At 68.0% G+C, this 54,488-nt stretch carries 62 protein-coding genes and 1 tRNA gene (2 of these 63 cut by a window edge); 8 read left to right on the top strand and 55 right to left on the bottom strand.

Annotation, left to right across the window (positions count from 1 at the left end; genetic code table 11):
- Nucleotides 1-658: the 3' portion of a type I pantothenate kinase gene (gene coaA, locus ACIQPT_RS10130; RefSeq protein ID WP_329158575.1), read on the top strand. 338 nt of this gene lie to the left of the window's left edge; only the last 658 of its 996 coding nucleotides appear in the window; the start codon falls outside the window, past its left edge; the stop codon is at nucleotides 656-658.
- Nucleotides 659-716: 58 nt separating this feature from the next.
- Here coaA and ACIQPT_RS10125 read toward each other — a convergent pair whose 3' ends face one another.
- The 5 genes from ACIQPT_RS10125 to ACIQPT_RS10105 form a co-directional block, all read right to left on the bottom strand.
- A complete protein-coding gene (locus ACIQPT_RS10125; protein WP_401154507.1) occupies nucleotides 717-1,316 on the bottom strand; it encodes a hypothetical protein in 600 nt (199 codons plus the stop codon).
- Nucleotides 1,317-1,675: 359 nt separating this feature from the next.
- On the bottom strand, nucleotides 1,676-3,034 hold the full coding sequence (glmM, locus tag ACIQPT_RS10120; RefSeq protein ID WP_401154505.1) for a phosphoglucosamine mutase: 1,359 nt from the start codon (nucleotides 3,032-3,034) through the stop codon (nucleotides 1,676-1,678).
- Nucleotides 3,035-3,318: 284 nt separating this feature from the next.
- A complete protein-coding gene (gene rpsI, locus ACIQPT_RS10115; RefSeq protein WP_401154503.1) occupies nucleotides 3,319-3,855 on the bottom strand; it encodes a 30S ribosomal protein S9 in 537 nt (178 codons plus the stop codon).
- Between the two features lie 44 nt (nucleotides 3,856-3,899).
- Nucleotides 3,900-4,343, bottom strand: a complete 444-nt coding sequence (gene rplM / locus ACIQPT_RS10110; RefSeq protein WP_007453147.1) for a 50S ribosomal protein L13 — start codon at nucleotides 4,341-4,343, stop codon at nucleotides 3,900-3,902.
- Nucleotides 4,344-4,871: 528 nt separating this feature from the next.
- Complete coding sequence (locus tag ACIQPT_RS10105) at nucleotides 4,872-6,491, bottom strand: ABC-F family ATP-binding cassette domain-containing protein (protein ID WP_401154501.1); 1,620 nt, start codon at nucleotides 6,489-6,491, stop codon at nucleotides 4,872-4,874.
- 67 nt (nucleotides 6,492-6,558) lie between these two features.
- Here ACIQPT_RS10105 and ACIQPT_RS10100 point away from each other — a divergent pair, with 67 nt between their 5' ends.
- Complete coding sequence (locus ACIQPT_RS10100) at nucleotides 6,559-7,410, top strand: hypothetical protein (protein ID WP_401154500.1); 852 nt, start codon at nucleotides 6,559-6,561, stop codon at nucleotides 7,408-7,410.
- Nucleotides 7,411-7,462: 52 nt separating this feature from the next.
- Here the strand turns inward: ACIQPT_RS10100 and truA are convergent, their stop codons facing one another.
- From truA to ACIQPT_RS09940, 32 genes are all read right to left on the bottom strand, one after another.
- Nucleotides 7,463-8,317 carry a tRNA pseudouridine(38-40) synthase TruA gene (gene truA / locus ACIQPT_RS10095; RefSeq protein ID WP_401154498.1) on the bottom strand — a complete coding sequence of 285 codons (855 nt, stop codon included), beginning with the start codon at nucleotides 8,315-8,317 and terminating at the stop codon, nucleotides 7,463-7,465.
- A gap of 98 nt (nucleotides 8,318-8,415) precedes the next feature.
- Nucleotides 8,416-8,919 carry a 50S ribosomal protein L17 gene (gene rplQ / locus ACIQPT_RS10090; protein ID WP_018960210.1) on the bottom strand — a complete coding sequence of 168 codons (504 nt, stop codon included), beginning with the start codon at nucleotides 8,917-8,919 and terminating at the stop codon, nucleotides 8,416-8,418.
- Nucleotides 8,920-9,140: 221 nt separating this feature from the next.
- Nucleotides 9,141-10,163 (bottom strand): DNA-directed RNA polymerase subunit alpha, encoded by a 1,023-nt coding sequence (locus tag ACIQPT_RS10085; protein WP_003966937.1) that lies wholly within the window; start codon nucleotides 10,161-10,163, stop codon nucleotides 9,141-9,143.
- A 137-nt stretch (nucleotides 10,164-10,300) separates the two neighbouring features.
- A complete protein-coding gene (rpsK, locus tag ACIQPT_RS10080; RefSeq protein ID WP_003956432.1) occupies nucleotides 10,301-10,705 on the bottom strand; it encodes a 30S ribosomal protein S11 in 405 nt (134 codons plus the stop codon).
- A 104-nt stretch (nucleotides 10,706-10,809) separates the two neighbouring features.
- Nucleotides 10,810-11,190 carry a 30S ribosomal protein S13 gene (gene rpsM, locus ACIQPT_RS10075; protein ID WP_003966938.1) on the bottom strand — a complete coding sequence of 127 codons (381 nt, stop codon included), beginning with the start codon at nucleotides 11,188-11,190 and terminating at the stop codon, nucleotides 10,810-10,812.
- A gap of 194 nt (nucleotides 11,191-11,384) precedes the next feature.
- Nucleotides 11,385-11,498, bottom strand: coding sequence for a 50S ribosomal protein L36 (rpmJ, locus tag ACIQPT_RS10070; RefSeq protein WP_003956441.1), 114 nt, complete (start codon nucleotides 11,496-11,498; stop codon nucleotides 11,385-11,387).
- A 59-nt stretch (nucleotides 11,499-11,557) separates the two neighbouring features.
- Nucleotides 11,558-11,779, bottom strand: coding sequence for a translation initiation factor IF-1 (gene infA, locus ACIQPT_RS10065; protein ID WP_003956442.1), 222 nt, complete (start codon nucleotides 11,777-11,779; stop codon nucleotides 11,558-11,560).
- Nucleotides 11,780-11,952: 173 nt separating this feature from the next.
- Nucleotides 11,953-12,789 carry a type I methionyl aminopeptidase gene (gene map / locus ACIQPT_RS10060; protein WP_124264595.1) on the bottom strand — a complete coding sequence of 279 codons (837 nt, stop codon included), beginning with the start codon at nucleotides 12,787-12,789 and terminating at the stop codon, nucleotides 11,953-11,955.
- Between the two features lie 132 nt (nucleotides 12,790-12,921).
- Entirely contained in the window at nucleotides 12,922-13,581 is a 660-nt protein-coding gene (locus ACIQPT_RS10055; RefSeq protein WP_401154496.1) for an adenylate kinase, read from the bottom strand.
- Nucleotides 13,581-14,894, bottom strand: a complete 1,314-nt coding sequence (gene secY, locus ACIQPT_RS10050) for a preprotein translocase subunit SecY (protein ID WP_401154495.1) — start codon at nucleotides 14,892-14,894, stop codon at nucleotides 13,581-13,583. The genes ACIQPT_RS10055 and secY overlap by 1 nt, the downstream gene beginning before the upstream one ends.
- Nucleotides 14,895-15,274: 380 nt before the next feature.
- Entirely contained in the window at nucleotides 15,275-15,730 is a 456-nt protein-coding gene (rplO, locus tag ACIQPT_RS10045; RefSeq protein WP_003966942.1) for a 50S ribosomal protein L15, read from the bottom strand.
- Nucleotide 15,731: 1 nt separating this feature from the next.
- Nucleotides 15,732-15,914 (bottom strand): 50S ribosomal protein L30, encoded by a 183-nt coding sequence (gene rpmD / locus ACIQPT_RS10040; RefSeq protein ID WP_056701158.1) that lies wholly within the window; start codon nucleotides 15,912-15,914, stop codon nucleotides 15,732-15,734.
- A complete protein-coding gene (rpsE, locus tag ACIQPT_RS10035) occupies nucleotides 15,914-16,516 on the bottom strand; it encodes a 30S ribosomal protein S5 (RefSeq protein WP_030084329.1) in 603 nt (200 codons plus the stop codon). The genes rpmD and rpsE overlap by 1 nt, the downstream gene beginning before the upstream one ends.
- A gap of 47 nt (nucleotides 16,517-16,563) precedes the next feature.
- Nucleotides 16,564-16,947 (bottom strand): 50S ribosomal protein L18, encoded by a 384-nt coding sequence (gene rplR, locus ACIQPT_RS10030; protein ID WP_015610732.1) that lies wholly within the window; start codon nucleotides 16,945-16,947, stop codon nucleotides 16,564-16,566.
- A 2-nt stretch (nucleotides 16,948-16,949) separates the two neighbouring features.
- Nucleotides 16,950-17,489, bottom strand: a complete 540-nt coding sequence (rplF, locus tag ACIQPT_RS10025; protein ID WP_018960206.1) for a 50S ribosomal protein L6 — start codon at nucleotides 17,487-17,489, stop codon at nucleotides 16,950-16,952.
- A gap of 21 nt (nucleotides 17,490-17,510) precedes the next feature.
- A complete protein-coding gene (gene rpsH, locus ACIQPT_RS10020) occupies nucleotides 17,511-17,909 on the bottom strand; it encodes a 30S ribosomal protein S8 (RefSeq protein WP_007446728.1) in 399 nt (132 codons plus the stop codon).
- 224 nt (nucleotides 17,910-18,133) lie between these two features.
- Complete coding sequence (locus ACIQPT_RS10015; protein ID WP_003948630.1) at nucleotides 18,134-18,319, bottom strand: type Z 30S ribosomal protein S14; 186 nt, start codon at nucleotides 18,317-18,319, stop codon at nucleotides 18,134-18,136.
- A 2-nt stretch (nucleotides 18,320-18,321) separates the two neighbouring features.
- The gene (rplE, locus tag ACIQPT_RS10010) at nucleotides 18,322-18,879 is read right to left on the bottom strand and encodes a 50S ribosomal protein L5 (RefSeq protein WP_003966948.1); all 558 of its coding nucleotides are present in this window, start codon (nucleotides 18,877-18,879) and stop codon (nucleotides 18,322-18,324) included.
- Nucleotides 18,879-19,202, bottom strand: a complete 324-nt coding sequence (gene rplX / locus ACIQPT_RS10005) for a 50S ribosomal protein L24 (protein WP_007446729.1) — start codon at nucleotides 19,200-19,202, stop codon at nucleotides 18,879-18,881. Before rplX ends, rplE begins: the two co-directional genes overlap by 1 nt.
- 2 nt (nucleotides 19,203-19,204) lie before the next feature.
- Nucleotides 19,205-19,573 carry a 50S ribosomal protein L14 gene (gene rplN, locus ACIQPT_RS10000; RefSeq protein ID WP_003966950.1) on the bottom strand — a complete coding sequence of 123 codons (369 nt, stop codon included), beginning with the start codon at nucleotides 19,571-19,573 and terminating at the stop codon, nucleotides 19,205-19,207.
- A gap of 107 nt (nucleotides 19,574-19,680) precedes the next feature.
- Nucleotides 19,681-19,965, bottom strand: a complete 285-nt coding sequence (gene rpsQ, locus ACIQPT_RS09995; protein WP_073718385.1) for a 30S ribosomal protein S17 — start codon at nucleotides 19,963-19,965, stop codon at nucleotides 19,681-19,683.
- On the bottom strand, nucleotides 19,965-20,189 hold the full coding sequence (gene rpmC, locus ACIQPT_RS09990; protein WP_003966952.1) for a 50S ribosomal protein L29: 225 nt from the start codon (nucleotides 20,187-20,189) through the stop codon (nucleotides 19,965-19,967). The genes rpsQ and rpmC overlap by 1 nt, the downstream gene beginning before the upstream one ends.
- A complete protein-coding gene (rplP, locus tag ACIQPT_RS09985) occupies nucleotides 20,189-20,608 on the bottom strand; it encodes a 50S ribosomal protein L16 (RefSeq protein ID WP_003966953.1) in 420 nt (139 codons plus the stop codon). The genes rpmC and rplP overlap by 1 nt, the downstream gene beginning before the upstream one ends.
- Before the next feature lie 5 nt (nucleotides 20,609-20,613).
- Nucleotides 20,614-21,450: a 30S ribosomal protein S3 gene (gene rpsC, locus ACIQPT_RS09980; RefSeq protein ID WP_007446736.1), complete on the bottom strand. Its 837-nt coding sequence runs from the start codon at nucleotides 21,448-21,450 to the stop codon at nucleotides 20,614-20,616.
- Nucleotides 21,450-21,797 carry a 50S ribosomal protein L22 gene (rplV, locus tag ACIQPT_RS09975; protein ID WP_026290933.1) on the bottom strand — a complete coding sequence of 116 codons (348 nt, stop codon included), beginning with the start codon at nucleotides 21,795-21,797 and terminating at the stop codon, nucleotides 21,450-21,452. The genes rpsC and rplV overlap by 1 nt, the downstream gene beginning before the upstream one ends.
- Nucleotides 21,798-21,839: 42 nt before the next feature.
- On the bottom strand, nucleotides 21,840-22,121 hold the full coding sequence (rpsS, locus tag ACIQPT_RS09970; RefSeq protein ID WP_103509564.1) for a 30S ribosomal protein S19: 282 nt from the start codon (nucleotides 22,119-22,121) through the stop codon (nucleotides 21,840-21,842).
- 12 nt (nucleotides 22,122-22,133) lie between these two features.
- Complete coding sequence (gene rplB / locus ACIQPT_RS09965) at nucleotides 22,134-22,970, bottom strand: 50S ribosomal protein L2 (protein ID WP_003966957.1); 837 nt, start codon at nucleotides 22,968-22,970, stop codon at nucleotides 22,134-22,136.
- A 38-nt stretch (nucleotides 22,971-23,008) separates the two neighbouring features.
- Nucleotides 23,009-23,332 (bottom strand): 50S ribosomal protein L23, encoded by a 324-nt coding sequence (rplW, locus tag ACIQPT_RS09960; RefSeq protein WP_007446738.1) that lies wholly within the window; start codon nucleotides 23,330-23,332, stop codon nucleotides 23,009-23,011.
- A complete protein-coding gene (gene rplD / locus ACIQPT_RS09955; RefSeq protein ID WP_003966959.1) occupies nucleotides 23,332-23,982 on the bottom strand; it encodes a 50S ribosomal protein L4 in 651 nt (216 codons plus the stop codon). Before rplD ends, rplW begins: the two co-directional genes overlap by 1 nt.
- 4 nt (nucleotides 23,983-23,986) lie before the next feature.
- Nucleotides 23,987-24,631, bottom strand: a complete 645-nt coding sequence (rplC, locus tag ACIQPT_RS09950; RefSeq protein WP_003966960.1) for a 50S ribosomal protein L3 — start codon at nucleotides 24,629-24,631, stop codon at nucleotides 23,987-23,989.
- A gap of 14 nt (nucleotides 24,632-24,645) precedes the next feature.
- Nucleotides 24,646-24,954, bottom strand: coding sequence for a 30S ribosomal protein S10 (gene rpsJ / locus ACIQPT_RS09945; protein ID WP_003948644.1), 309 nt, complete (start codon nucleotides 24,952-24,954; stop codon nucleotides 24,646-24,648).
- Between the two features lie 463 nt (nucleotides 24,955-25,417).
- Nucleotides 25,418-25,804: a hypothetical protein gene (locus ACIQPT_RS09940; RefSeq protein ID WP_401154488.1), complete on the bottom strand. Its 387-nt coding sequence runs from the start codon at nucleotides 25,802-25,804 to the stop codon at nucleotides 25,418-25,420.
- 269 nt (nucleotides 25,805-26,073) lie between these two features.
- Between ACIQPT_RS09940 and ACIQPT_RS09935 the strand changes: the two genes are divergently transcribed.
- Together ACIQPT_RS09935 and ACIQPT_RS09930 are read left to right on the top strand one after the other, a co-directional pair.
- Nucleotides 26,074-28,092 (top strand): PIG-L family deacetylase, encoded by a 2,019-nt coding sequence (locus tag ACIQPT_RS09935; protein WP_401154666.1) that lies wholly within the window; start codon nucleotides 26,074-26,076, stop codon nucleotides 28,090-28,092.
- 147 nt (nucleotides 28,093-28,239) lie between these two features.
- On the top strand, nucleotides 28,240-28,965 hold the full coding sequence (locus ACIQPT_RS09930; RefSeq protein WP_401154486.1) for a S1 family peptidase: 726 nt from the start codon (nucleotides 28,240-28,242) through the stop codon (nucleotides 28,963-28,965).
- Nucleotides 28,966-29,142: 177 nt separating this feature from the next.
- Here ACIQPT_RS09930 and tuf read toward each other — a convergent pair whose 3' ends face one another.
- The 4 genes from tuf to rpsL form a co-directional block, all read right to left on the bottom strand.
- Complete coding sequence (tuf, locus tag ACIQPT_RS09925) at nucleotides 29,143-30,336, bottom strand: elongation factor Tu (RefSeq protein WP_010058805.1); 1,194 nt, start codon at nucleotides 30,334-30,336, stop codon at nucleotides 29,143-29,145.
- Nucleotides 30,337-30,493: 157 nt separating this feature from the next.
- Nucleotides 30,494-32,623 (bottom strand): elongation factor G, encoded by a 2,130-nt coding sequence (gene fusA / locus ACIQPT_RS09920; protein WP_401154484.1) that lies wholly within the window; start codon nucleotides 32,621-32,623, stop codon nucleotides 30,494-30,496.
- Nucleotides 32,624-32,661: 38 nt separating this feature from the next.
- Entirely contained in the window at nucleotides 32,662-33,132 is a 471-nt protein-coding gene (gene rpsG / locus ACIQPT_RS09915) for a 30S ribosomal protein S7 (protein WP_003966970.1), read from the bottom strand.
- A gap of 2 nt (nucleotides 33,133-33,134) precedes the next feature.
- Complete coding sequence (rpsL, locus tag ACIQPT_RS09910) at nucleotides 33,135-33,506, bottom strand: 30S ribosomal protein S12 (protein ID WP_003948652.1); 372 nt, start codon at nucleotides 33,504-33,506, stop codon at nucleotides 33,135-33,137.
- A gap of 444 nt (nucleotides 33,507-33,950) precedes the next feature.
- Here rpsL and ACIQPT_RS09905 point away from each other — a divergent pair, with 444 nt between their 5' ends.
- Nucleotides 33,951-34,223, top strand: a complete 273-nt coding sequence (locus tag ACIQPT_RS09905) for a hypothetical protein (protein ID WP_401154482.1) — start codon at nucleotides 33,951-33,953, stop codon at nucleotides 34,221-34,223.
- A 99-nt stretch (nucleotides 34,224-34,322) separates the two neighbouring features.
- Here ACIQPT_RS09905 and ACIQPT_RS09900 read toward each other — a convergent pair whose 3' ends face one another.
- The 10 genes from ACIQPT_RS09900 to ACIQPT_RS09855 all read right to left on the bottom strand — a co-directional run bounded on the left by ACIQPT_RS09900 (nucleotide 34,323) and on the right by ACIQPT_RS09855 (nucleotide 47,671).
- Entirely contained in the window at nucleotides 34,323-38,222 is a 3,900-nt protein-coding gene (locus ACIQPT_RS09900) for a DNA-directed RNA polymerase subunit beta' (protein WP_164615710.1), read from the bottom strand.
- A gap of 98 nt (nucleotides 38,223-38,320) precedes the next feature.
- On the bottom strand, nucleotides 38,321-41,806 hold the full coding sequence (rpoB, locus tag ACIQPT_RS09895; RefSeq protein WP_401154480.1) for a DNA-directed RNA polymerase subunit beta: 3,486 nt from the start codon (nucleotides 41,804-41,806) through the stop codon (nucleotides 38,321-38,323).
- Between the two features lie 625 nt (nucleotides 41,807-42,431).
- Entirely contained in the window at nucleotides 42,432-42,815 is a 384-nt protein-coding gene (gene rplL, locus ACIQPT_RS09890) for a 50S ribosomal protein L7/L12 (protein ID WP_398355963.1), read from the bottom strand.
- 83 nt (nucleotides 42,816-42,898) lie between these two features.
- The gene (gene rplJ, locus ACIQPT_RS09885; protein WP_398355964.1) at nucleotides 42,899-43,456 is read right to left on the bottom strand and encodes a 50S ribosomal protein L10; all 558 of its coding nucleotides are present in this window, start codon (nucleotides 43,454-43,456) and stop codon (nucleotides 42,899-42,901) included.
- 273 nt (nucleotides 43,457-43,729) lie between these two features.
- On the bottom strand, nucleotides 43,730-44,644 hold the full coding sequence (locus ACIQPT_RS09880; RefSeq protein WP_401154478.1) for a hypothetical protein: 915 nt from the start codon (nucleotides 44,642-44,644) through the stop codon (nucleotides 43,730-43,732).
- 170 nt (nucleotides 44,645-44,814) lie between these two features.
- Nucleotides 44,815-45,537 (bottom strand): 50S ribosomal protein L1, encoded by a 723-nt coding sequence (rplA, locus tag ACIQPT_RS09875; protein WP_007445923.1) that lies wholly within the window; start codon nucleotides 45,535-45,537, stop codon nucleotides 44,815-44,817.
- A gap of 80 nt (nucleotides 45,538-45,617) precedes the next feature.
- Complete coding sequence (gene rplK / locus ACIQPT_RS09870) at nucleotides 45,618-46,052, bottom strand: 50S ribosomal protein L11 (protein WP_010058817.1); 435 nt, start codon at nucleotides 46,050-46,052, stop codon at nucleotides 45,618-45,620.
- A 176-nt stretch (nucleotides 46,053-46,228) separates the two neighbouring features.
- The gene (gene nusG / locus ACIQPT_RS09865) at nucleotides 46,229-47,131 is read right to left on the bottom strand and encodes a transcription termination/antitermination protein NusG (RefSeq protein WP_401154475.1); all 903 of its coding nucleotides are present in this window, start codon (nucleotides 47,129-47,131) and stop codon (nucleotides 46,229-46,231) included.
- 73 nt (nucleotides 47,132-47,204) lie between these two features.
- A complete protein-coding gene (secE, locus tag ACIQPT_RS09860) occupies nucleotides 47,205-47,492 on the bottom strand; it encodes a preprotein translocase subunit SecE (RefSeq protein WP_018960177.1) in 288 nt (95 codons plus the stop codon).
- Between the two features lie 106 nt (nucleotides 47,493-47,598).
- A tRNA-Trp gene (locus ACIQPT_RS09855) sits at nucleotides 47,599-47,671 on the bottom strand.
- Nucleotides 47,672-47,884: 213 nt separating this feature from the next.
- Between ACIQPT_RS09855 and ACIQPT_RS09850 the strand changes: the two genes are divergently transcribed.
- Together ACIQPT_RS09850 and ACIQPT_RS09845 are read left to right on the top strand one after the other, a co-directional pair.
- Complete coding sequence (locus tag ACIQPT_RS09850) at nucleotides 47,885-49,111, top strand: pyridoxal phosphate-dependent aminotransferase (RefSeq protein WP_401154473.1); 1,227 nt, start codon at nucleotides 47,885-47,887, stop codon at nucleotides 49,109-49,111.
- Nucleotides 49,112-49,226: 115 nt separating this feature from the next.
- Complete coding sequence (locus tag ACIQPT_RS09845; RefSeq protein ID WP_103511067.1) at nucleotides 49,227-50,240, top strand: adenosine deaminase; 1,014 nt, start codon at nucleotides 49,227-49,229, stop codon at nucleotides 50,238-50,240.
- Here the strand turns inward: ACIQPT_RS09845 and ACIQPT_RS09840 are convergent.
- Entirely contained in the window at nucleotides 50,233-50,823 is a 591-nt protein-coding gene (locus ACIQPT_RS09840; protein WP_401154471.1) for a TetR/AcrR family transcriptional regulator, read from the bottom strand. The two genes, ACIQPT_RS09845 and ACIQPT_RS09840, sit on opposite strands and share 8 nt — an antisense overlap.
- 98 nt (nucleotides 50,824-50,921) lie before the next feature.
- Between ACIQPT_RS09840 and ACIQPT_RS09835 the strand changes: the two genes are divergently transcribed.
- Nucleotides 50,922-51,557 carry an NAD(P)-dependent oxidoreductase gene (locus ACIQPT_RS09835; RefSeq protein ID WP_401154469.1) on the top strand — a complete coding sequence of 212 codons (636 nt, stop codon included), beginning with the start codon at nucleotides 50,922-50,924 and terminating at the stop codon, nucleotides 51,555-51,557.
- A 27-nt stretch (nucleotides 51,558-51,584) separates the two neighbouring features.
- On the opposite strand, the gene ACIQPT_RS09830 is transcribed toward ACIQPT_RS09835, so the two are convergent.
- The 3 genes from ACIQPT_RS09830 to ACIQPT_RS09820 all read right to left on the bottom strand — a co-directional run.
- Nucleotides 51,585-52,640 carry a UDP-N-acetylmuramate dehydrogenase gene (locus tag ACIQPT_RS09830; RefSeq protein ID WP_401154467.1) on the bottom strand — a complete coding sequence of 352 codons (1,056 nt, stop codon included), beginning with the start codon at nucleotides 52,638-52,640 and terminating at the stop codon, nucleotides 51,585-51,587.
- 71 nt (nucleotides 52,641-52,711) lie between these two features.
- Nucleotides 52,712-54,160 (bottom strand): MFS transporter, encoded by a 1,449-nt coding sequence (locus tag ACIQPT_RS09825; RefSeq protein ID WP_401154465.1) that lies wholly within the window; start codon nucleotides 54,158-54,160, stop codon nucleotides 52,712-52,714.
- 81 nt (nucleotides 54,161-54,241) lie between these two features.
- Nucleotides 54,242-54,488, bottom strand: the 3' portion of a protein-coding gene (locus ACIQPT_RS09820; protein WP_401154664.1) for a TetR/AcrR family transcriptional regulator. Its footprint extends 302 nt past the window's final position; only the last 247 of its 549 coding nucleotides appear in the window; the start codon falls outside the window, past its right edge; its stop codon occupies nucleotides 54,242-54,244.

Genomic DNA, 54,488 nt, shown 5'->3' with positions numbered 1-54,488 from the left:
CGGCAAGTCCACCAGCGCCCGCATCCTCCAGGCGCTGCTGGCCCGCTGGCCCGAGCACCCGCGCGTCGAGCTGGTGACCACGGACGGGTTCCTGCTGCCGATGAAGGAGCTCAAGGCGCGCGGGCTGACCTCCCGCAAAGGGTTCCCGGAGTCCTACGACCGGCGCGCCCTGACCCGCTTCGTCGCGGACATCAAGGCGGGCAAGGACGAGGTGACCGCGCCCGTCTACTCGCACCTGATCTACGACATCGTCCCCGGCGAGCGGCTCACCGTGCGCCGCCCCGACATCCTCATCGTCGAGGGCCTGAACGTCCTGCAGCCCGCGCTGCCCGGCAGCGACGGCCGCACCAGGGTCGGGCTCGCCGACTACTTCGACTTCAGCGTGTACGTGGACGCGCGCGCCGAGGACATCGAGACCTGGTATCTGAACCGCTTCCGCAAGCTGCGCGCCACGGCGTTCCAGGACCCGTCCTCGTACTTCCGCAAGTACACCCAGGTCTCCGAGGAGGAGGCGCTGGACTACGCGCGCACCATGTGGCGGACCATCAACAAGCCGAACCTGCTGGAGAACGTGGCCCCGACGCGCGGCCGCGCCACCCTGGTGCTCCGCAAGGGCCCGGACCACAAGGTCCAGAGGCTCTCCCTGCGCAAGCTCTGACCGCTTCGGCCCGGAAGGGCGGGCAGACCCGTACCGGTCATCTGCCCGCCGGCTGAGGTTACCGGCGCACATCTGCGTCGTTCGCCCGGCGGCGTCGGTGGTACGCGACGGTGAGGATCGCCAGGAGCGGGCCCCAGGCGAGGAGCGGGGCGTACGTCGTCCACAGCGCCCAGGCGGCCGGACCGCTGGTAGGGAAGCCGTCGCCGTTATCGTTCATCGGCTCCACGAAACCGAAGATCTGGTTCAGCACGCCGTACGCGCAGAGCATCATGATCAGCGCTGCCCCGAGTGCGGCCGGAATGACCACCGCCGGGATCGGGATCCGTCTGCCGCGCAGCCTCGGCACCCAACGCGGGACGACTTCGCCCCAAGGTCGCACCAGCCCGAGGGCGAGCAGCGCGAGCCCTTCGGAGACCACGGACAGCCCGATCACGTACGGGCGTTCCCACACCGCCCACGGGAAGTCCGCGTCGTAGCCGGCCAGGCCCAGCACGAGCGCAACACGCCACAACCCGGATGGCAGGACACACAGCGGAATGGCATGGGCCACCCGGACCGCCCAGCGGGGAACGGACTCGACGGGTTTACGGACGGCCGGTGCGCCGACCGATGTCTCGGCTGCCGTCGCTACTGCTGTGGCCCTGGGCCGCGTGGTCATGTGTGCCCTCCCCGACGAGATCCGACGTTGTCGATCTTCGCGTGCGGAGTGGGTGCTCAGCATCCGCCGCCGGGTTGACCGGGCTCGCCCGCGCGGCGGACGCCGGGGCGACCACAGGACGACACCGTCCGCGTCCGCGCTCTCTGCCGGTGACCAGGCCCGCGCTCCGGGCACCCCTCGGCGGGCACACGCTGCGGCTTGCCCTGCTTCATCCTCGGAGCCGGGCCGCAGCCGCTCAGCGTTGTTTTCGGCGAAACCTACGGGCCCCATGGAAGGTCCGGCGTGTACAGAAGGCCCCGGCGAGCACGCCGGGGCCTCCGTACGCGGGTGACCCGTGCACCGGGTCGGACGGCCGGGGCTCAGCCCAGCGCGGACTTCACCACATCGGCCAGCCGGCCCGCGACGGCCCGCGCCTGCTCGATGTCGGCGGCCTCGACCATGACCCGCACCAGCGGCTCCGTACCCGACTGGCGCAGCAGGACACGCCCGGTCTCGCCGAGCTCGCGCTCCGCCTCGACGACCGCGGTGGCCAGCTCGGACGAGGTGTTCACCCGGGTCTTGTCGACGTCGGGCACGTTGATGAGGACCTGCGGCAGGCGCTGCATGACCCCGGCCAGCTCGGCGAGGCCCCGGCCGGTGGCGGCGACGCGGGCCGCCAGCATCAGGCCGGTCAGCGTGCCGTCGCCGGTCGTGGCGTGGTCCAGGACGATGACGTGCCCGGACTGCTCGCCGCCGAGCGCGAAGCCCTCGGCCTTCATCGACTCCAGTACGTACCGGTCGCCGACCGCCGTCTGGACGAGCCGGATGCCCTCGCGCTCCATGGCCAGCTTGAAGCCGAGGTTCGACATCACGGTGCCGACGACGGTGTCCTTGCGCAGCTGACCGGCGTCCCGCATCGCGAGGGCCAGCACGGCGAGGATCTGGTCGCCGTCGACCTCCTCGCCCGCCGCGTCCACGGCGAGGCAGCGGTCGGCGTCGCCGTCGTGCGCGATGCCGAGGTCGGCCCCGTGCTCGACGACGGCGGCGCGCAGCAGCTCCAGGTGGGTGGAGCCACAGCCGTCGTTGATGTTCAGGCCGTCCGGGTCCGCCCCGATGGTGACGACCTCGGCCCCGGCCCGCGCGAACGCCTCGGGCGAGACCCGGGCGGCGGCGCCGTGCGCCTCGTCCAGGACGACCTTGAGGCCGTCGAGGCGGTTCGGGAGGACGCCGATGAGGTGGGCGACGTACCGGTCGAAGCCCTCCGTGTAGTCGGTGACCCGGCCCACGCCGGCGCCGGTCGGGCGGCTCCACGGCGCACCGGTGCGGTGCTGCTCGTAGACCGTCTCGATCCGGTCCTCCAGCTCGTCGGCGAGCTTGTGGCCGCCGCGCGCGAAGAACTTGATGCCATTGTCAGGCATCGCGTTGTGGCTGGCGGAGAGCATCACGCCGATGTCCGCGCCGAGCGAGCCGGTCAGATACGCCACGGCGGGCGTCGGCAGCACGCCGACGCGCAGCACGTCCACACCCGCGCTCGCCAGGCCCGCCACGACGGCGGCCTCCAGGAACTCTCCGGATGCCCGCGGATCACGTCCGACCACGGCGGTCGGGCGATGGCCCGCGACGGCGCCCGCCTCGGCGATGACGTGCGCCGCCGCGACCGAGAGGCCGAGCGCGAGCTCGGCCGTCAGATCGGCGTTGGCGACACCGCGTACTCCATCCGTACCGAAGAGTCGTCCCACTGGTGTCCTCCGAAGTGCTCCGAAACCACAAACCACTGCACAGCAAACGAACTGAGCAACCAAACAACGCATGCAACGAAAGCAACGCAAAAACGCAAAAGGGCACGTCGGATGGCATGGCGCGACCGACCTGCGAGATGCGCGACGGCGCTCACCGGGCCCGCGGTCCCGTGCGGGCCGATGAACGTCTTATGCCGTTATACGCCCGCGAGGGCGTATAAACGAACGCCCCAGCAGCACAGAGTGTGCCGCCGGGGCGAACGTGACAGTCGAGCAGGCGATATTTAGCGCTTGCTGTACTGCGGGGCCTTACGGGCCTTCTTGAGACCGGCCTTCTTGCGCTCGACCGCACGGTCGTCGCGGGAGAGGAAGCCGTTCTTCTTCAGCGTGGCGCGGTTGTTGTCCACGTCCGCCTCGTTCAGCGAGCGGGCCACACCGAGGCGCAGGGCACCGGCCTGACCGGAGACACCGCCACCCGAGATGCGGGCCACGACGTCGTAGCGACCGTCGAGCTCGAGAACCTTGAAGGGCTCGTTGACTTCCTGCTGGTGCACCTTGTTGGGGAAGTAGTCCTCAAGGGTGCGACCGTTGATCTTCCACTTGCCGGTGCCCGGGATGATCCGGACGCGGGCGATGGCGTTCTTGCGACGGCCAAGGCCGGCCGCGGGCTGCGGGTCGCCGAAGCGGCCGGCGAGCGACTCGGAGGTGTACTCACCCTCGACGGGGACCTCCGACTCGAAGGTGGTCACCTCGGCGAAGGTCTCTTCGCCCTCGGTGGCCTCGGTGCCCTCGACGGGCGTCTCAACAGTGGTCTCGGCCACGATTCTCCTCAGATCTTTCTGTATGTCTTAGGGGGTGGCCGGAACTACTGCGCGACCTGGGTGATCTCGAACGGGACCGGCTGCTGAGCAGCGTGCGGGTGCTGGTCGCCCGCGTAGACCTTGAGCTTCGAGATCATCTGACGGCCCAGGGTGTTCTTGGGGATCATGCCCTTGATGGCCTTCTCGACGGCCTTCTCGGGGTTCTTCGCGAGGAGCTCGTCGTAGCGCACCGAACGGAGACCGCCCGGGAAGCCCGAGTGGCGGTACGCCATCTTCTGGGTCTTCTTGTTGCCGGACAGGTGAACCTTGTCGGCATTGATGATGATGACGAAGTCGCCCATGTCCATGTGGGGGGCGTAAATCGCCTTGTGCTTGCCTCGGAGGAGGTTCGCAGCCGTGGTGGCAAGACGGCCCAGGACGATGTCCTGAGCGTCAATGATGTGCCACTGGCGCGTGACATCGCCGGGCTTGGGGCTGTACGTACGCACTTCGCAGCCTTCGCTTCTTCAGTGGATGGGATCCAGACACACGGCACCTCTGAAGCGATCATGCAGCTGGGGCTCACAATGCCGGGGACGCTGCCCGTATGCGAGCCACTGGTAACTGCTCCAGGGAACCTACGTAAGGCCCTTCGCGTGAGAACGACGAAGCCAATACGTATAACAAACCTGAACCCTACCGGGGAGCCCCCGGCCGGGTCAAAACGACCCCGCACCCATCCAGCCCCGCGCGCCTCCTCCGCCCCGCCGCGCCCTCTCACGCTTGAGGCGACCGTTCCAGCCCCGCCGACGCTTGAGGCGACCGTTTCAGCCCCGCCGCACCCTCCCAGCCCCGCCGGCGCTTGAGGCGATCTTTTCCAGCCCGGCCGCACACATCCAGCCCCGCCGGCGTTTGAGGCGCGGGGGCCCGGGGGCAGCGTCCCCGCAACGGCGCCGCACGGCACCCCGCACCCGCACCGCACCCACCACCTCACCCCCGCCCGCCGACCGCCGACCGCCGACCCCCGACCGCCAAGGTCACCGCACCCGCTCAACCCTCCGCTCATCCCACACCGGCTCAGACGTCTCCCGCACGACCCCGTCCGACCCGAACACCAGATACCGGTCGAACGACTTCGCGAACCACCGGTCGTGCGTGACGGCCATCACCGTGCCGTCGTACACCTCCAGCCCGTCCTGCAACGCCTCCGCCGACTCCAGGTCCAGGTTGTCCGTGGGCTCGTCCAGCAGCAGCGCCGTCGTGCCCGCCAGCTCCAGCAGCAGGATCTGGAACCGCGCCTGCTGCCCACCCGACAGCCGCTCGAAGTCCTGGTCCCCCTGCCGCTCCAGCTCGTACCGCCGCAGCACCGACATCGCCCCGCCCCGGTCCTTGGCGTGCTCGGTCCAGAGGATCTCCACCAGCGTCTTGCCGAGCAGCTCCGGATGCGCGTGCGTCTGGGCGAAGTGCCCCGGCACGACCCGCGCCCCGAGCTTCCACTCCCCCGTGTGCGCCACCGGCTCCCCCGCCAGCAGCCGCAGGAAGTGCGACTTGCCGGACCCGTTGGAGCCGAGGACCGCGACGCGCTCCCCGTAGTAGATCTCCAGGTCGAACGGCTTCATCAGCCCGGTCAGCTCCAGGTTCTTGCAGGTCACCGCCCGCACCCCGGTCCGCCCACCGCGCAGCCGCATCCTGATGTCCTGCTCGCGCGGCGGCTCCGGCGGCGGGCCCGCCTCCTCGAACTTCTTGAAGCGCGTCTGCATCGCGTGGTAGCGGTTCGCCATGTCGGGGCTGTTCGCCGCCTGCTGCCGCATCCGCAGGACGAGCGCCTTCAGCCGGGCGTGCTCCTCCTGCCAGCGCCGCAGCAGCTCCTCGAAGCGGGCGAACCGCTCCTTGCGGGCGTCGTGGTACGTGGCGAAGCCGCCACCGTGCACCCACACATCGCTGCCCGCCGCGCTCGGCTCGACGCTGACGATCTTCTCGGCGGCCCGGGAGAGCAGCTCCCGGTCGTGGGAGACGAAGAGGACCGTCTTACGGGTCTCCTTCAGCTTCCCCTCCAGCCACCGCTTGCCGGGGACGTCCAGATAGTTGTCCGGCTCGTCGAGGAGCAGGACCTCGTCGGGCCCGCGCAGCAGCGCCTCCAGCACCAGCCGCTTCTGCTCACCGCCGCTGAGCGTGCGCACCTCGCGCCACTGTGCCTTCTCGTACGGGACGCCCAGCGCGGCCGTGGTGCACATGTCCCAGACCGTCTCGGCCTCGTACCCGCGCGCCTCCGCCCAGTCGCTCAGCGCCTGCGCGTACGCCATCTGCGCGGCCTCGTCGTCGACGGTGAGGATGCGCTCCTCGGCCGCGTCGACGGCCTTCGCAGCCTCCTTGATCCGGGGCTGGGCCACGGACACCAGCAGGTCCCGCACCGTCCGCTCGTCCCGCACCGAGCCCACGAACTGCGGCATCACGCCGAGCCCGCCGCTCACCGAGACCGTGCCGCCGTGCGGCTGGAGCTCACCGGCCAGCAGCCGCAGCAGCGTCGTCTTGCCGGCGCCGTTCGCCCCGACGAGCGCGACGACGGCCCCGTCGGCCACCCGGAACGAGGCGTCGCCGAGCAGCACCCGCCCGTCCGGTAGGTAGTACTCCAGGTGGCCTGCTTCGAGATGTCCCATACAGAGCATTGTCACGGTCCGCGAAGCCCAGGCCCAACCGGTTTACCGATAGCCCTAAACTGCGCGCATGAGCTTTGGGCAAGGGGGGGCCTCCTGGGGGCCCGGGGGCGACGGGACTCCGGACTGGGCGGCGCTGGCGGATCAATCCGCGGCGCGCGCCCGCCGGAAGAAACTGCTGATGATCGGCGGCGGCGTGCTGGCCACCGTGGCGATCGGCGCGATCGTGACGACCGCCGTGGTCACGTCGAACGGCGGCGGCACCGGCAAGGCGGACAAGAACGCGAGCCAACTGCCCGCACCCGCCGACCTCCCCGAGGACACCTCGGCCCCCGCGCCCTCCTTCTCCTCGGTCGCACCGCCGCCCCCGCCGGACCCCAAGGACTACATATCCAGCGCCAAGAAGGACAAGGCGCCGATCACCGTCGACGGGTTCTTCCCCGGCAAGAAACTCACGATGGGCGACCGCGTCCACTTCAAGGGCGCGACGAGCAGCGCCGCGAACTGCGCGACGGGCACCCAGGGCGCCCTCGGCTCGGTCCTCGCGAACAACGGCTGCACCCAGCTCATCCGGGCCACCTACCGCAAGGACGGGGTGGCCTTCACGGTCGGCATCGCCGTCTTCGACACGGAGGCCCGCGCGAAGAAGACCGTCGACCAGGCCTCGGGCGGCCTCGCCTCCCTCAGCGGCGGGGGCGTCGACACCTTCTGCCGGGGCGGCACGGTCTGCCTGCGCACCACCAACTCCTACGGCCGTTACGCCTACTTCACCGTCGGCGGCTTCGTGAACGGCAAGCGGGTCACCACCGCAGACAAGGACGTCTACGCGGTCAACAAGGACCTGACGAACTTCACCTTCCACCAGATTCACCGGCGGGGCCAGCTCCAGGCCTCCCAGGCGGTCGCAGAGCCCAACGGCTGACGCGCACGCCGAACTCCCGGGACCCGCCCGGGAGTTCGCCGCGCAACAGCGCTCAGCAGCAGCCCGCCCCCGGCAACGTCCGCACGTTCCGGGCCTCCACGGCCCTGGCCGCCAGCAAGTCGTCGGCCGGGTAGGCCACTTCCTCCAGCGTCAGCCCGTGCGGCCGCACCACGTGCACCGCGGGGTCGCGCACCTTCGCGGCGAGCACCTCGGCGGGCCAGCCGGCCGGCCGCCGCCCGTCGCCGACGAACAACGCCGCCCCGATCAGGGCCCGCACCATGTTGTGGCAGAACGCGTCCGCCTGCACGGTCGCACTGAGGACCCCGGAGTCGGGATCCCGTACCCAGCCGAACTTCTGGAGCGTACGGATGGTCGTCGCACCCTCACGCTTCTTGCAGTACGCGGCGAAGTCGTGCTCCCCCACCATCAGCGCGGCCGCCTCGTTCATCGCGTCCACGTCCAACGGCCGGTCGTGCCACAGCACATGACCCCGGGTCAGCGGGTCGACCCCGCCGGGCCGGTCGCCCACCCGGTAGGTGTAACGACGCCACAGCGCGGAGAACCGGGCGTTGAACCCGGCCGGAGCGGGGGCCGCGCGCCAGATCCGTACGTCCAGCGGCAGCCGGCCCGCCAGCCGCCGCAGCAGCTTCTCCTCGTGCTCGGCCCACACCGCTTCCGGCAGGTCCACATGGGCCACCTGGCCGCGCGCGTGCACCCCGGCGTCCGTGCGGCCCGCCACCGTCAGGTCGTACGTCACCGCCGAGCGCGTCACGGTCCGCAGCGCGTCCTCGATCTCGCCCTGCACCGTGCGCCGGCTGGTCTGTTTCGCCCAGCCGGAGAAGTCCTTGCCGTCGTAGGACAGGTCGAGTCGTACCCGTACGAACCCGGGCTCAGCCTCGTCACTCACCGCGTCTCCTCTCCCTACCCCTGCTCAGCCTGCTCAGCAGAACGGGCCCGCACCGCCCCGAAGGGTGATGCGGACCCGTCCCGTGGTCGCTAGAACGCTCAGGCGTCCTTGGACTCCGCGTCGTCGGCCGGCTTGGCGTCCTCGACGGACTCGGCCGCGGGGGCCTCGTCCTTCTTGAGGGCGTCTTCCTTGACCGCACGCTTCGTCGCGGCCTCGGCCTCACCGGTGGCCTGCTGGGCCACGGTCAGCGCCTCGACCAGCTCGATGACCGCCATCGGGGCGTTGTCGCCACGACGGTTGCCGATCTTGGTGATACGGGTGTAACCACCGGGGCGGTTCTCGTATCGGGGAGCGATCTCGGTGAAGAGCGTGTGGACGATGCTCTTGTCCGTGATCGTCTGGAGCACCAGGCGACGGTTGTGGATGTCGCCCTTCTTCGCCTTGGTGACGAGGCGCTCGGCGACCGGACGCAGGCGACGGGCCTTGGCCTCGGTCGTCGTGATGCGGCCGTGCTCGAACAGCGACTTCGCCAGGTTGGCGAGGAGCAGACGCTCGTGCGCGGCGCTGCCGCCCAGACGGGCACCCTTTGCGGGACGCGGCATGGTGATTCTCCTTGTGTGCTGCACCGGCCGTATCAGGTACCGGTGTCAGTTCCCGCGAGGCGGACGCCTCCCGGAAGTCATAAGTGCCGGACGGCATTCAAGCCCGCCCGACGTTCACGCCGGACATCAGCCAAATTCAAGCCCGTCCGGCGATTGAGGACAAAGCCTCAGCCCCGGCCCGGGGGACCCTCAAAACCGGGCACCCCCAGCCGGGAGGCGACTCAGTACTGCTCGGTCTCCACGAAACCGGCGTCCGCGTCGTCGTCCGCACCGAAGGCGTCGGCGGCGGCGGTCGGGTCGAAGCCGGGAGGCGAGTCCTTGAGCGCGAGGCCCATACCGGCCAGCTTCGCCTTGACCTCGTCGATCGACTTGGCGCCGAAGTTGCGGATGTCGAGCAGGTCCGCCTCGGAACGGGCCACGAGCTCACCCACGGAGTGGATGCCCTCGCGCTTGAGGCAGTTGTACGACCGAACGGTGAGCTCGAGCTCCTCGATCGGCAGGGCGAGATCGGCGGCGAGCGCGGCGTCCGTCGGGGACGGGCCCATGTCGATGCCCTCGGCGTCGATGTTGAGCTCGCGCGCCAGACCGAACAGCTCGACCAGGGTCTTACCGGCCGACGCCATGGCGTCACGGGGACGCATGGCCTGCTTGGTCTCGACGTCGACGATCAGCTTGTCGAAGTCGGTGCGCTGCTCGACACGGGTCGCCTCGACCTTGTACGTGACCTTGAGCACCGGCGAGTAGATGGAGTCGACCGGGATGCGGCCGATCTCCTGGCCGACCTGCTTGTTCTGGACGGCGGAGACGTAGCCGCGACCGCGCTCGACGGTCAGCTCCATCTCCAGCTTGCCCTTGCCGTTGAGCGTGGCGAGAACGAGGTCGGGGTTGTGCACCTCGACACCGGCCGGGGGCGCGATGTCGGCGGCGGTGACCAGACCCGGGCCCTGCTTGCGCAGGTACATCACGACGGGCTCGTCGTGCTCCGAGGAGACGACCAGCTGCTTGATGTTGAGGATCAGGTCGGTGACGTCCTCCTTGACGCCCGGCACGGTGGTGAACTCGTGCAGGACACCGTCGATCCGGATGCTGGTGACAGCGGCACCGGGGATCGAGGAGAGGAGCGTGCGGCGGAGGGAGTTGCCGAGGGTGTAACCGAAGCCCGGCTCCAGCGGCTCGATCACGAACCGGGAGCGGAACTCGTCGACGACCTCTTCGGTCAGCGACGGACGCTGAGCGATAAGCATGCGGTGATCCTTCAGTCGTGGGCACCCACTATTTGATGCCCGACAGATGTAACAAGGGTACGGGCGGTACGCCCCGTAAGAGGTGTACCGCCCGGACCTGACGCTACTGACGCACGGCCGTCACCGGCCGTGACGGGTCAGACGCGGCGACGCTTCGGCGGACGGCAGCCGTTGTGCGGCGTCGGGGTGACGTCCTGGATCGAACCGACCTCGAGGCCCGTGGCCTGGAGGGAGCGGATCGCGGTCTCACGGCCGGAGCCGGGACCCTTGACGAAGACGTCGACCTTGCGCATGCCGTGCTCCTGCGCGCGGCGGGCGGCCGACTCGGCGGCCATCTGCGCGGCGAAGGGGGTGGACTTGCGCGAGCCCTTGAAGCCGACGTGGCCGGCGGAGGCCCAGGAGATCACGTTGCCCGAGGGGTCCGTGATCGAGACGATGGTGTTGTTGAACGTGCTCTTGATGTGGGCGTGCCCGTGAGCGACGTTCTTCTTTTCCTTGCGACGCACCTTCTTGGCTGCGCCCTGACGACCCTTGGGGGGCATGTCTTGACTCCAGATGGAGAGGGGAGGTGATCGGTCCTACAGCGAAGACCGCTGGTTGCTGCGGGTTCCGGAGAACCGGAGGTCCGCAGTGCGTCCGCTGAGGACTACTTCTTGCCCGGCTTCTTCTTACCGGCGATGGCGCGACGCGGGCCCTTGCGGGTACGCGCGTTCGTGCTGGTGCGCTGACCGTGGACGGGCAGGCCACGACGGTGGCGGATGCCCTGGTAGCAGCCGATCTCGACCTTGCGGCGGATGTTCGCCTGGACCTCACGGCGGAGGTCACCCTCGGTGCGGAGGTTGGCGTCCACGTGCTCGCGGATCTTGACGAGGTCTTCCTCGGCCAGGTCGCGAACGCGGGTGTTCGGGTTCACGCCGGTGGAGGCGAGGATCTCCTTGGACCGGGTGCGCCCGATACCGAAGACGTAGGTGAGGGCAACCTCCACGCGCTTTTCGCGCGGGATGTCAACACCTGAAACGCGTGCCATTCAATGGCTCCAGTTGTTATTTCGGGGGTCTTCCGCAGGGCCACTCCCGACCGCCGACCGCTCCTGTGGAGCAGTGGTACGTCCGGGTCTCCGGCCCCCGCCGGAGGTGTCGTCAGCCGTGGCTTGGACGGGCTCTGCGTATGTACGTATTACGTGCGTCGCGCGAAGAACTGCGAGATGCAGGTGGTCGTGCGTCAGCCCTGGCGCTGCTTGTGGCGCAGGTTGTCGCAGATGACCATGACCCGACCGTGACGGCGGATCACCTTGCACTTGTCGCAGATCTTCTTGACGCTCGGCTTGACCTTCATGGGATGTCAGGTTCTCCGGGTCAGTGCCATCACCCGCCGAAACGGGGTGCCGGCAAGATCTACTTGTAGCGGTAGACGATCCGGCCACGCGTCAGGTCGTACGGAGAGAGCTCCACCACGACCCGGTCATCCGGGAGGATGCGGATGTAGTGCATCCGCATCTTGCCGCTGATGTGCGCCAGGACCTTGTGACCGTTCTGGAGCTCCACCTTGAACATTGCGTTCGGGAGGGACTCGATCACGGTGCCCTCAATCTCGATGGCACCTTGCTTCTTGGCCACGCTTCGCCTTTCGAATCGGCTACCTTGATCGGCTCCTGTTTCATCGGTGCGCCGTATGCGGGCACACTGATGCACGAGAGCCGACGAGTCAGTCTACGTCAGCGGACTCCAAAAGACGAATCCGTCAAGTTTGCCCACTGCCGGTGATCCTTAGACCTGCCGGAGGGGTTGCGTCACCCGAGGGGGTCGGGAGCCGCCGTCACGCCGTACTCCGCGAGCTTGGCCCGGCCGCAGTCCGGGGCGGTCAGGACCAGCGGTCCCTGCTCCGTCAGGGCGATGGAGTGCTCCCAGTGCGAGGACCAGGTGCCGTCCGTCGTGATGACCGTCCAGTCGTCGCTCAGGGTCTCCGTCCGGGCCGTGCCGAGGGAGACCATGGGCTCGATCGCCAGGCAGACGCCCGGGACCAGCTTGATGCCCTTGCCGCGCTTGCGGGAGACGTAGTTCAGCAGGTGCGGGTCCATGTGCATCTCGGTGCCGATGCCATGGCCGCCGAAGTCCTCGATGATCCCGTACTTCCCGGTCGCCGGGCGGGGCTGGCGGCGGATGTAGGACTCGATCGCCCGGGAGACGTCGACGAGGCGGTTGTTCACCTTCATCGCGGCGATCCCGGCCCACATCGACTCCTCGGTCACCCGGGAGAGCTCGACCAGCTCCGGTGCGTGACCGGTGCCCACGAACGCGGTGTACGCCGCGTCGCCGTGCCAGCCGTCCACGATCGCGCCGGCGTCGATCGAGATGATGTCGCCGTCCTTCAGGACCGTCTTCTCGTCCGGGATGCCGTGGACGACGACCTCGTTGACCGAGGTGCAGATGGTCGCGGGGAACCCGCCGTACCCGAGGAAGTTCGACTTCGCGCCGTGGTCGGCGATCACCTTGCGGGCGACCTGGTCCAGGTCGTGCGTGGTGGCCCCGGGGACGGCCGCCTCACGGGTGGCGGCGTGAATGGCAGCGACCACCAGGCCCGCCTCGCGCATCTTCGCGATCTGCTCGGGGGTCTTGATCTGCACCATTGCTCGGCGCCTCTCTGCATCGACGGTGACGGGTACGGCTCGGCGTGTTCAACGATACGGGGGCAAGCAGTCGGCCGCGGCGCCCTGAGGCGCCGCGGCCGGCTTGCACTACGGATGTGTACGGGGTGACGCTCAGCCCTCGTCGGAGACCTTCAGGGCCTCCATGGCGCGGGCGGTCACGTCCGCGACCTCACCCAGCGCGGAGATGGTCACTACCAGGCCCTGGGCCCGGTAGTAGTCGATGATCGGCTCGGTCTGCGTGTGGTAGACCTCCAGCCGGGTACGGACCGTCTCTTCGCTGTCGTCGTGCCGCTGGTACAGCTCGCCGCCGCAGACGTCGCAGACGCCCTCGGACTTCGGCGGGCTGTACGTCACGTGGAAGACGTGCGCGCTGTTCTTGCGGCAGACGCGACGACCCGCGATCCGCTTCACGACCTCGTCCTCGGGGACCTCGAGATCGAGGACCGCGTCCAGCTTTACGCCCTCGTCCTCGAGCATCACGTCAAGGGCTTCGGCCTGGCCCACGTTCCGCGGGAAGCCGTCCAGCAGGAAGCCGTTCACGGCGTCCGACTGGGCCATGCGGTCCTTGGCCATCCCGATGGTGACCTCGTCCGGCACCAGCTGTCCCGCGTCGATGTAGGCGCGGGCCTGCTTGCCAAGGTCGGTGCCCTGGCTCATGTTGGCGCGGAAGAGGTCGCCCGTGGAGATGTGCGGAATCGACAAGTTGTCGGCAAGGTACGCAGCCTGCGTTCCCTTGCCGGCACCCGGAGGCCCGACGAGGACGATTCGCATCAGCGGAGGAACCCTTCGTAATTGCGCTGCTGGAGCTGACTCTCGATCTGCTTCACGGTTTCCAGACCCACACCCACGATGATGAGGATGCTCGTCCCGCCGAACGGGAAGTTCTGGTTCGCACCGCCGAAGCCTGCCAACGCCATCGTCGGCACCAGAGCGATCAGGCCCAGGTACAGCGAGCCCGGCCAAGTGATCCTGTTGAGCACGTAGCTCAGATACTCGGCAGTAGGTCGACCTGCCCGGATACCCGGGATGAAGCCACCATACTTCTTCATGTTGTCGGCGACTTCGTCGGGGTTGAACGAAATGGCCACGTAGAAGAAGGCGAAGAACACGATGAGTACGAAGTACGTCGCGATGTAGTACGGGTGGTCACCGGTCACGAAGTTGTCCGCGATCCAGGTCGCCCAGCCCGCTTGGGAGTTGGAGAACTGGACGATCAGCGCCGGGATGTAGAGCAGCGACGACGCGAAGATGACCGGAATCACACCCGCCTGGTTCACCTTCAGCGGGATGTACGTGGACGTACCGCCGTAGGACCGGCGTCCGATCATGCGCTTCGCGTACTGCACCGGGATCCGGCGCTGGGCCTGCTCGACGAAGACGACGAGGCCGACCATCACGAAGCCGATCAGGATGACCGTGCCGAACTCGATCCAGCCGTCGGCCAGCTTGCCGCTCTCCTTGATGGCCCACAGGGCGCCGGGGAACGTGGCGGCGATCGAGATGAACATGAGGATCGACATGCCGTTGCCGATGCCCTTGTCGGTGATGAGCTCGCCGAGCCACATGACGGCGGCCGTACCGGCGGTCATCGTGAGAACCATGATGACCGTGGTGAAGACCGACTTGTCCGCGACGATCTGGCTGCCCACGGAGCAGTTCTGGAAGAGCGCGCCGCTGCGGGCGGTGGCGACGAGGCCGGTGCCCTGGAGGACCGCCAGCGCGACCGTCAGATAACGCGTGTACTGCGTGATCTTCGCCGTGCCGGACTGCCCCTCCTTCTTCAGGGCTTCCAGGCGCGGGATCACGACGGTCAGCAGCTGGAGAATGATGCTCGCCGTGATGTACGGCATGATGCCGAGCGCGAAGATGGTGATCTGCAACAGGGCGCCACCGCTGAACATCTGCATCAGACCGAGGAGGCCACCCGAGTCGGCCTGGTCGATGCACTGCTGCACCTTCGCGTAGTCGACGCCGGGGGCCGGGATGTGTGCCCCGAGCCGATAGATCACGATGATGCCGAGCGTGAAGAGCAGCTTCTTGCGCAGGTCGGGCGTCTTGAACGCTCGGGCGAACGCGGTGAACACGGTGCCTCCTGCGACCCCCGCGCTGTGCGTCAGAGGCGACGGGTCTGGATGGGACTGGACGGGATCGGATACAAGGCAGCCCTACATCGTAAGGAGGCCACAAAAGATTAACGGCGCCACCCTACCCGGCCCGGGACTGAGCAGGAAACACGCGCCGCACACCGGTGCACCGCCCGCCTCCCGGCCCGCGCCGCGAAAGACCGGCCAAGCCACACCATTTGGGACGTGAACGACCTCGGACTCCCCCACCGCCGGTGCGGTGGACACCCGTTCAACCTTTCCCGAGGCTTTACGGTTCCCGTACAGCGCCGTGAATACGGAAAAGCCTGGCCGGCCACCTCCGAAGAGGCAGCCGGCCAGGCTCAGTTCTGTCCCGCGGCTCAGACGAGCTCGGTGACCGTACCGCCGGCGGCGGTGATCTTCTCCTTGGCGGAGCCGGAGACGGCGTCAACCGAAACCTGCAGCGCCACGGAGATCTCGCCCTGTCCGAGGACCTTGACGAGGTGGTTGTTGCGCACAGCGCCCTTGGCGACCAGATCGGCCACCGTGACCTCTCCACCCTCGGGGTAGAGCGTCGCGAGCTTGTCCAGGTTCACGACCTGGTACTCCGTGCGGAACGGGTTCTTGAAGCCCTTGAGCTTCGGGAGACGCATGTGGAGGGGCATCTGGCCACCCTCGAAGCGCTCCGGAACCTGGTAACGAGCCTTCGTACCCTTGGTACCACGGCCTGCGGTCTTACCCTTGGACGCCTCACCACGACCCACACGGGTCTTGGCGGTCTTGGCGCCCGGGGCAGGCCGGAGGTTGTGGGCCTTCAGCGGGCTGTTCTCCGCCATGTCAGTCAACCTCCTCAACCGTCACGAGGTGGCGGACGGTGTGAACCATTCCGCGGAACTCGGGGCGGTCCTCCTTGACAACCGTGTCGTGCAGGCGCTTGAGCCCGAGCGAACGCAGGGTGTCGCGGTGGTTCTGCTTGCTGCCGATGTACGACTTCGTCTGCGTGATCTTGAGGCGAGCCATTACGCACCCGCTCCCGCACGTGCACGAAGCAGAGCCGCGGGGGCGACGTCCTCGAGGGGCAGACCGCGGCGGGCCGCGATCTCCTCGGGACGCTGCAGGCCCTGGAGGGCCGCCACGGTCGCGTGCACGATGTTGATCGCGTTGGACGAGCCAAGCGACTTCGACAGGATGTCGTGAACGCCGGCGCACTCGAGCACGGCGCGCACCGGGCCACCGGCGATAACACCGGTACCGGGGGAAGCCGGCTTGAGCAGGACGACGCCCGCAGCCTTCTCGCCCGTGATCGGGTGAGGGATGGTGCCCTGGATGCGCGGGACCTTGAAGAAGTTCTTCTTGGCCTCTTCGACACCCTTGGCGATGGCCGCGGGAACTTCCTTGGCCTTGCCGTATCCGACACCGACGGTGCCGTCACCATCGCCCACCACGACCAGCGCGGTGAAGCTGAAGCGACGACCACCCTTCACAACCTTGGCGACGCGGTTGATCGCGACGACGCGCTCGACGTACGCGGTCTTCTCGGCGGCAGCGCCACCGTCACGGCCCTTCCGGTCCCGCCGCTCGCCGCCACCGGCACCGCTTCCGCGGCGCTGGGGTCCAGCCATTGGATTTACCTCTCTCTGTTACGTCCGCTGTGCGTAGGAACCGGGGCTTAGAACTTCAGCCCGGCTTCACGGGCGGCGTCAGCCAGAGCGGCAATCCGCCCGGCGTACTGGTTACCACCGCGGTCAAACACGACGGCCTCGACGCCTGCGGCCTTGGCGCGCTCGGCGACAAGGGCGCCGACCTGCTGGGCCTGGGCGCTCTTGTCACCCTCGCCACCACGGATCGAGGTGTCCAGGGTCGACGCCGACGCGAGCGTGTGGCCCGCGATGTCGTCGATGACCTGGGCCACGATGTGGCGGTTGGAACGCGTCACGACCAAGCGAGGACGCTCCGGCGAACCGGAGATGTGCTTGCGGACGCGGATGTGGCGGCGCTTGAGGGCGGCACGCTTGTATGCGTCGCCCTTGGCGATCTTCACACCGTATGCCATGGCTACTTACCAGCCTTTCCGACCTTGCGGCGGATGACCTCGCCCGCGTACTTGACGCCCTTGGCCTTGTACGGGTCGGGCTTCCGCAGCTTGCGGATGTTGGCGGCTACCTCGCCGACCTTCTGCTTGTCGATGCCCTCGACGCTGAGCTTCGTGGGCGACTCGACCTTGAAGGTGATGCCATCCGGAGCCTCAATGAGGATCGGGTGGCTGTAGCCCAGGGCGAACTCCAGGTTGGAGCCCTTCGCCTGGACGCGGTAACCGACACCGCTGATCTCGAGCGCCTTGGAGTAACCCGCGGTCACGCCGGTGATCATGTTCGCCACCAGCGTGCGGGACAGGCCGTGGAGGGCCTTGTTCTGACGCTCGTCGTTCGGGCGGGAGACGTTGAGCACGCCGTCCTCACCCTTGGAGACCTCGATCGGCGCGGCAACGGTGTGCGTGAGGGAACCCTTGGGGCCCTTCACGGCGACCGTACGGCCATCGATGGTGACGTCCACACCGGCGGGAACCTGGATGGGGAGCTTGCCGATTCGCGACATGAGCTTTCCTTCCTTTCCCGACTACCAGACGTAGGCGAGGACTTCCCCACCTACGCCCTTCTTGCCTGCCTGCTGGCCGGTCAGGAGACCGTGGGACGTGGAGATGATCGCCACGCCCAGGCCGCCGAGAACCTTCGGCAGGTTGGTGGACTTTGCGTATACACGCAGACCCGGCTTCGAAATCCGCTTGATGCCGGCGATCGAGCGCTCGCGGTTCGGGCCGAACTTCAGCTCGAGGACGAGGTTCTTGCCGACCTCGGCGTCCTCGACCTTCCAGCCGGTGATGAAGCCCTCCTGCTGGAGGATCTCCGCGATGTGCGACTTGATCTTGCTGTGCGGCATCGAGACATCGTCGTGATATGCCGAGTTCGCGTTACGCAGACGCGTGAGCATGTCTGCGATGGGATCAGTCATGGTCATGAGTTGGCCTTCGGCCTCTCTCGCCGGGGTTTCCTGTATGCGCCATCCCTCTCCCCACTCAGTGGCGGGACGGGTGCGGTGCGGGGACCTACGGCGTAGTAAGTCGGTCTTGGGCGGCAGGCGCCCAACCCTTCAAGCCTACGGCATGAAAGGACGGGCTCCTGCCGACCCAGATGCTTACCGAGAGTCTCCGGAACTTCCCTTCGCCCTAGGGCGGAGGAGAGTTACCAGGAGCTCTTGGTCACGCCCGGCAGCTCGCCACGGTGAGCCATCTCACGAAGGCACACGCGGCACAGGCCGAACTTGCGGTAGACGGAGTGGGGCCGGCCGCAGCGCTGGCAGCGGGTGTACCCGCGCACGCCGAACTTCGGCTTACGGGCGGCCTTAGCGATCAGAGCCTTCTTCGCCACGGTCAGTTCTCCTTGAACGGGAAGCCGAGGTGACGAAGGAGGGCACGACCCTCGTCGTCGTTGGTCGCCGTGGTGACCACGGTGATGTCCATGCCCCGGACCCGGTCGATCTTGTCCTGGTCGATCTCGTGGAACATGACCTGCTCCGTGAGACCGAAGGTGTAGTTGCCACGGCCGTCGAACTGCTTCGGCGACAGGCCACGGAAGTCACGGATACGCGGAAGCGCGAGCGACAGCGTACGGTCCAGGAACTCCCACATCCGGTCACCACGGAGGGTGACGTGGCAGCCGATCGGCTGGCCCTCGCGCAGCTTGAACTGCGCGATGGACTTGCGGGCCTTCGTGACGGCCGGCTTCTGGCCGGTGATCGTGGTGAGGTCCTTGACGGCACCGTCGATCAGCTTGGAGTCGCGGGCGGCGTCGCCCACACCCATGTTGACCACGATCTTGACCAGACCGGGAACCTGCATGACGTTCTCGTACGAGAACTCCTCACGCAGCTTGCCGGCGATTTCCTCGCGGTAGCGCGTCTTGAGACGCGGCGCAGTGGTGGCAGTCATCAGATGTCCTCACCGGTCCGCTTGGCAACGCGGATCTTGTTGCCCTCGTCGTCAAAGCGGTAGCCGACGCGGGTGACAACCTTGTTGCCGTCCTTCTCCACGACCAGCTGAACGTTGCTGATGTGGATCGGGGCCTCGGTGGTGACAATGCCACCCGTCTGCGAACCGCGAGCCGTCTGACCGGCCTTGGTGTGCTTCTTGACCCGGTTGACACCCTCGACGAGGACGCGGTCCTGAGCGGGGTAGGCCACGATGACCTTGCCCTGCTTGCCCTTGTCCTTACCGGTGATGACCTGAACCAGGTCGCCCTTCTTGATCTTCATGCTTACAGCACCTCCGGCGCGAGCGAGATGATCTTCATGAACTTCTTCTCGCGCAGCTCCCGGCCCACCGGGCCGAAGATGCGGGTGCCGCGGGGGTCGCCGTCGTTCTTCAGAATGACGGCGGCGTTCTCGTCGAAGCGGATGTACGAGCCATCCTGACGACGACGCTCCTTGACGGTGCGAACGATGACGGCCTTGACGACGTCACCCTTCTTCACGTTGCCACCGGGGATCGCGTCCTTGACGGTGGCGACGATGACGTCACCGATACCCGCGTAGCGGCGACCCGAGCCACCGAGAACACGAATGGTGAGAATTTCCTTCGCACCCGTGTTGTCGGCGACGCGCAGTCGCGACTCCTGCTGGATCACGTCTATCTCCTGATCGTCTGCCGGTTCCCGGCGGGTGCCTCTCCGTTACCGGGGAGGCACCCCACCGAGCCTGGCGGAACTGACCTGAGGGGAAAATCCCTCAGGAATTACTTGGCCTTCTCGAGGATCTCGACGATGCGCCAGCGCTTCGAGGCCGACAGCGGACGCGTCTCCATGATGATGACGCGGTCGCCGACGCCTGCAGCGTTCTGCTCGTCGTGGGCCTTGAGCTTGTTCGTACGGCGGATGACCTTGCCGTACAGCGCGTGCTTGACGCGGTCCTCGACAGCGACGACGACGGTCTTGTCCATCTTGTCGCTGACGACCAGACCCTCACGGGTCTTGCGGAAACCGCGGTCGGTGTTGGTCTCAGTCACAGTCTTCTCGCTCATCAGGCGCTCTCCACCGTCTCGATGCCCAGCTCGCGCTCACGCATCAGGGTGTAGATCCGGGCGATGTCCTTACGGACGGACTTGAGCCGGCCGTGGTTCTCGAGCTGGCCCGTCGCCGCCTGGAAGCGGAGGTTGAACAGCTCTTCCTTGGCTTCGCGGAGCTTGTTGAGGAGCTCCTCGTCGCCCAGCTCGCGCAGCTCGGACGCCTTGGTACCGGCCGACATCACGACTCACCTGCCTCGCGCCGAACGATCCGGCACTTCATCGGAAGCTTGTGAGCAGCGCGGGTGAGCGCCTCACGAGCAATCTTCTCGTTCGGGTAGGACAGCTCGAACATCACCCGACCCGGCTTGACGTTCGCGATCCACCACTCGGGAGAACCCTTACCGGAACCCATGCGGGTCTCGGCAGGCTTCTTCGTCAGGGGACGGTCCGGGTAGATGTTGATCCAGACCTTGCCGCCACGCTTGATGTGACGGGTCATCGCGATACGAGCGGACTCGATCTGACGGTTCGTCACGTATGCCGGGGTCAGCGCCTGGATGCCGTACTCGCCGAACGCAACCTGCGTGCCACCCTTGGACATACCGCTGCGCTTCGGGTGGTGCTGCTTGCGGTGCTTGACCCTACGGGGGATCAGCATTTCGGTCAGGCCTCCGTTCCGGTGCTCTCAGCAGCCGGAGCAGCGGCGGCGGGAGCGTCGGCCTTGGGGGCCTCGGCTGCCGGCGACTGCTGCGGCTTACGGCCGCGACCGCCACGCTCGCCACCACGGCCACCGCGGCCGGCCGGGCGGTCAGCGCCGCCACGAGCCGGACGGTTACCGGCGCGGGCCGCGGCGTTCTCGGCGCGAACCTCGGCGATGTTCTTGACGTCGCCCTTGTAGATCCAGACCTTCACACCGATGCGGCCGAAGGTCGTCTTGGCCTCGAAGAAGCCGTAGTCGACGTTCGCACGGAGGGTGTGCAGGGGCACACGGCCCTCGCGGTAGAACTCCGAGCGGGACATCTCGGCGCCGCCGAGGCGACCGCCGCACTGGATCTTGATGCCCTTGGCGCCGGCCTTCATCGAGCTCTGCATGCTCTTACGCATGGCACGACGGAAGGAGACGCGGGAGGAGAGCTGCTCGGCGACGGCCTGGGCCACCAGCTGAGCGTCCACCTCGGGGTTCTTGACCTCGAGGATGTTCAGCTGGACCTGCTTGCCGGTCAGCTTCTCCAGCTCGCCGCGGATGCGATCGGCCTCGGCGCCACGGCGACCGATGACGATGCCCGGACGGGCGGTGTGGATGTCAACGCGGACGCGGTCGCGGGTGCGCTCGATCTCGACCTTCGAGATGCCGGCCCGCTCCATGCCCTTCGTCATCATGCGACGAATGGCGACGTCTTCCTTGACGTAGTCCTTGTACAGCTTGTCGGCGTACCAGCGGGACTTGAAGTCCGTGGTGATGCCGAGCCGGAACCCGTGCGGGTTTACCTTCTGGCCCATTACCGGGTTCCTTCCTTGCTGCTGACGACCACGGTGATGTGGCTGGTCCGCTTACGGATCCGGTAGGCCCGGCCCTGAGCACGCGGACGGAACCGCTTCAGGGTCGGACCCTCGTCCACGTACGCCTCGCTGATGACCAGCGAAGAGGCGTCAGGGTGGTCGTAGTTGTGTGCAGCGTTGGCAATGGCGCTGTCCAGCACCTTGCCAACCGGCACGCTCGCGGCCTGCGGGGCGAAACGCAGGACCGCCTGAGCCTCCGTGGCATCCATGCCACGGATGAGGTCCACCACTCGGCGGGCCTTCATGGGCGTGACGCGGATGTACCGCGCCTGGGCCCTGGCTTCCATGGTTGTCCCTTCGGTGTGAGTCATAGTCGTTTCCACCCCGCGCTAGCGGCGCTTCGACTTCCGGTCGTCCTTGACGTGGCCGCGGAAGGTGCGAGTCGGCGAGAACTCGCCGAGCTTGTGGCCGACCATCGACTCGGTGACGAACACCGGGACGTGGATCTTGCCGTTGTGCACCGCGATGGTGTGACCCAGCATGGCCGGGACGATCATCGAGCGACGGGACCAGGTCTTGATGACGTTCTTGGTCCCCGCGTCGTTCTGTACGTCCACCTTCTTGATGAGGTGGCCGTCGACGAAGGGCCCCTTCTTGAGACTGCGCGGCATCTAAACCCGCTCCTAGCGCTTCTTGTTCGTCTTGCGGCGGCGGACGATGTACTTGTTGCTCGCCTTCTTGGGAGAACGAGTACGACCCTCCTTCTGACCCCACGGCGAGACCGGGTGACGTCCACCGGAGGTCTTGCCTTCACCACCACCGTGCGGGTGGTCAACCGGGTTCATCGCGACACCGCGGACGGTCGGGCGAACGCCCTTCCAGCGCATACGGCCGGCCTTGCCCCAGTTGATGTTCGACTGCTCGGCGTTGCCGACCTCACCGATCGTCGCGCGGCAGCGCGCGTCGACCAGGCGGATCTCACCCGACGGCATACGAAGGTGGGCCATGGTGCCCTCCTTCGCCAGCAGCTGCACGGAGGCACCCGCGGAACGGGCGAACTTCGCGCCGCCGCCGGGCCGCAGCTCGATGGCGTGGATGGTCGTACCGACCGGGATGTTGCGCAGCGCCAGGTTGTTGCCGGGCTTGATGTCGGCGGTCGGACCGTTCTCGACACGGTCACCCTGCGACAGGCCACGGGGAGCGACGATGTAACGCTTCTCGCCGTCCGCGTAGTGCAGCAGCGCGATGCGCGCGGTGCGGTTCGGGTCGTACTCGATGTGCGCGACCTTGGCCGGCACGCCGTCCTTGTCGTGACGACGGAAGTCGATCACTCGGTAGGCGCGCTTGTGGCCACCACCCTGGTGGCGAACGGTCACACGACCGGCGTTGTTACGGCCGCCCTTGCTGTGCAGAGGGCGGACCAGCGACTTCTCCGGCGTGGACCGCGTGATCTCGACAAAGTCGGCGACGCTGGAGCCACGACGGCCCGGGGTCGTCGGCTTGTACTTGCGGATACCCATTTCTCAGTCCTCGTCCGATTCCGGACGACTCGACCTCACTAGGAGGTCGGGCCGCCGAAGATGTCGATACGGTCGCCCTCGGCGAGGGTCACGATGGCGCGCTTCGTGTCGGAGCGCTTGCCGAAGCCGGTCTTGGTGCGCTTGCGCTTGCCCTGCCGGTTGATCGTGTTGACCCCGGTGACCTTGACCGAGAAGACCGCTTCCACGGCCTGCTTGATCTGGGTCTTGTTGGAGCCGGGCGCGACGATGAACGTGTACTTGTTCTCGTCGAGCAGCGCGTAGCTCTTCTCGGAGACCACGGGCTTGACGAGAACGTCACGCGGGTCCGAGTACGTCTTGCTGGTAACGGTCGCCTCGCTCATCAGGCGTCGCTCCCTTCGGTCTCAGCGGTCTGGGGGCCAGACACGAAGGACTCGAAAGCGGCCTGGGTGAAGACCACGTCGTCAGAGACGATCACGTCGTACGTGTTGAGCTGGCCCGGCTCCAGGATGTGCACCTGGGGCAGGTTGCGCGCGGACAGCCACGCGGCCTCGTCGGCGCGGTCGACGACCAGGAGCAGGTTCTGGCGCTCCGAGATCTTGCCGAGCAGCGTCTTGGCGGCCTTCGTGGAGGCGGCACCCTCGACCACGCCGGTGACGACGTGGATACGGGAGTGACGGGCCCGGTCCGAGAGGGCACCGCGCAGGGCGGCGGCCTTCATCTTCTTCGGGGTCCGCTGCGAGTAGTCACGCGGCTGCGGGCCGTGAACGACGCCACCACCGGCGAACTGCGGGGCGCGGGTCGAACCCTGACGGGCGCGGCCGGTGCCCTTCTGGCGGTAAGGCTTCTTGCCACCACCGCGGACTTCGCCGCGGCGCTTGGTCTTGTGCGTGCCCTGACGGGCAGCCGCCAGCTGAGCGACAACGACCTGGTGGATCAGCGGAACGCTGGTCTTGGCGTCGAAGATCTCCGCGGGGAGGTCGACGGTACCGGCCTTGTCGCCTGCCGGCGAAAGGATGTCAATGGTGCTCATTACCTCAAGCCCCCTTGGCCGCGGTACGGACCAGGACGAGGCCGCCGTTCGGACCGGGGACCGCGCCCTTGATGAGGAGCAGACCCTTCTCCGCGTCAACCGCGTGGATGGTCAGGTTCTGGGTGGTGACGCGCTCGTTACCCATGCGGCCCGCCATGCGCATGCCCTTGAAGACACGCCCAGGGGTGGCGCAGCCACCGATGGAACCGGGGGAACGGTGCTTGCGCTGGGTGCCGTGCCCGGCGCCGAGGCCCTTGAAGTTGTGACGCTTCATGACACCGGCGAAGCCCTTGCCCTTGCTCTTGCCCGTGACGTCAACCTTGACGCCGGACTCGAACACCTCGGCAGTGACCTCCTGGCCCAGCGTGTACTCGCTGGCGTCAGGGGTGCGGAGCTCCACCAGGTGGCGGCGCGGGGTGACGTCGGCCTTGGCGAAGTGACCCTTGAGGGGCTTGTTCACCTTGCGCGGGTCGATCTCGCCGAAGGCGATCTGGACCGCTTCGTAGCCGTCGCTGTCGTTCGTACGGACCTGCGTCACGACGCACGGACCGGCCTTGACGACGGTCACCGGGACAACCCGGTTGTTCTCGTCCCAGACCTGGGTCATGCCGAGCTTCTCGCCCAGGACGCCCTTGATGTTCTTGCTCATCTCGGCCCGTCCCCTCAGAGCTTGATCTCGATGTCGACGCCCGCCGGCAGGTCGAGGCGCATCAGCGAGTCAACCGTCTTCGGCGTGGGGTCGAGAATGTCGATGAGGCGCTTGTGCGTGCGCATCTCGAAGTGCTCGCGAGAGTCCTTGTACTTGTGCGGCGACTTGATGACGCAGTACACGTTCTTCTCAGTGGGCAGCGGCACCGGGCCCGCGACCGACGCACCAGTGCGGGTCACCGTCTCGACGATCTTCTTCGCCGAGGAGTCGATGACCTCGTGGTCGTAGGCCTTGAGCCGGATGCGGATCTTCTGTCCCGCCATGGCTACTAGTAGTCCTGTCTCTCGTAACGCTCTGGAACCCGGGGGTTCTCTGGACTCCTCCTCCGACCCACGCGGTCGGGCGTGTCGCATCCCCTCTACGAAAATCTCCCGAAGGAGATCCCAACCAAGGGGGTGCGGACCCTGAGACCGCGGAACCGGGGGCGGAACACCCACCGGGTGCCTGGCCGGCGCCCTGCATTGCTTCCCGGAAGATTCCCGTACGTCCGGCCCTAGGGGCCGACGAGTACTGTGGGACTCGCTTCCGGTCCTCCCGGCGGGAGGCGCGCAGCATTGACACTCAACCGAGCAACCTGGTCAGTGTGCCATACGGGGCGCGGGCCTGGCCAATCGAGTCGGAAATCCTACCCCGTGCCGACGCGGACTCAAACGCGGGCGCGCATCCGGCGGCGTCGGGCCCCCGCGAAGCTCCGTCCGGCGGCTCTACGGGGGCTACCGGGGCCGGTCAGCCCCGGTCCCGGAAGCAGGGCGAGGTGACGCCGACGCTCAGCTGACCGCCCAGCCCCATGGCGACCTGCATGAGGAAGGCGTCGGGCCTGCTCCTCAGACTGGCTGCGACCACACGGCCTTCGTGATCCGGCGCGGCGTCAACGCGGTGGCCGGCCTCCCTCCAGTTCCCGAAGACCAGGAGCGCCACACCCTTCGCCGCCTCTCGCGGAATGCCCTTCAGCCAGTAGTTCCGCGTCAGGGTGACACGCTTCCCGGATCTGCGAACGCGGTGTTCCCGGCAGTACTTCACGCCCCCGCCGAACGGCTCAAGGACCGGCTCGGGAACCACTCCGTGAAGGGCCTCCCCGATCAGGGCCGCGGCGATGCGCTCCGCCTGGCTCATGTCCACCCCTGCGCCTCCGTTTCGAGCAGTGGAACCGTTCGATTCACTGTGCCCGGCGGGACCGGTCCTGGTGTGCGGTTCACCCCGACCACGCAACCCGCCCGCCCCGATCTCCGTCTATCCCCCCGCAGGAGCGGCCCGACCGGCCGCCGGCCTGCGCAGAGAACCAGGCAGTACGCAGGACAGGGCGGCCGTTCGCCCGCTGCGGGGGAAGCGGGACGGACGGGGTGCGTGGCGTGGTGGATCGATCTGTGCTGTCCCGGATACGGATGCCCCGGCGCACCCTCCTCCTCGCGGCCACCGCGACCACCGCCACCGCCGGATGCGCCGTACCGGCCCCCCGCCGCCGGAACCCGGCCCCCGACCCCGCCCCGGGTCTGGCCATAGCGAGCAGTCGGCGGGCGCTGCTGATGCAGGTCCTGGCCCACCCCGACGACGACCTGTACCTCATGAACCCGGATACCCGCGAGGCCCTCGACGCCGGGACCTCCGTGGTCTGCGTCTACCTCACCGCGGGCGACGCCGACGGCCTCAACAAGGTCCCGGGAGCCCCGAAGCCGAAGCCCGACCATGCCGCGTACGTCTCGGCCCGTCAGCAGGGCCTGCGCCAGGCGTACGCCGAGCTGCTCGGGCTCGACCGGTTCACGCCCTGGCAGAAGACCGTGCTCGCCCTGCACGGCGGCCACCGGGCCGAGTTGAACGTGCTGGCCGACGGAGTGCGCCGGGTCGAGCTGGTCTTCCTCAATACCTCGATGCACACCGCGCGCCACCGGCTCGGGCTGCCCAGTCTCTGGCAGGACCGCCGGCTCGTGCTGCGTACCGTCGTCGCCGACGGCTCACCGCTGGACCGGGCCGGTTCGTATACGTACGAGTCGATGATCGACGTCCTCGTCGGACTGCTGGACCGCTACCGGCCGACCGTCGTGCACACCCTCGACCCGGACCCCGACCTGCGGTTCAGCAGCGAGTACGAACGCCTCCGGGACAGCGAGCAGCCCGGGTACTCCGACCACGCCGACCACACCCCGGCCGGGTGCTTCGCCTGGGCGGCCCTCATCCGCTGGGTGGCGGCCGCGACAGGGCGCGGTGAGCCCGTGCCCGGGTTCGTCGTCGCCGCGTTCCGGGGGTACTACAACCAGCACTGGCCCAAGAACCTGCCGCCCTCGGTGCTGGAGCGAAAGGCCGCCCACCTCGTCCCGTACGGCGGAGCGCCCGACTGGGAGTGCGGCAACCCGTCCGGCTGCGGCGACTACAACATCGGCGGCGACCGGCCGCTGACCAGCCGGAAGGGCTGGGTCCGCTCCACCCAGCACCGCTACCCGGGCCCCCGGGCCGTCGTCGCCTCCGCCCCGGACGGGCGGCTCACCGCCTACGGGGTGCTGGGGCTGCGGGCCGTGCGGTGGAGCGAGAGCGCGCCCGGCAGCGGGATCCTGGGCGCGCCGGACGACCTCGGCGGCGGACCGCTCGCCCCGGTGCTGGGCTCCGCGACGACGGCGGACGGGCGGCAGTTGCTGTTCGGGCTGCGGTTCGCGGCGCTCGGCGGGCAGGGCACGGCCAACGAGCGCGAGATCGTGCTCCTGGAGCAGCGCTCCCCCGGCGGCCCCTTCCGGGCCTGGCGCGGGCTCGGCAACCCCGCCGCGGGCCGCGACCACGGCCGCCGCATCGGGATACCCGTCGCCGTCGCCGCGCCGGACGGCCGCGTCCACCTCTTCGTGCGCAACGCGGAGAAGGGGCTCAGCACCCGGGTGCGCGACGCGGCCACCGGCCGCTGGAGCGCCTGGCGCGACATGGGCGGCGGCGAGGTCCAGGACGGGGTGACCGCGGTCGTGGACACGGCGGGGCGCGTCCATGTGTACGCGGCCGGGCACCATGCCGTGCACCACTGGACCCAGGACGCCCCGGGGGCCGACGTCACCGCCCGTACCCAGCTCACCGGCTCCCCCGTCCCCGCGCACGCGCCCGGCGCACTCCCCGCGCCCGACGGCTCCGTGGAGCTGTACTACCGGCCGGCCGCGCGGGAGGGGCTCGCCGTCGTCCGGGCCGACCCCGCCCCCGTACCCCGCTTCGACGGGTACGGTCCGGTGACCGCCGCCGCCGCACCGAGCGGCCCGGTCCTGCTCGGCCGGTCCGCGGAGGGCCGGATCCAGGTGCGTACCGCCGAGGGCACCGCCGTACGGTCGCGGGGCCCGGTCGCCCTGGACGGCGCCGCCCTCCACCTGGGGGCCGGCGGGCGGCCCGCCGTCGTGGGGTTCGGGCCGGACGGCGCGCCCTGGCTGTGGCGGCCGTAGAAGCGATCGCGTTCCCGCCAACTCCCGCCCCATAACGCCGTGTTATGGCCAAACGTTAGTACCCCGGCCTCGTCGCGCTCCGGCACCCTGTTGCCCACCATCCCCCACGGACACGCCCACCCAGCGTGTCGCGCGAAACGAGGCATCATGCGCATATCCCGGCTCATGCCCGCTGTCGCCGCAGCAGCGGCCTGCGTCCTCTCGCTCTTCGCACCGTCCGCGACGGCCGCACCCGCGCCGCCGCTCCAGGACGCCCCGCCCCCGACCACCCAGATCATCGGCGGCGGCTACGCGCAGAACGCCCCATGGGCCGCGCGTCTCTTCTCGAACGGCAGAGAGACCTGTTCGGCGACGATCATCGCGCCGACCTGGATCCTCACCGCCAAGCACTGCGTCACCGGCGGCGGCCTGTCGTTCCGCATCGGCAGTCTCGACCAGCACAGCGGCGGTGTGGTCGCCAACGGCGCCCAGACCTACACCCACAGCTCGGACCTGGCCCTCGTCCGGCTGGACCGTTCGGTGCAGACCACCTACTCCCGCCTCGGCCAGCCCGGCTCGGTCAGCGTCGGGCAGGGCGTGCAGGTCTGGGGCTGGGGCGCCACCTCCCAGTGCGGCTCCGAGGCCAACTGCCAGTCCCGCTACCTGAAGGTGGCCGACGTGACGGTCACCGGCGGCTGCGGTGACGCGTACGGCGGCTCGGCGATCTGTGCCCGCCGGGGCAACGGCATCACCGCCGGCGGCGACTCCGGCGGCCCGATGACGGCCAACGGCATCCAGGTCGGCGTCGCCTCCACCAGCGACCGCCAGACCACGACCGCGTACACCAACGTCACCGCGTACCGGTCCTGGATCCAGTCGATCGCGGGCGTCTGACCGGACGCCCCACCCAGCCGTAGGGCCCCCGTACCTCTCCGCCCTGAGGTACCGGGGCCCTACAACCATGTCCGGCGCACCGACCCGTACGTACGCGAAGGGCCCCGCACCTCCGAGGAGGTGCGGGGCCCTTCTGTGCGACTCAGTGAGCCACCAGGTCCAAGGACCAAGCAGAAACTACTTGATGATCTTGGTGACCTGGCCGGCGCCCACGGTCCGGCCACCCTCACGGATGGCGAACTTCAGGCCCTCTTCCATGGCGACCGGCTGGATCAGCGCGACGTCCATGAGGGTGTTGTCACCCGGCATGACCATCTCGGTGCCCTCGGGAAGGGTCACAACGCCCGTCACGTCCGTGGTACGGAAGTAGAACTGCGGGCGGTAGTTGTTGAAGAACGGGGTGTGACGGCCACCCTCGTCCTTCGACAGGATGTAGGACTGCGCCTGGAACTCGGTGTGCGGCGTGACCGAGCCGGGCTTGATGATGACCTGGCCGCGCTCGACGTCCTCGCGCTTGATGCCACGGAGGAGCAGACCGACGTTCTCACCGGCCTGGCCCTCGTCGAGCAGCTTGCGGAACATCTCGATGCCGGTGACCGTGGTGGTGGTCTTCTCGGTCTTGATACCGACGATGTCGACGGTCTCGTTGACCTTCAGGACACCACGCTCGATGCGGCCGGTGACGACCGTACCGCGACCGGTGATCGTGAAGACGTCCTCGATCGGCATGAGGAACGGCTTCTCGACGTCACGCTCGGGCTGCGGGATGGACTCGTCGACAGCCTTCATCAGGTTGAGGACGGACTCACCCCACTCCTTGTCGCCCTCGAGCGCCTTGAGCGCCGAGACCTTGACGACCGGAACGTCGTCGCCCGGGAACTCGTACTCGGAGAGGAGCTCACGGACCTCGAGCTCGACGAGCTCCAGGATCTCCTCGTCGTCCACCATGTCGGCCTTGTTCAGGGCGACGACGATGTAGGGGACGCCGACCTGGCGGGCCAGGAGCACGTGCTCCTTGGTCTGCGGCATCGGGCCGTCGGTGGCGGCGACCACGAGGATGGCGCCGTCCATCTGCGCGGCACCCGTGATCATGTTCTTGATGTAGTCCGCGTGACCGGGGCAGTCGACGTGCGCGTAGTGACGCGACTCCGTCTGGTACTCGACGTGCGCGATGGAGATGGTGATACCGCGCTGGCGCTCTTCGGGAGCCTTGTCGATCTGGTCGAAGGCCGAGGCCTCGTTCAGGTCCGGGTACGCGTCGTGCAGCACCTTGGTAATGGCGGCCGTGAGGGTCGTCTTACCGTGGTCGATGTGACCGATGGTGCCGATGTTGACGTGCGGCTTAGTCCGCTCGAACTTTGCCTTCGCCACTGGGGTCCTCCTGAGTGGTTCTGTACGCCTTGCTTCATCGGCGCCAGGTGATCTTTGCTGGGGTGCCGGCGCCGGGGGCATTCCGCACAGTGCTGACGCGCTGTGCGAAATGCCCGCCCGGCTCCGGTGACAAGCCTAAAGCGTGAGCTCGGGAGAGTTACTCGCCCTTGGCCTTCGCGATGATCTCCTCGGCGACGTTCCGCGGAACCTCGGCGTAGGAGTCGAACTGCATCGAGTAGCTTGCGCGACCCGAGGTCTTGCTGCGGAGGTCTCCGACGTAGCCGAACATCTCCGAGAGGGGCACGAGGCCCTTCACGACGCGAGCGCCGCTGCGCTCCTCCATGGCCTGGATCTGGCCACGGCGGGAGTTGAGGTCGCCGATGACATCGCCCATGTAGTCCTCGGGCGTGGTGACCTCGACGGCCATCATCGGCTCGAGGAGCACGGGAGAGGCCTTGCGGGCACCCTCCTTGAACGCCTGCGAACCGGCGATCTTGAAGGCGAGCTCCGAGGAGTCGACCTCGTGGTAACCACCGTCGAGAAGGGTGACGCGGACGCCGACCATCTCGTAACCGGCCAGGATGCCGAACTGCATGGCTTCCTGAGCACCCGCGTCCACCGAGGGAATGTACTCACGGGGGATGCGGCCACCGGTGACCTTGTTGACGAACTCGTAGGAGGCGTCGCCACCCTCGATGGGCTCGAGGGCGATCTGCACCTTCGCGAACTGGCCGGTACCACCAGTCTGCTTCTTGTGCGTGAAGTCGATGCGCTCGACGGCCTTGCGGATCGTCTCGCGGTACGCGACCTGGGGCTTGCCGACGTTCGCCTCGACGCGGAACTCGCGCTTCATGCGGTCGACGAGCACCTCGAGGTGAAGCTCGCCCATACCACCGATGATGGTCTGGCCGGTCTCCTCGTCGGAGTGCACCTGGAAGGAGGGGTCCTCCTCCGAGAGGCGCTGGATGGCGACACCCAGCTTCTCCTGGTCGCCCTTGGACTTCGGCTCGATCGCGACCTGAATGACCGGCGCCGGGAAGTCCATGGACTCCAGGATGACCGGGTTCTTGTCGTCGCAGAGCGTCTCACCGGTGGTGGTCTGCTTGAGACCCATGACGGCGATGATGTCGCCGGCGCCCACCGATGCGATCTCCTCACGCTTGTTCGCGTGCATGCGGTAGATCTTGCCGATGCGCTCCTTCTTGCCCTTGACGGAGTTCAGCACCGCGGTGCCGGCCTCCAGGCGACCGGAGTAGATCCGGACGAAGGTGAGCTTGCCGAGGTGCGGGTCGCTCGCGATCTTGAACGCCAGGCCGGAGAACGGCTCGTCGTCCGAGGGCTTGCGCGCGATGACCTTCTCCGGGTCCTTCACGTCGTGGCCCTCGATGGCCTCGACGTCCAGGGGGGAAGGCAGGTAGCGCACGACCGCGTCGAGCAGGGGCTGGACGCCCTTGTTCTTGAACGCGGTGCCACAGAACACCGGGGTGACGGTGACGGAGTCGGCACTGCCCTTCGACGCCAGGGTGATGCGGCGGATCGCCTCGTGCAGCTGCTCCTGGGTGGGCTCGGTGCCCTCCAGGTACAGCTCCATCATGGCGTCGTCGTTCTCGGCCACGGCCTCGAGGAGCTTGCCGCGCCATTCGTCGGCGGCCTCCTTGAGGTTGTCCGGGATCTCGACGGTGTTGTACATCTCGCCCTTGGCGGCCTCTTCGGGGTACACGAAGGCCTGCATCGACACGAGGTCGACGACACCCGTGAAGTCGGCCTCCGCCCCGATGGGGAGCTGCATGACGATCGGGGTGGCGCCGAGGCGCTCCACGATCATGTCGACACAGCGGAAGAAGTCGGCGCCGGTGCGGTCCAGCTTGTTGACGAAGCAGATACGCGGCACGCCGTAGCGGTCCGCCTGACGCCAGACGGTCTCGGACTGCGGCTCGACGCCGGCCACACCGTCGAACACGGTGACGGCGCCGTCGAGGACGCGGAGCGAACGCTCCACCTCGACGGTGAAGTCGACGTGACCGGGGGTGTCGATGATGTTGATGGTGTGGTCAACATCATTGAGCGGCCAGTGGCAGGTCGTCGCGGCGGACGTGATCGTGATGCCGCGCTCCTGCTCCTGCTCCATCCAGTCCATCGTGGCAGCGCCGTCGTGGACTTCACCGATCTTGTAGCTCACACCGGTGTAGAAGAGGATCCGCTCAGTGGTGGTCGTCTTCCCCGCGTCGATGTGGGCCATGATCCCAATGTTGCGGACCTTGGCCAGGTCAAGCGAAGTGGTGGCCATAAGGCTCAATCTTCTCTCGGTCTCGATGGGGGTAGCGACTACCAGCGGTAGTGCGCGAAGGCCTTGTTGGACTCGGCCATCTTGTGGGTGTCCTCACGCTTCTTGACCGAAGCGCCGAGGCCGTTGGAGGCGTCGAGCAGTTCGTTCATGAGGCGCTCGGTCATGGTCTTCTCGCGGCGGGCGCGGGAGTAACCGACGAGCCAGCGCAGAGCGAGGGTGGAGGCGCGACCGGGCTTGACCTCGATCGGCACCTGGTAGGTGGCGCCACCGACACGGCGGGACTTGACCTCGAGCGAGGGCTTGACGTTCTCAAGCGCGCGCTTCAGCGTGATGACCGGGTCGTTGCCGGTCTTCTCGCGGAGGCCTTCCATGGCGCCGTACACGATCCGCTCGGCGGTGGAACGCTTGCCGTCGAGGAGGATCTTGTTGATCAGCGAGGTGACAAGAGGAGAGCTGTAGACCGGGTCGATGATGACCGGGCGCTTCGGGGCGGGGCCCTTACGAGGCATTCTTACTTCTCCTTCTTGGCGCCGTAGCGGCTGCGGGCCTGCTTGCGGTTCTTGACACCCTGGGTGTCAAGGGAGCCGCGGATGATCTTGTAACGAACACCCGGCAGGTCCTTCACACGGCCACCACGCACGAGCACGATGGAGTGCTCCTGCAGGTTGTGTCCCTCACCCGGGATGTAGGCCGTGACCTCGATGCCGGAGGTCAGACGCACACGCGCGACCTTACGGAGCGCCGAGTTCGGCTTCTTCGGGGTGGTCGTGAACACTCGCGTGCAGACACCACGACGCTGGGGCGAACCCTCGAGCGCGGGCGTCTTGTTCTTCTCGACCTTGTCCTGCCGGCCCTTCCGGACCAGCTGCTGGATCGTAGGCACTACTTCTCCGGTTTCTGTGTGCCGTTCGTGAAACTAACCTGGAACATCGCCGACCCACGCGGTCGGGTGTGTCGAATACTGCGGACTTCCGCCCTGTGGACGGGAGGGGCGCAGATTGCGGTGGCTACTGACGGACCCGCGATGCGGCTGAGGACACGCACACGAGCCCAGGCACACCCCAGGCACAAGGCTTGAGCGTACCTACCTCACGGAGCTGGGTCAAAACAAATGCTGTCCACGCGGACACGCCGGACCCGCGGACCATCCGGAGCGGGCCCCGGGCCCCGTCCGGCGGACCGGCTGCGTCCTTGCCGGATCCCGGCAATCCAGCGGCGCGGAAACAGCGTACTTGCGCCCTGCCGCCGTACCCCACCATGCCGGACAATGCGGTCAGCCCACCAGCCCGACCGGTCCCCGGACCGACCTGGCCCAAGGAGGTCCCACATGACAGCCGACCGCCGTGACCCCGTATTCCAGGCACCGAGCGCGCTCGACACCGACGTCAGCCTGGCCGTCATCGAATACGGTGACGCCGCTTCCGCCTATGCCCCGGCCATGACCACTCCCGGACTGCCGCAGTCCGTCGTGGACGACTACGCGATCGTCGTCGACGTCCTGGCCCTCGCCCGCAGGGTCCCGCTGCCCGACGTGCCGCCTCTGCTGGCCGTGGGCACCCGCGCGCTGCTGCGGGTCCACCACGCACTGCTCGGCGGGTAGAGGCCGCTCAGAGGCTCTGTGCGAGCCAACGCCGGAGGGCGGCCACCCCGTTACGTACGGGGTGACCGCCCTCCGGTCGTTCAAGCGAAAGCCACTCGCTTACTGGTTGTACGGACCGTAGTCGTAGTCCTCCAGCGGAACGGCCTGGCCGGAGCCGGTGCCGAACGGCGAGTAGTCGATGTCGTCGTAGCCGACGGCCGAGTACATCGCGGCCTTGGCCTCCTCGGTCGGCTCGACCCGGATGTTGCGGTAGCGGGACAGGCCCGTACCGGCCGGGATGAGCTTACCGATGATGACGTTCTCCTTGAGGCCGATCAGGGAGTCCGACTTGGCGTTGATCGCCGCGTCGGTCAGGACCCTGGTCGTCTCCTGGAAGGACGCCGCCGACAGCCACGACTCGGTGGCGAGCGAGGCCTTGGTGATACCCATCAGCTGCGGACGGCCGGAGGCGGGGTGACCGCCCTCGGTGACCACACGACGGTTCTCGGTCTCGAACTTCGACCGCTCGACCAGCTCGCCCGGAAGCAGCTCCGCGTCGCCGGACTCGATGATCGTCACGCGGCGGAGCATCTGCCGGATGATGATCTCGATGTGCTTGTCGTGGATCGACACGCCCTGCGAGTTGTAGACCTTCTGGACTTCGCCGACCAGGTGGACCTGGACCGCACGCTGGCCGAGGATGCGCAGCACGTCGTGCGGGTTGGTCGCACCGACGGTGAGCTTCTGGCCCACCTCGACCGGGTCGCCCTCGCCCACGAGCAGACGGGCACGCTTCGAGATCGGGAACGCCGTCTCGTCGCTGCCGTCGTCCGGGGTGACGACGAGCTTCTTGGTCTTCTCGGTCTCCTCGATCCGCACGCGGCCCTTGGCCTCGGAGATCGGGGCGACACCCTTCGGCGTACGGGCTTCGAAGAGCTCGACGACTCGGGGCAGACCCTGGGTGATGTCGTCACCGGCCACACCACCGGTGTGGAAGGTACGCATCGTCAGCTGGGTGCCGGGCTCACCGATGGACTGGGCGGCGATGATGCCGACCGCCTCACCGATGTCGACCAGCTTGCCGGTGGCGAGCGAGCGTCCGTAGCAGAAGGCACAGGTGCCGACCGCGGACTCACAGGTCAGGACCGAGCGGGTCTTGACCTCCTCGACGCCGGCGCCCACCAGGGCGTCGATCAGGACGTCACCGAGGTCGACGTTGGCAGGCGCGATGACCTTGCCGTCCACCACGACGTCCTCGGCGAGCATGCGGGCGTAGACCGAGGTCTCGACGTCCTCCGTCTTGCGGAGCACGCCGTCGGCGCCCTTGACGGCGATCTTCAGCTTGAGGCCGCGGTCGGTGCCGCAGTCCTCCTCGCGAATGATCACGTCCTGCGAGACGTCCACCAGACGACGGGTCAGGTAACCCGAGTCGGCGGTACGCAGGGCGGTGTCCGCCAGACCCTTACGGGCACCGTGCGTGGAGATGAAGTACTCCAGAACGGTGAGGCCCTCGCGGAAGGACGCCTTGATGGGACGAGGAATCGTCTCGTTCTTGGCGTTCGACACCAGACCACGCATACCCGCGATCTGACGCATCTGCATCATGTTTCCTCGGGCACCCGAGTCGACCATCATGAAGATGGGGTTCGTCTTCGGGAAGTTCGCGTTCATCGCCTCGGCAACCTCGTTGGTCGCCTTGGTCCAGATCGCGATGAGCTCCTGCGTGCGCTCGTCCTTGGTGATCAGACCGCGCTCGTACTGCTTCTGGACCTTCTCGTCCTGGTCCTCGTAGCCCTTGACGATGGCCTTCTTGGCCTCGGGCACGACGACGTCGGAGATGGCCACGGTGACGCCCGAACGGGTCGCCCAGTGGAAGCCCGCCGCCTTCAGGTTGTCGAGCGTCGCCGCCACGATGACCTTGGGGTAGCGCTCGGCCAGGTCGTTGACGATCTCGGAGAGCTGCTTCTTGCCCACCGAGTAGTCGACGAACGGGTAGTCCTCGGGCAGCAGCTCGTTGAAGAGCGCGCGGCCCAGGCTGGTCCGCAGCCGGAAGGTGTCGCCGGGCTGGTACTCCGGCTCGCCCTCCTCGGCGACCGGCGGCACCCAGCCACGCGGCGGCATGGTGCCGACCGGGAAGCGGATGTCGACCTTCGCCTGGAGCGACAGCTCGCGGGCGTCGAAGGCCATGGTGGCCTCGGCCGTGGAGCCGAACGCGCGGTCCGTGCCCTTGACGTTGCGACCCTCTTCGTCCGTGGTGAGGAAGAAGAGACCCAGCACCATGTCCTGGGTCGGCATGGTGACGGGACGACCGTCGGCCGGCTTCAGGATGTTGTTCGAGGACAGCATCAGGATGCGGGCCTCGGCCTGCGCCTCCGCGGAGAGCGGCAGGTGCACGGCCATCTGGTCACCGTCGAAGTCCGCGTTGAACGCGGTGCAGACGAGCGGGTGGATCTGGATGGCCTTGCCCTCGACCAGCTGCGGCTCGAAGGCCTGGATGCCCAGGCGGTGCAGGGTGGGTGCACGGTTCAGCAGCACCGGGTGCTCGGCGATGACCTCTTCGAGGACGTCGTACACGACGGTGCGGCCACGCTCGACCATGCGCTTGGCCGACTTGATGTTCTGCGCGTGGTTCAGGTCCACCAGGCGCTTCATCACGAACGGCTTGAAGAGCTCCAGCGCCATCGCCTTCGGCAGACCGCACTGGTGCAGCTTGAGCTGCGGACCGACGACGATCACGGAACGCGCGGAGTAGTCCACACGCTTGCCGAGGAGGTTCTGACGGAAACGACCCTGCTTGCCCTTGAGCATGTCGCTCAGGGACTTCAGGGGACGGTTACCGGGACCGGTGACCGGGCGACCGCGGCGACCGTTGTCGAACAGCGCGTCGACGGCCTCCTGCAGCATCCGCTTCTCGTTGTTCACGATGATCTCGGGGGCGCCGAGGTCAAGGAGACGCTTGAGGCGGTTGTTGCGGTTGATCACACGGCGGTACAGGTCGTTCAGGTCGGAGGTCGCGAAGCGGCCACCGTCCAGCTGCACCATCGGACGCAGGTCCGGCGGGATGACCGGCACGCAGTCGAGCACCATGCCCTTGGGCTTGTTGCTGGTCTGCAGGAACGCGGAGACGACCTTGAGGCGCTTGAGCGCACGGGTCTTCTTCTGGCCCTTGCCGGTACGGATGATCTCGCGGAGGCGCTCGGCCTCCTCGTCGAGGTCGAAGGACTCCAGGCGCTTCTGCAGGGCGGCAGCGCCCATGCAGCCGTCGAAGTACGTGCCGAAGCGGTCACGCAGCTCGCGGTAGAGCAGCTCGTCGCCCTCCAGGTCCTGGACCTTGAGGTTCTTGAAGCGGCTCCACACCTCGTCGAGGCGGTCGATCTCGCGCTGCGCACGGTCGCGCAGCTGCTTCATCTCACGCTCGGCGCCTTCGCGCACCTTGCGGCGCACGTCGGCCTTGGCGCCCTCGGCCTCGAGCTCGGCCAGGTCGGTCTCGAGCTTCTTGGCGCGGGCCTCCAGGTCGGAGTCGCGGCGGTTCTCGGTCTGCTGGCGCTCGACGGAGACGTGAGCCTCCAGGGACGGCAGGTCGCGGGTACGACGCTCCTCGTCCACGAACGTGATCATGTACGCGGCGAAGTAGATGACCTTCTCGAGGTCCTTCGGCGCGAGGTCCAGCAGGTATCCGAGGCGCGAGGGAACGCCCTTGAAGTACCAGATGTGGGTGACGGGAGCGGCAAGCTCGATGTGGCCCATCCGCTCACGACGCACCTTGGCGCGAGTGACCTCGACGCCGCAGCGCTCACAGATGATGCCCTTGAATCGGACACGCTTGTACTTGCCGCAGTAGCACTCCCAGTCCCGGGTCGGACCGAAGATCTTCTCGCAGAAGAGTCCGTCCTTTTCGGGCTTGAGCGTGCGGTAGTTGATGGTCTCCGGCTTCTTCACTTCGCCGTGCGACCAGGTCCGGATGTCGTCCGCGGTGGCAAGGCCGATCCGCAGCTCGTCGAAGAAGTTGACGTCGAGCACTTGTCGTCAATCCCTCTTTCGGGGTCTCGTCTCAATCAATGGTCTGAACGGGTCCGGGGAGGGCCGGCCGCCTCGGGATGAGGCGGCCGGCCGGCCCGTCAGACCTCTTCGACGCTGCTCGGCTCGCGCCGGGACAGGTCGATACCGAGTTCCTCCGCCGCGCGGAAGACGTCCTCGTCCGTGTCGCGCATCTCGATGGACATGCCGTCCGAGGACAGCACCTCCACGTTGAGGCAGAGCGACTGCATTTCCTTGATGAGCACCTTGAAGGACTCGGGAATGCCGGGCTCGGGGATGTTCTCGCCCTTGACGATGGCCTCGTAGACCTTCACGCGGCCGGTCACGTCGTCGGACTTGATCGTCAGGAGCTCCTGGAGGGCGTATGCGGCGCCGTAAGCCTCAAGGGCCCACACCTCCATCTCACCGAAGCGCTGACCACCGAACTGTGCCTTACCACCCAGCGGCTGCTGGGTGATCATGGAGTACGGGCCGGTCGAACGCGCGTGGAGCTTGTCGTCGACCAGGTGGTGCAGCTTGAGGATGTACATGAACCCGACCGAGACCGGGTCCGGGAACGGCTCGCCGGAGCGGCCGTCGTAGAGCTGGGCCTTGCCGGAGGGCTGGACCAGGCGGTCGCCGTCGCGGTTGGGGATCGTGGCCTGGAAGAGGCCGGTGATCTCGTCCTCGCGCGCACCGTCGAAGACGGGCGTGGCGACGTTGGTGCCGGGGGCGACCTGGTCGGCGCCGATGGCCTGCAGGCGCTGGGCCCACTCGTCACCGAGGCCGGAGACGTCCCAGCCGCGGCTGGCGAGCCAGCCGAGGTGGATCTCCAGGACCTGTCCCGGGTTCATTCGGGACGGGACACCCAGGGGGTTGAGGATGATGTCGACCGGGGTGCCGTCCTCCAGGAACGGCATGTCCTCGATCGGCAGGATCTTCGAGATGACGCCCTTGTTGCCGTGACGGCCGGCGAGCTTGTCACCATCGGTGATCTTGCGCTTCTGCGCGACGTAGACGCGGACCAGCTGGTTCACGCCCGGCGGCAGCTCGTCGCCCTCTTCGCGGTCGAAGACGCGGACGCCGATGACCTTGCCGATCTCACCGTGCGGCACCTTCAGCGAGGTGTCGCGCACTTCGCGCGCCTTCTCACCGAAGATCGCGCGGAGCAGACGCTCCTCGGGGGTCAGCTCGGTCTCGCCCTTGGGCGTGACCTTGCCGACGAGGATGTCACCGGCGACGACCTCGGCACCGATCCGGATGATGCCGCGCTCGTCGAGGTCGGCGAGGACCTCTTCGGAGACGTTCGGGATGTCCCGGGTGATCTCCTCCGGGCCGAGCTTGGTGTCACGGGCGTCGACCTCGTGCTCCTCGATGTGGATCGAGGAGAGGACGTCGTCCTGCACGAGGCGCTGCGACAGGATGATCGCGTCCTCGTAGTTGTGACCCTCCCACGGCATGAACGCCACGAGCAGGTTCTTGCCGAGGGCCATCTCACCGTTCTCGGTGGCCGGTCCGTCGGCGAGCACCTGGTCGGCGATGATCCGGTCGCCCTCGGCGACGACGACCTTCTGGTTGACCGAGGTGCCCTGGTTGGAGCGCATGAACTTGGCGATGCGGTACGTGGTGTACGTGCCGTCGTCGTTCGTGACGGTGATGTAGTCCGCGGAGACCTCCTGGACCACACCGTCCTTCTCCGCCTTGAGGACGTCACCGGCGTCGGTGGCGCAGCGGTACTCCATGCCGGTGCCGACCAGCGGGGCCTCGGACTTGATGAGCGGCACCGCCTGCCGCATCATGTTCGCGCCCATGAGGGCACGGTTGGCGTCGTCGTGCTCCAGGAAGGGGATCATCGCGGTGGCGACGGACACCATCTGGCGCGGCGAGACGTCCATGTAGTCGACGTCCGTGCCGGGCACGTAGTCGACCTCTCCGCCACGACGGCGGACCAGGACGCGGGGCTCGGTGAAGCGCAGCTCCTCGGAGAGGGTCGCGTTCGCCTGGGCGATGACGTAGCGGTCCTCCTCGTCGGCCGTGATGTAGTCGACGTCATCGGTGACCTGACCGTCGACGACCTTGCGGTACGGCGTCTCGATGAAGCCGAACGCGTTGACGCGGCCGTACGAGGCGAGCGAACCGATCAGACCGATGTTCGGGCCTTCGGGGGTCTCGATCGGGCACATGCGTCCGTAGTGGGACGGGTGCACGTCTCGGACCTCGAAGCCGGCCCGCTCACGGGAGAGACCACCCGGGCCAAGCGCCGACAGGCGGCGCTTGTGGGTGAGACCCGACAGCGGGTTGTTCTGGTCCATGAACTGCGACAGCTGGCTGGTGCCGAAGAACTCCTTGATGGAGGCGACGACCGGCCGGATGTTGATCAGGGTCTGCGGCGTGATCGCCTCGACGTCCTGCGTGGTCATGCGCTCACGCACGACGCGCTCCATCCGCGCCAGGCCCGTACGGACCTGGTTCTGGATGAGCTCGCCGACGTTGCGCAGACGACGGTTGCCGAAGTGGTCGATGTCGTCGGTCTCGACGACGATCTCCCGGCCGGACTCGCCGGTCGTCTCGGTCTCGCCGGCGTGCAGCTTGACCAGGTACTTGATGGTCGCGATGACGTCGTCCGAGGTGAGCACCCCGGCGTCCAGCGGCTCATCGGCGCCGAGCTTCTTGTTCACCTTGTAGCGGCCGACCTTCGCGAGGTCGTAGCGCTTCGGGTTGAAGTAGAGGTTCTCGAGCAGCGTCTGAGCGGCTTCGCGCGTGGGCGGCTCGCCCGGACGCAGCTTGCGGTAGATGTCGAGCAGTGCGTCGTCCTGGCCCTGGGTGTGGTCCTTCTCCAGGGTGGCGCGCATCGACTCGTACTCGCCGAACTCCTCCAGGATCTGCTCGGTGCTCCAGCCGAGAGCCTTGAGGAGAACGGTGACCGACTGCTTGCGCTTGCGGTCGATGCGGACACCGACCATGTCGCGCTTGTCGATCTCCATCTCCAGCCAGGCACCCCGGGAGGGGATGATCTTGGCGGAGAAGATGTCCTTGTCGGACGTCTTGTCGATGGAGGAGTCGAAGTAGACACCCGGCGAGCGGACCAGCTGCGACACGACGACACGCTCGGTGCCGTTGATGACGAAGGTGCCCTTGTTGGTCATGAGCGGGAAATCGCCCATGAAGACCGTCTGGGACTTGATCTCGCCGGTCTCGTTGTTGGTGAACTCGGCCGTGACGAAGAGCGGCGCGGCGAACGTGAAGTCGCGCTCCTTGCACTCGTCGATCGAGTTCTTCGGGGGCTCGAAGCGGTGGTCGCGGAACGTAAGCGACATCGACCCGGAGAAGTCCTCGATCGGTGAGATCTCCTCGAAGATCTCCTCCAGGCCGGACTTGGTGGGGACGTCTTGTCCACTGTCCAGAGCAGCCTCGACGCGAGCCTTCCAGGCGGCGTTACCGAGGAGCCAGTCAAAGCTCTCGGTCTGCAGCGCGAGGAGGTTCGGAACCTCGAGGGGCTCCTTGATCTTTGCAAAAGAGATGCGCAGCGGGGCGGTGCTGGCACCGTTGTTCGTATTCGCGGTCGAGGCGTTGCGCGAGGCGGCCAAGAGGGGGTCCTTCCGAGGGCTCGGACTCACTACGCGCGTACCGGTCCCACCCTGGACACATAGACAGACCGTTCCGAATCGGTCGCAATGCGACCAGGTCGGAGGGGGTCGGCCATCGGTGCTTCAGCGTGGGCATGCCCCTGGTGACGGGCAGGAGGCAGCTAACAGGCAGCGCAAAGGGTCAGTGTAGCCAAGCGGCACACTGATGTCCAGTCGGGGTTCTCAGAGACCCACGTTGCTCTCAACAGCTGTTCTCAACACCTATGTCTAGCCCTGGCCCTCGCGCGGGGTGCGCTCTTCTTTACTGCCCTCTTCACTCTCGATCCATGCCTCGGATTCGGATCGAAGTGATGACGCGTCCTGAGAATTGCGCGCCGCGTCCGGTTCGTCAAGGCCCGCCGGTCCGATCGGACCTCCAGGCGTCTTCACCGGCCACCCCCGTGATGCCCGCAGGACGCCCCTGAGGGGCCCGCGAGAGGCGCACGGCGAAGATCACCCTACTCGTCGTCGGCGGAAGAGCAAGGCACCCGCCACGGGCACGCCGAAGGGCGACCACCCGGATGGGTGATCGCCCTTGGCGCGGGCACCTGACGGTGCCCAGGGAGTCCCGAGGACTCCCGAGGTGTTACTTGACCTCGACGGAAGCGCCGGCGGCCTTGAGGGACTCGGCAGCCTTCTCGGCGGCCTCCTTGGCGACCTTCTCGAGGACCGGCTTCGGGGTGCCGTCGACGAGGTCCTTGGCCTCCTTGAGACCCAGCGAGGTCAGCTCACGCACGACCTTGATGACCTGGATCTTCTTCTCGCCGGCACCGGTGAGGATGACGTCGAACTCGTCCTGCTCCTCAGCGGCCTCGGCAACGGCGCCCGGGCCGGCCGGACCGGCGACGGCGACGGCCGCGGCGGCGGTGACGTCGAACTTCTCCTCGAAGGCCTTCACGAACTCGGAGAGCTCGATGAGGGTGAGCTCCTCGAACTGAGCGAGCAGGTCTTCCTGGCTGAGCTTCGCCATGATGGCGTCCTTCCACTATTCGGCAGGTGCCGGATGTACATGTCGGCGGGCGTACGTGGAGCCCGCTGGACCGCTGAGCGAAATTACTCGGCGGCCTCGGCGGGAGCCGGAGTACCGGCACCGCCCTGCTCTTCCCGCTTGGCACGAAGAGCTTCCGCGGTGCGGACGAACTTCGACGGCAGAGCCTGGAAGAGCTGCGCAGCCTGAGTCTGCTTGCCCTTCATGGCACCGGCCAGCTTGGAGAGCAGAACCTCGCGGGACTCGAGGTCCGCGAGCTTCTTGATCTCATCGGCGGACAGCGCCTTACCGTCAAGGACACCGCCCTTGATGATGAGGTTGGGGTTGTCCTTGGCGAAGTCACGAAGACCCTTCGCCGACTCCACCGGGTCACCGGTGACGAAGGCAACCGCCGTCGGACCCGAGAACAGGTCGTCCAGCGTGTCGATCCCGGCCTCGTTGGCCGCAATCTTGGTCAGCGTGTTCTTCACCACGGCGTACTGGGCGTTCTCACCGAGCGAACGGCGCAGCTCCTTGAGCTGTGCCACGGTGAGACCCCGGTACTCGGTCAGCACGGCGGCGTTCGAGCTGCGGAACTGGTCCGTCAGCTCGGCTACCGCGGCAGCCTTGTCGGGCCTTGCCATGAGCGTCGGCCTCCTTCCGGGTGATGAGGACCGCTCAGAAGGGGCCGGGAAAGACGAAACGCCCCAGCACAGGTGCCAGGGCGCGGCTCGACCGAACAGAGTCCGGGAGCGTTCCACAGTCACCTGCGCAGGTCGTCCGATCTAGCGGAACCTTCGGTCACCGTCCCTCTTACGAGGCACAGCGACGACCAGCGGTCTTTGGCTTCTTGGTGAGAGTACGCGACCGGATGCGGGACGGGCAAATCCGTCCCCGTTCGTCCCGTGCGGGAGGTGTCAGGAGGCGCCGACCGGGGCATCGCCCTGCTTCAGCAGCTCCTTGAAGTCCACGGTGTCCGAGGCCGCCGGCTTCTCCGTGGGGACCTCGGTGCCGTAGTCGCTGTAGAAGAGCGTCGAGTTGAACGTGCCGGTCTTCATCTCGCCGCGCTCGGTCTTCTTCACCAGCAGGTCGTTCTTGTCGACCCAGATGTCGACGGTCTGGGTGGTCACCCCGGCCAGCGCGAGCTGCTCCTTGAGCGCGGCCAGCTGCTTCGCGTCCAGGTTGCTGTTCTTCGCGGTCAGGTCGGCCACGTCGATCGTGCCGGAGTAGTGCGTCGCGGGGACCCCGCGGACGTCCTCCTCGCCGACCTTCTTGACGTCGCCGGAGGCCAGGAGCGACTTCACACCCTGCTCGGGCGTGCTGTTCTGGATCTGGTCCTTCATGACGTCGCCGGAGGCGCCGCCCAGCTCGGCGAGGTCCTTGTAGGAATACCGGATCCAGTGCTTCCCGCCGGTGTTCGCCGCCATGGCGTCGCCCATGTTGGCGTAGTACTCGTCCTTGAAGTAGCGCGCCTGGACCGATCCGTCGCCGCCGGACTGCTTGAGGGCGTCGCCCATGCTGCCGCCGGTGTACGTGATGGTCAGCGCGCCCGAGAGGCCGTCGGCCCAGCCGATGGCCCCGGACTGCTTCATGGACATGACGCTGCCCATCTCGGTGGTGCCCTCGACCTTCGCGGACTGGGCGCCGCCGGTCTTCTGCTGCACCTGCTTCAGCGCGGCCACGGGGCTCGCCTTGGAGACGGCGCCCGCCTTGTCCTTGCCGGAGCCGCCGGCGCCCCCCGAGCTGTCGGAGCCACCGCAGGCCGCTATCGACGTCAGTGCCGCCGCGGCGGCCAGAGCCGTGCCCATGCGTCGTGCCGTGCTCGTCCTCATGTACCCGTCCACCCCTCGTATCGTCCGTCGTCCCCCGCACCACAGTGGCACAGGGCACTGACAGACATCGGTCCTTACGGATACGAGGACGGGCCCCGCACCTCGAAAGGTTGCGGGGCCCGTTCACACAGAGCACGCGTGCGACGCGGCTACCGGGTGAGCACGGTGGCTCAGACGGAGGCCGGGTCCTCCTCGACGAGGAGGTTGCGGGTGCGGTTGGCGTCCAGCGGGATGCCGGGGCCCATCGTGGTGGCCAGGGTGGCCTTCTTGATGTAGCGGCCCTTGGCGGCGGACGGCTTCAGACGGAGGATCTCGTCCAGCGCCGCTGCGTAGTTCTCCACCAGCTTGGTCTCGTCGAACGAGGTCTTGCCGATGATGAAGTGCAGGTTCGAGTGCTTGTCGACGCGGAACTCGATCTTGCCGCCCTTGATGTCGTTGACAGCCTTCACGACATCGGGGGTGACGGTGCCGGTCTTCGGGTTCGGCATCAGACCACGCGGACCGAGCACGCGGCCCAGGCGGCCGACCTTGCCCATGAGGTCCGGGGTCGCGACGACGGCGTCGAAGTCCAGACGGCCCTTCGCCACCTCGTCGATGAGCTCGTCGGCGCCGACGATGTCGGCTCCGGCGGCTTCCGCGGCCGCTGCACGGTCACCGGTCGCGAAGACCAGGACCCGGGCGGTCTTGCCGGTGCCGTGCGGGAGGTTCACGGTGCCGCGGACCATCTGGTCGGCCTTGCGCGGGTCGACACCCAGGGCAAAGGCGACCTCGACGGTGCTGTCGAACTTCGTGGAGGCGGTGTCCTTGGCGATACGGACGGCCTCGAGCGGGGCGTAGTTGCGCTCCCGGTCGATCTTGGCGTCCGCAGCGCGGAGGTTCTTGCTGCGCTTCACTTCTACTCCTGTGGTTTCAGAGCGTGGAGTCGTGGTGCGGACCAGCGCTTGGTCCTACCACTGGGGGTTACGGGGCTGAATCAGCCTTCGACCGTGATGCCCATGGAGCGGGCGGTGCCGGCAATGATCTTCGACGCGGCGTCGAGGTCATTGGCGTTCAGGTCGGGGAGCTTCGTCGTGGCGATCTCGCGGACCTGGGCGGCCGTCAGCTTGGCGACCTTGGTCTTGTGCGGCTCGCCGGAGCCCTTGTCCACACCCGCGGCCTTGAGGATCAGCTTGGCGGCCGGCGGAGTCTTCGTGATGAAGGTGAAGGAGCGGTCCTCGTAGACCGTGATCTCCACCGGCACGACCATGCCACGCTGCGACTCGGTCGCGGCGTTGTAGGCCTTGCAGAACTCCATGATGTTGACGCCGTGCTGACCGAGCGCGGGGCCGACCGGCGGGGCCGGGTTCGCCGCACCGGCGTTGATCTGGAGCTTGATAAGCCCCGTGACCTTCTTCTTCTTGGGAGGCATTGCTCTCTCCGGGTCCTAGTGAGAGTGTTTCGCCGCCAATTCCGGTCATCCGGATGGAGGCATACCGCACAACGATAACGGGTATAGCTGTGCGACCAAAAACCAAGCAGGTCAGAGGGGCTGCGAAGCCCTTCTGACCTGCTGGGTAGGCATGTGTCCAGAAACCGGCGGAAGCGCTAGTTCTTCTGGATCTGGTCGAAGCTGAGCTCGACCGGGGTCTCGCGGCCGAAGATCTCGACGAGGCCCTTGACCTTCTTCGAGTCGGCGTTGATCTCGTTGATCGTGGCCTGCAGCGTGGCGAACGGGCCGTCGGTGACAGTGACCGAGTCGCCGACCTCGAAGTCCAGCACCTGGACCTCGACCTTGCGGGACGGAGCCGGCTTGCCCTCGGCCTCGGCGGCCTCGCGGGCGGCCTTCTCCTCGGCCTCCGGGGCGAGCATCTTGACGATCTCGTCCAGGGTCAGCGGGTACGGGTCGTAGGCGTTGCCCACGAAGCCGGTGACGCCCGGCGTGTTCCGCACGACGCCCCAGGACTCGTTCGTCAGGTCCATGCGCACCAGCACGTAGCCGGGGAGCTTGTTCTGCCGGACGTTCTTGCGCTCGCCGTTCTTGATCTGGACGATTTCCTCCTCAGGCACCTCGGCCTGATAGATGAACTCCTCCACGTTCAGCGAGACCGCGCGCTGCTCCAGGTTGGCCTTCACACGCTTCTCGTAACCGGCGTACGTGTGGATGACGTACCACTCGCCGGGGAGCGTGCGGAGCTCGTCGCGCAGGGCGGCGACGGGGTCGACGGGGGCGGCCGGCTCGGCCTCTTCCTCGTCGGCGCTCTCATCGTCGGCCTCGGCCTCGACCGCCTCGGCGGCCTCTTCCTCGACGGCTTCGGCGACCACTGCGTCTTCGTCGGCCTCGACGTTCACGGCGGCCTGCTCAGCGGGCTCGCCCGCGGCGAGGTCGGCGGCCTCGGCCTGGTCCGGGTCCACGGAGTCAGCAGCCTCAACGATGTCGAGCTCGTCCTTGGCGGACTCGAAGGCGCCAGCCTCGGGCTCGACGGCGTCGTTCAGGTTCGGGTCAGACACGATGGCTGCTTCTTCCTGGATACAAAGGGTGGAACGTGCGAAAGGGGCGCCGGGTCGGACGCCTTCCGCGAGATCAGCCGAAGACGTACTTGATGACCCGGGCGAAGCCCATGTCGAGAACGGTAACAAGACCGATCATGACGACGACGAACACGATCACCACGGAGGTGTACGTCGTCAGCTGGCTGCGGGTCGGCCAGACAACCTTACGGAGTTCGGCGACGATCTGGCGGTAGAACAGCGCGAGCCGACCCAGAGGGCCCTTCTTGCCGCGCTTGCCGCCCTTCCGAGTCTTCTTCTTCGACTCGGGAGCTTCATCCTCAGCATCAGGCATGTCGATGGAGCCCACGGCGTCCGTCACGCTACTCACCTGATTCCGGGTCGTGGCCGTGCCGCGCCCGGTGGAGCCGCACGGCTGTGCAATGAAGTACGTACATGCGCACACATCCTGGCGAAGGAGTGTGTAGCAGGGCCGGAGGGACTTGAACCCCCAACCGCTGGTTTTGGAGACCAGTGCTCTACCAATTGAGCTACGACCCTTTGTGGTTTCCACCAACCTACCGCATCTTTCCCGGTGACCGGGTGCAGGAACGGTGCGGCTGGTGAAGGCCAACGACAGGTGAGTGTACGTGTTCAGGGCCGCCGCGTCGAACAGACAACTACCGACCGGTCCTGTCCGGATGCTGTCCGGGTCCTGTCCGGTCCCTGAAACCCCTGTGCCGACGGCTTTTGCGGTCTGCGAGCATGGGGCCCATGAGCGCTGCAACTTCACCGTCCGAGCGCCGGGTTTCCGCCCGCATCGGTGCGATCTCCGAGTCCGCGACCCTCGCCGTCGACGCCAAGGCGAAGGCCCTCAAGGCCGCCGGGCGTCCGGTGATCGGCTTCGGGGCCGGCGAGCCCGACTTCCCGACGCCCGACTACATCGTCGACGCCGCGGTCGAGGCCTGCCGCAACCCGAAGTACCACCGCTACACCCCGGCCGGCGGGCTCCCCGAGCTCAAGGCCGCCATCGCAGAGAAGACGCTGCGCGACTCCGGCTACGAAGTCGACGCCAGCCAGATCCTGGTGACCAACGGCGGGAAGCAGGCCATCTACGAGGCCTTCGCCGCCATCCTCGACCCGGGCGACGAGGTCATCGTCCCCGCCCCGTACTGGACCACCTACCCCGAGTCGATCCGGCTCGCGGGCGGTGTCCCGGTCGAGGTCGTCGCCGACGAGACCACCGGCTACCGGGTCTCCGTCGAGCAGCTGGAGGCCGCGCGCACCGAGAAGACCAAGGTCGTCCTGTTCGTCTCGCCGTCCAACCCGACCGGCGCCGTCTACAGCGAGGCCGACGCCGAGGCCATCGGCCGCTGGGCCGTCGAGCACGGCCTGTGGGTGCTCACCGACGAGATCTACGAGCACCTCGTCTACGGCGACGCCACGTTCACCTCGCTCCCGGCGATCGTCCCCGAGCTGCGCGACAAGTGCATCGTCGTCAACGGCGTCGCCAAGACGTACGCGATGACCGGCTGGCGGGTGGGCTGGATCATCGGCCCGAAGGACGTCGTGAAGGCCGCGACCAACCTCCAGTCGCACGCCACCTCCAACGTCTCCAACGTCGCCCAGGTCGCCGCGCTCGCGGCCGTCTCGGGCCCGCTGGACGCCGTCGCCGAGATGCGCACCGCCTTCGACCGCCGCCGCAAGCTGATCGTGCGGCTGCTCAACGAGATCGACGGCGTCCTCTGCCCGGAGCCCGAGGGCGCGTTCTACGCCTACCCGTCGGTGAAGGGCCTGCTCGGCAAGGAGATCCGCGGCAAGCGCCCGGCCACCAGCGTCGAGCTGGCCGCCCTGATCCTGGACGAGGCCGAGGTCGCCGTCGTGCCCGGTGAGGCCTTCGGCACCCCGGGCTACCTGCGTCTGTCCTACGCCCTGGGCGACGACGACCTCATCGAGGGCGTCTCCCGGATCCAGAAGCTGCTGGGCGAGGCCAAGGCCTGACAGCCCGCGGAATTGTGCCCCCGGCCGCCTCGGCCGGGGGCACTTTTCGTCCCGGCCCCACTCCAAAGAGGAAAGCGGCTACCGCTCGGGCCCGCCCGTGCGGCAGGATCTTCCGATGGAGCGTGATGTACGTCTGTTGCCCAAGGCCCACCTGCACCTGCACTTCACCGGGTCGATGCGGCCCACCACCCTGCTCGAACTCGCCGACAAGTACGGGGTCCATCTCCCGGACGCCCTGACCGGTGGAGAACCGCCCAAGCTGCGGGCGACCGACGAGCGCGGCTGGTTCCGTTTCCAGCGGCTCTACGACATCGCCCGGTCGTGCCTGCGGTCCCCGGAGGACATCCACCGCCTGGTGCGCGAGAGCGCCCAGGAGGATGTCGCGGACGGGTCCGGCTGGCTGGAGATCCAGGTCGACCCCACCTCGTACGCCCCGCTGCTCGGCGGGCTGATCCCGGCCATCGAGATCATCCTCGACGCCGTGGACAGCGCCGCCCGGGACACCGGCCTGGGCATGCGCGTGGTGATCGCCGCCAACCGGATGAAGCACCCGCTGGACGCCCGCACCCTGGCCCGGCTCGCCGTGCGGTACGCGGACCGGGGCGTCGTCGGCTTCGGGCTCTCCAACGACGAGCGGCGCGGTATGGCCCGCGACTTCGACCGGGCCTTCGCCATCGCCCGGGAGGGCGGTCTGCTGGCGGCTCCGCACGGCGGGGAGCTGTCGGGGCCCTCCAGTGTGCGCGACTGCCTCGACGACCTGGACGCCTCGCGCATCGGGCACGGGGTCCGGGCCGCCGAGGACCCCCGGCTGCTGCGCAAGCTCGCCGAGCGCGGGGTCACCTGCGAGGTCTGCCCGTCGTCCAATGTGGCGCTCGGCGTCTACGAGAAGCCCGCCGACGTCCCCCTGCGCACTCTGTTCGACGCGGGGGTGCCGATGGCGCTGGGGGCGGACGACCCGCTGCTGTTCGGTTCGCGGCTGGCCGCCCAGTACGAGCTGGTGCGCCGCCACCACGACTTCACCGACGAGGAGCTGGCCGAGCTGGCCCGCCAGTCGGTGCGCGGCTCGGCTGCCCCCGTGGACGTACGGGAGAAGCTGCTGTCGGGGATCGACGACTGGCTGGCTAGCTGATTCCGCCCAGCAGGGTGCGGGCGAGGGAGGCGGCGAAGTCGTCCAGGGGCTGCGGGGGCTCGCCGCCGGGGAGCGCGGCGTAGGCGAAGGCCCGCTGGGCGCAGGCGCCCATCAGCAGCGAGGCGGCGGCGTAGGTGTCCGCGTCGGCCCGGATGCGGCCCGCGCCCTGTTCGGCGCGCAGATAGGCGTCGAGTCGCTGGATCGGCAGGTGGGGCCCGGCCTCCAGCCCGCCCACGCCCTGCTCGTGGCGGCGTTTGAGCTGGGGCTCGGCGTAGAGGGACGCGGCCATGGGGAAGGTCTGCTCGTAGAACAGGGCGGCCACCCGGGCGATCTCGGTGAGGTTGCCCTCGACGGTGCCCTCGCCGGCGGTCAGTTCGCCGAGAAGGTTGCCGAGCCGGGGCAGCCGCTCCGCGAGGACGGTGACGAACAGCTCCTCCTTGCCGGAGAAGTACTTGTAGAGCGCGGCCTCCGAGCAGCCGGCCGCCTTGGCGATCTCCTTGGTGGTGGTCCTGGCGAGGCCGATGGAGAGCATCAGCTCGTGCGCCGCGTCGACGATCCGGACGCGGGCGGGCTTCTGGTCCATGCGTGCTCCAACAGGCCGTGACCCGGACATCTTGACGCCCGGGTGGGGAGCCACTCATCCTAGAGGTTAGTGAACACTCACCCACCAGGGGGCGCACTATGAGAATCACCGTGTTCGGGGCGACCGGCGGCGTCGGTCGGGAGATCGTGGGACAGGCGCTGGCGGCGGGTCACGAGGTGACGGCCGTGGTCCGTGACCCGGACCGACTCCCGGAGCCGCTGGACCGCGCGGCGCTGCACGCCGTCGCGCGGCTGGACGATCCGGCGGCGGTGCGAGCGGCGGTGGCGGGGCGGGACGCGGTGCTCTCGGGGCTGGGTTCGCGCGGCCGCAAGGCGAACGGCGTCGCCGAGCGGCTGACGGGGCAGATCCTGACGGCGATGGAGGCCGAGGGAGTCCGGCGGCTGCTGGTGGTGAGCGCGGCGCCGGTCGGGCCGGAGCCGGCGGACGATCCGCTGGTGGACCGGCTGGTGCGCAAGGCGATCGGGGCGGTCCTGGCGGAGCTGTACGCCGATCTCGCCCGGATGGAGGCGGCGTTGGCCCGCAGCGCCACGGACTGGACCTCGGTGCGCCCGCCGAAGCTGACGGACGGGCCGCGTACGGGTGTTTACCGACGGGTCGCGGGCGGTACGCCGCGCAGCGGCCGGTCCATCTCCCGGGCGGACGTGGCGCACGCGATGCTGGCGCTGATCGACGACCCGGCGGCCGTGAAGCAGGGCGTGGGCGTCGCGTACTGACCGCGTACGCCCCGCGCGTCTGCGCCCCTAGAGGCTGACGCCGACCGTGACCGGCTCGTTGACCAGGGTGACGCCGAAGGCCTGGTGCACCCCGGCGACGACCTCGCGGGCCAGCGCGAGCAGGTCCTCGGTGGTGGCCGCGCCCCGGTTGGTGAGGGCGAGGGTGTGCTTGGTGGAGATCCGGGCGGGGCCGCTGCCGTAGCCCTTGGTGAATCCGGCCCGGTCGATCAGCCAGGCGGCCGAGGTCTTGGTGCGGCCGTCCTCGGCGGGGAAGGCCGGGGGCGTCACGTCCGGGCCGAGGTGCTCGCGGACCCGGACGAGGAAGTCCTGGAAGGCGGCCGGTTCGAGGATCGGGTTGGTGAAGAAGGAGCCCGCCGACCAGGTGTCGTGGTCCTCCGGGTCCAGCACCATGCCCTTGCCGGCGCGCAGCCGCAGCACGGTCTCGCGGGCGTCCGCCAGCGGGACGCGGTCGCCCTGTTCGACGCCCATCGCCCTGGCCGTTTCGGGGTACTTGAGGGGCGCGGAAAGCCCGGCGGCCTCTTCCAGCTCGAATCGGACACGCAGCACCACGAAGCGGTCGGGTTCGGCCTTGAAGCGACTGTGACGGTACGAGAACGCGCACTCCGTGTTCGGAATGGTCACGGTCTCCTCGGTGCGCCGGTCGTAGGCGACGACCTCCGTGATGGTGGAGGACACCTCCTGTCCGTACGCGCCGACGTTCTGGATGGGCGTCGCGCCGGCGGATCCGGGGATGCCGGCCAGGCACTCGACGCCCGCGAGACCCGCCTCGACGGTCCGGGCGACGGCGTCGGTCCACACCTCGCCGGCCGCCAGCTCCAGGGACGTACCCGAGAGCGCGAAGCCCTTGGTGGCGATGCGCAGCGCGGTGCCGTCGAAGCCCTTGTCCCCGATGACCAGGTTGGAGCCGCCGCCGATCACCAGCAGCGGGGTGCCGCTCGCGTCGGCCTCGCGGACGGCGGCGATCACCTCGGCGTCGGTCGTGGCGGTCAGCAGCCGGGCGGCGGGGCCGCCGAGCCGGAAGGTGGTCAGGGGGGCGAGGGGGGCGTCGTGGAGTTCCTGCACGGGGACAAGAGTACGGTCCGTGGCCCCGCCGCTCGTGCGGGGCCACGGACCGTACGCCGGGGCCGGGGGGCTCAGACGGCCGCCGGCTCCGGCTCGGGAGCGCCCTGGTCCACCGGTTCCGGGGCGGGGCGGCCGGTGGGGCGGCGTCCCGGGATCAGGAGCGCCACGAGTGCGCCCAGGGCGACCGCACCGGCCCCGATCCAGACGGCGGGCACGGTCCCGTCCGCGAAGAGCTGAGGTGAGCCGTAGCCGCCCCGCGCGGCGAAGACGGCGGCGAGCACCGCGACCCCGAGCGCCCCGCCGACCTCGCGCAGCGCGTTGTTGGCTCCGGAGGCGATGCCCTGTTCGCCGGGCCGGACGCTGGAGAGGACCAGGCTCGCGGCGGGCGCGAAGTACAGGGCCATGCCGACTCCGCCGATGATCAGGGCGGGGAGCTGGGCGGTGTAGTTCACGTCGGGTCCGAGGACCAGGGCGAACAGGCTCAGCCCGAGGGCCTGGAGCGCGAGCCCGGTGACCACCACCGGGCGGCCCCCGAAGCGGTCGGAGAGATACCCGGCGAGCGGGGCGACGAGGATCGGCATCCCGGTCCAGGGCAGCATCCGCAGCCCGGCCTCGGTGGGCGAGTGTCCGAGGCCGTTCTGCAGGAACTGGCTGAGCAGGAAGATCGATCCGAACATCCCGAGGAACATCAGCAGGCTCGCGGCGTTGATCCCGAGGAAGGCCCGGTTGCGGAACAGCCGCATCGGCAGCATCGGGTTCTCCGCCCGGAGGCCGTGGCGGACGAACAGCCCGAGCAGGGCCGTGCCGGCGAGCAGCCCGGTCAGGACGAGAGGGCTGGTCCACCCGTGACTCGCGGTGTTGACCAGGGCGTAGACGATGCCGAAGAGGCCCGCGCTGACCAGGACCGTGCCACGGATGTCCAGGGGCGCCTTGGGGGCGTACGACTCGGTGAGCCGCAGCCGGGCCAGCGGCAGCAGCACCAGGCCGATCGGCACGTTCAGCCAGAAGATCCACTGCCAGGAGATGTGCTCGGTGAGCGCGCCGCCGATCAGCGGGCCGCTGGCGACCGCCACCCCGGTCACCGCTCCGAAGACGCCCAGTGCCGCTCCGCGCCGCTCGGGCGGGACGGCGGCGCCGATCAGGGTGAGCGTCAACGGCATCATGATCGCCGCCCCCACGCCCTGGACCGCGCGGAAGGCGATGAGCTCCTCGATGCCCGGGGAGAGCGCGGCCGCGGCGGAGGCGGCCGTGAAGACGGCGAGTCCGGTCATGAACAGCCGCCGTCTGCCGTACCGGTCCCCGAGCGCGGCCCCGAGCATCAGCAGTACGGCGAAGGTGAGGGTGTACGCGTTCACCGTCCACTCCAGCTCCTCCAGGCCGCCGCCGAGGCTCTGGCGGATGGAGGGGAGGGCGGTGGTGACCACGAGGTTGTCGAGGGCCGCCATGAATCCGGCGACGCTCGTGATGACGAGAACCCAGACCGTTCCCCCGCGGCCGGCCGTGCCGTGTCGTACGTCCATGTCCATGACTCCCCCTGTTGGTTAGTTATTGATTACTAACTTCTGCGGACAGAAAACCGGGCCGGACCCGGTGCGCGCTGTTCAGACGATGGGCCGGGCCGAGTCGTAGAACCCCGACCAGACGCGGTGCTCGGCCGGGAAGCCCAGCGAGGCGAGGGTGTTGACGAGCATCCCGTACGCCAGGAACGTCGTCGTCTCGCTCTCGTCGGCTCCGAGCATCAGGTGCACCTCGTCCCACATCTGCCCCCAGCCCGCCCTCAGGGACTCCCCGAAGGCGTGATCCCCGGAGGCCTCCGCCGCGGCGACGGCGGCGTACGTCTGCATCTGC

It is taken from the genome of Streptomyces sp. NPDC091289 (assembly GCF_044757365.1).
Taxonomy (GTDB): domain Bacteria; phylum Actinomycetota; class Actinomycetes; order Streptomycetales; family Streptomycetaceae; genus Streptomyces.
This window is presented reverse-complemented; position numbering and strand designations above follow the sequence as displayed.

Excerpts from the sequence above, each read along its gene's own strand:
- ACIQPT_RS10125 (WP_401154507.1), bottom strand. The coding sequence starts at position 1,316 with ATGACCACGCGGCCCAGGGCCACAGCAGTAGCGACGGCAGCCGAGACA.
- ACIQPT_RS10105 (WP_401154501.1), bottom strand. The coding sequence starts at position 6,491 with ATGGGACATCTCGAAGCAGGCCACCTGGAGTACTACCTACCGGACGGG.
- ACIQPT_RS10100 (WP_401154500.1), top strand. The coding sequence starts at position 6,559 with ATGAGCTTTGGGCAAGGGGGGGCCTCCTGGGGGCCCGGGGGCGACGGG.
- rplQ (WP_018960210.1), bottom strand. The coding sequence starts at position 8,919 with ATGCCGCGTCCCGCAAAGGGTGCCCGTCTGGGCGGCAGCGCCGCGCAC.
- ACIQPT_RS10085 (WP_003966937.1), bottom strand. The coding sequence starts at position 10,163 with ATGCTTATCGCTCAGCGTCCGTCGCTGACCGAAGAGGTCGTCGACGAG.
- rpsK (WP_003956432.1), bottom strand. The coding sequence starts at position 10,705 with ATGCCCCCCAAGGGTCGTCAGGGCGCAGCCAAGAAGGTGCGTCGCAAG.
- rpsM (WP_003966938.1), bottom strand. The coding sequence starts at position 11,190 with ATGGCACGCGTTTCAGGTGTTGACATCCCGCGCGAAAAGCGCGTGGAG.
- rpmJ (WP_003956441.1), bottom strand. The coding sequence starts at position 11,498 with ATGAAGGTCAAGCCGAGCGTCAAGAAGATCTGCGACAAGTGCAAGGTG.
- map (WP_124264595.1), bottom strand. The coding sequence starts at position 12,789 with ATGGTGCAGATCAAGACCCCCGAGCAGATCGCGAAGATGCGCGAGGCG.
- ACIQPT_RS10055 (WP_401154496.1), bottom strand. The coding sequence starts at position 13,581 with ATGCGAATCGTCCTCGTCGGGCCTCCGGGTGCCGGCAAGGGAACGCAG.
- rplO (WP_003966942.1), bottom strand. The coding sequence starts at position 15,730 with ATGGCGGAGAACAGCCCGCTGAAGGCCCACAACCTCCGGCCTGCCCCG.
- rpmD (WP_056701158.1), bottom strand. The coding sequence starts at position 15,914 with ATGGCTCGCCTCAAGATCACGCAGACGAAGTCGTACATCGGCAGCAAG.
- rpsE (WP_030084329.1), bottom strand. The coding sequence starts at position 16,516 with ATGGCTGGACCCCAGCGCCGCGGAAGCGGTGCCGGTGGCGGCGAGCGG.
- rplR (WP_015610732.1), bottom strand. The coding sequence starts at position 16,947 with ATGGCATACGGTGTGAAGATCGCCAAGGGCGACGCATACAAGCGTGCC.
- rplF (WP_018960206.1), bottom strand. The coding sequence starts at position 17,489 with ATGTCGCGAATCGGCAAGCTCCCCATCCAGGTTCCCGCCGGTGTGGAC.
- rpsH (WP_007446728.1), bottom strand. The coding sequence starts at position 17,909 with ATGACCATGACTGATCCCATCGCAGACATGCTCACGCGTCTGCGTAAC.
- rplE (WP_003966948.1), bottom strand. The coding sequence starts at position 18,879 with ATGACTGCCACCACTGCGCCGCGTCTCAAGACGCGCTACCGCGAGGAA.
- rplX (WP_007446729.1), bottom strand. The coding sequence starts at position 19,202 with ATGAAGATCAAGAAGGGCGACCTGGTTCAGGTCATCACCGGTAAGGAC.
- rpsQ (WP_073718385.1), bottom strand. The coding sequence starts at position 19,965 with ATGAGCGAGAAGACTGTGACTGAGACCAACACCGACCGCGGTTTCCGC.
- rpmC (WP_003966952.1), bottom strand. The coding sequence starts at position 20,189 with ATGTCGGCCGGTACCAAGGCGTCCGAGCTGCGCGAGCTGGGCGACGAG.
- rplP (WP_003966953.1), bottom strand. The coding sequence starts at position 20,608 with ATGCTGATCCCCCGTAGGGTCAAGCACCGCAAGCAGCACCACCCGAAG.
- rpsC (WP_007446736.1), bottom strand. The coding sequence starts at position 21,450 with ATGGGCCAGAAGGTAAACCCGCACGGGTTCCGGCTCGGCATCACCACG.
- rplV (WP_026290933.1), bottom strand. The coding sequence starts at position 21,797 with ATGGAAGCCAGGGCCCAGGCGCGGTACATCCGCGTCACGCCCATGAAG.
- rpsS (WP_103509564.1), bottom strand. The coding sequence starts at position 22,121 with ATGCCGCGCAGTCTCAAGAAGGGGCCCTTCGTCGACGGCCACCTCATC.
- rplB (WP_003966957.1), bottom strand. The coding sequence starts at position 22,970 with ATGGGTATCCGCAAGTACAAGCCGACGACCCCGGGCCGTCGTGGCTCC.
- rplW (WP_007446738.1), bottom strand. The coding sequence starts at position 23,332 with ATGAGCGAGGCGACCGTTACCAGCAAGACGTACTCGGACCCGCGTGAC.
- rplD (WP_003966959.1), bottom strand. The coding sequence starts at position 23,982 with ATGAGCACCATTGACATCCTTTCGCCGGCAGGCGACAAGGCCGGTACC.
- rplC (WP_003966960.1), bottom strand. The coding sequence starts at position 24,631 with ATGAGCAAGAACATCAAGGGCGTCCTGGGCGAGAAGCTCGGCATGACC.
- rpsJ (WP_003948644.1), bottom strand. The coding sequence starts at position 24,954 with ATGGCGGGACAGAAGATCCGCATCCGGCTCAAGGCCTACGACCACGAG.
- ACIQPT_RS09940 (WP_401154488.1), bottom strand. The coding sequence starts at position 25,804 with ATGAGCCAGGCGGAGCGCATCGCCGCGGCCCTGATCGGGGAGGCCCTT.
- ACIQPT_RS09935 (WP_401154666.1), top strand. The coding sequence starts at position 26,074 with ATGCCCCGGCGCACCCTCCTCCTCGCGGCCACCGCGACCACCGCCACC.
- ACIQPT_RS09930 (WP_401154486.1), top strand. The coding sequence starts at position 28,240 with ATGCGCATATCCCGGCTCATGCCCGCTGTCGCCGCAGCAGCGGCCTGC.
- fusA (WP_401154484.1), bottom strand. The coding sequence starts at position 32,623 with ATGGCCACCACTTCGCTTGACCTGGCCAAGGTCCGCAACATTGGGATC.
- rpsG (WP_003966970.1), bottom strand. The coding sequence starts at position 33,132 with ATGCCTCGTAAGGGCCCCGCCCCGAAGCGCCCGGTCATCATCGACCCG.
- ACIQPT_RS09905 (WP_401154482.1), top strand. The coding sequence starts at position 33,951 with ATGACAGCCGACCGCCGTGACCCCGTATTCCAGGCACCGAGCGCGCTC.
- rplL (WP_398355963.1), bottom strand. The coding sequence starts at position 42,815 with ATGGCGAAGCTCAGCCAGGAAGACCTGCTCGCTCAGTTCGAGGAGCTC.
- rplJ (WP_398355964.1), bottom strand. The coding sequence starts at position 43,456 with ATGGCAAGGCCCGACAAGGCTGCCGCGGTAGCCGAGCTGACGGACCAG.
- ACIQPT_RS09880 (WP_401154478.1), bottom strand. The coding sequence starts at position 44,644 with ATGAGGACGAGCACGGCACGACGCATGGGCACGGCTCTGGCCGCCGCG.
- rplK (WP_010058817.1), bottom strand. The coding sequence starts at position 46,052 with ATGCCTCCCAAGAAGAAGAAGGTCACGGGGCTTATCAAGCTCCAGATC.
- ACIQPT_RS09850 (WP_401154473.1), top strand. The coding sequence starts at position 47,885 with ATGAGCGCTGCAACTTCACCGTCCGAGCGCCGGGTTTCCGCCCGCATC.
- ACIQPT_RS09845 (WP_103511067.1), top strand. The coding sequence starts at position 49,227 with ATGGAGCGTGATGTACGTCTGTTGCCCAAGGCCCACCTGCACCTGCAC.
- ACIQPT_RS09840 (WP_401154471.1), bottom strand. The coding sequence starts at position 50,823 with ATGGACCAGAAGCCCGCCCGCGTCCGGATCGTCGACGCGGCGCACGAG.
- ACIQPT_RS09835 (WP_401154469.1), top strand. The coding sequence starts at position 50,922 with ATGAGAATCACCGTGTTCGGGGCGACCGGCGGCGTCGGTCGGGAGATC.
- ACIQPT_RS09825 (WP_401154465.1), bottom strand. The coding sequence starts at position 54,160 with ATGGACGTACGACACGGCACGGCCGGCCGCGGGGGAACGGTCTGGGTT.